The 56,098-nt window shown below is 73.5% G+C and carries 47 protein-coding genes and 1 tRNA gene; 18 read left to right on the top strand and 30 right to left on the bottom strand.

What is annotated here, in order from left to right; translation table 11 throughout:
* On the bottom strand, nucleotides 1-224 hold a 224-nt coding region (locus ASF82_RS15785), incomplete at its 3' end, for a hypothetical protein (RefSeq protein WP_200931993.1).
* 178 nt (nucleotides 225-402) lie between these two features.
* Here ASF82_RS15785 and ASF82_RS09510 point away from each other — a divergent pair.
* A complete protein-coding gene (locus ASF82_RS09510) occupies nucleotides 403-1,602 on the top strand; it encodes an aminotransferase class I/II-fold pyridoxal phosphate-dependent enzyme (protein ID WP_056058844.1) in 1,200 nt (399 codons plus the stop codon).
* Here the strand turns inward: ASF82_RS09510 and ASF82_RS09515 are convergent.
* The 4 genes from ASF82_RS09515 to ASF82_RS09530 form a co-directional block, all read right to left on the bottom strand.
* The gene (locus ASF82_RS09515) at nucleotides 1,599-2,729 is read right to left on the bottom strand and encodes a glycerate kinase (RefSeq protein ID WP_056058847.1); all 1,131 of its coding nucleotides are present in this window, start codon (nucleotides 2,727-2,729) and stop codon (nucleotides 1,599-1,601) included. The two genes, ASF82_RS09510 and ASF82_RS09515, sit on opposite strands and share 4 nt — an antisense overlap.
* A 183-nt stretch (nucleotides 2,730-2,912) precedes the next feature.
* A tRNA-Met gene (locus tag ASF82_RS09520) sits at nucleotides 2,913-2,986 on the bottom strand.
* A gap of 142 nt (nucleotides 2,987-3,128) precedes the next feature.
* Nucleotides 3,129-6,074 (bottom strand): UPF0182 family protein, encoded by a 2,946-nt coding sequence (locus tag ASF82_RS09525; RefSeq protein ID WP_235491248.1) that lies wholly within the window; start codon nucleotides 6,072-6,074, stop codon nucleotides 3,129-3,131.
* Between the two features lie 102 nt (nucleotides 6,075-6,176).
* A complete protein-coding gene (locus ASF82_RS09530; protein WP_082514525.1) occupies nucleotides 6,177-7,280 on the bottom strand; it encodes a PDZ domain-containing protein in 1,104 nt (367 codons plus the stop codon).
* Nucleotides 7,281-7,385: 105 nt separating this feature from the next.
* On the opposite strand from ASF82_RS09530, the gene ASF82_RS09535 reads away from it, so the two are divergent.
* Nucleotides 7,386-8,834, top strand: a complete 1,449-nt coding sequence (locus ASF82_RS09535; protein WP_056056537.1) for a zinc-dependent metalloprotease — start codon at nucleotides 7,386-7,388, stop codon at nucleotides 8,832-8,834.
* A gap of 847 nt (nucleotides 8,835-9,681) precedes the next feature.
* Here ASF82_RS09535 and ASF82_RS09540 read toward each other — a convergent pair.
* Both ASF82_RS09540 and nudC read right to left on the bottom strand, forming a co-directional pair.
* Nucleotides 9,682-11,394 (bottom strand): ATP-dependent helicase, encoded by a 1,713-nt coding sequence (locus tag ASF82_RS09540; protein ID WP_082514526.1) that lies wholly within the window; start codon nucleotides 11,392-11,394, stop codon nucleotides 9,682-9,684.
* The gene (nudC, locus tag ASF82_RS09545; RefSeq protein ID WP_056056538.1) at nucleotides 11,391-12,323 is read right to left on the bottom strand and encodes an NAD(+) diphosphatase; all 933 of its coding nucleotides are present in this window, start codon (nucleotides 12,321-12,323) and stop codon (nucleotides 11,391-11,393) included. Before nudC ends, ASF82_RS09540 begins: the two co-directional genes overlap by 4 nt.
* Nucleotides 12,324-12,397: 74 nt before the next feature.
* Between nudC and ASF82_RS09550 the strand changes: the two genes are divergently transcribed.
* Nucleotides 12,398-13,399, top strand: coding sequence for a phosphotransferase (locus ASF82_RS09550; protein ID WP_056058855.1), 1,002 nt, complete (start codon nucleotides 12,398-12,400; stop codon nucleotides 13,397-13,399).
* 7 nt (nucleotides 13,400-13,406) lie between these two features.
* Here ASF82_RS09550 and ASF82_RS09555 read toward each other — a convergent pair whose 3' ends face one another.
* Both ASF82_RS09555 and ASF82_RS09560 read right to left on the bottom strand, forming a co-directional pair.
* A complete protein-coding gene (locus ASF82_RS09555; RefSeq protein ID WP_056056539.1) occupies nucleotides 13,407-16,709 on the bottom strand; it encodes an ATP-dependent DNA helicase in 3,303 nt (1,100 codons plus the stop codon).
* Nucleotides 16,706-19,870: a UrvD/REP family ATP-dependent DNA helicase gene (locus tag ASF82_RS09560; RefSeq protein WP_056056540.1), complete on the bottom strand. Its 3,165-nt coding sequence runs from the start codon at nucleotides 19,868-19,870 to the stop codon at nucleotides 16,706-16,708. The genes ASF82_RS09555 and ASF82_RS09560 overlap by 4 nt, the downstream gene beginning before the upstream one ends.
* Before the next feature lie 105 nt (nucleotides 19,871-19,975).
* Between ASF82_RS09560 and ASF82_RS09565 the strand changes: the two genes are divergently transcribed.
* Both ASF82_RS09565 and ASF82_RS09570 read left to right on the top strand, forming a co-directional pair.
* Nucleotides 19,976-20,200 (top strand): DUF3107 domain-containing protein, encoded by a 225-nt coding sequence (locus ASF82_RS09565; RefSeq protein WP_056056541.1) that lies wholly within the window; start codon nucleotides 19,976-19,978, stop codon nucleotides 20,198-20,200.
* 4 nt (nucleotides 20,201-20,204) lie between these two features.
* The gene (locus ASF82_RS09570) at nucleotides 20,205-20,498 is read left to right on the top strand and encodes a hypothetical protein (protein WP_056056542.1); all 294 of its coding nucleotides are present in this window, start codon (nucleotides 20,205-20,207) and stop codon (nucleotides 20,496-20,498) included.
* A 58-nt stretch (nucleotides 20,499-20,556) separates the two neighbouring features.
* Here ASF82_RS09570 and ASF82_RS09575 read toward each other — a convergent pair whose 3' ends face one another.
* Nucleotides 20,557-21,276 carry a ferritin-like fold-containing protein gene (locus tag ASF82_RS09575; RefSeq protein WP_082514527.1) on the bottom strand — a complete coding sequence of 240 codons (720 nt, stop codon included), beginning with the start codon at nucleotides 21,274-21,276 and terminating at the stop codon, nucleotides 20,557-20,559.
* An 84-nt stretch (nucleotides 21,277-21,360) separates the two neighbouring features.
* Here ASF82_RS09575 and ASF82_RS09580 point away from each other — a divergent pair, with 84 nt between their 5' ends.
* A complete protein-coding gene (locus tag ASF82_RS09580; RefSeq protein ID WP_056056544.1) occupies nucleotides 21,361-22,854 on the top strand; it encodes a DEAD/DEAH box helicase in 1,494 nt (497 codons plus the stop codon).
* Between the two features lie 85 nt (nucleotides 22,855-22,939).
* Here ASF82_RS09580 and ASF82_RS09585 read toward each other — a convergent pair whose 3' ends face one another.
* Nucleotides 22,940-23,794 (bottom strand): PHP domain-containing protein, encoded by an 855-nt coding sequence (locus tag ASF82_RS09585; protein ID WP_056058858.1) that lies wholly within the window; start codon nucleotides 23,792-23,794, stop codon nucleotides 22,940-22,942.
* Between the two features lie 68 nt (nucleotides 23,795-23,862).
* Between ASF82_RS09585 and ASF82_RS09590 the strand changes: the two genes are divergently transcribed.
* Both ASF82_RS09590 and ASF82_RS09595 read left to right on the top strand, forming a co-directional pair.
* A complete protein-coding gene (locus ASF82_RS09590; RefSeq protein ID WP_235491249.1) occupies nucleotides 23,863-24,891 on the top strand; it encodes an endonuclease/exonuclease/phosphatase family protein in 1,029 nt (342 codons plus the stop codon).
* A 41-nt stretch (nucleotides 24,892-24,932) separates the two neighbouring features.
* Nucleotides 24,933-26,420, top strand: a complete 1,488-nt coding sequence (locus ASF82_RS09595; protein WP_056058861.1) for an aminopeptidase P family protein — start codon at nucleotides 24,933-24,935, stop codon at nucleotides 26,418-26,420.
* A 97-nt stretch (nucleotides 26,421-26,517) separates the two neighbouring features.
* Here ASF82_RS09595 and ASF82_RS09600 read toward each other — a convergent pair whose 3' ends face one another.
* From ASF82_RS09600 to ASF82_RS09615, 4 genes are all read right to left on the bottom strand, one after another.
* Nucleotides 26,518-27,315 (bottom strand): copper resistance CopC family protein, encoded by a 798-nt coding sequence (locus ASF82_RS09600; RefSeq protein ID WP_056056546.1) that lies wholly within the window; start codon nucleotides 27,313-27,315, stop codon nucleotides 26,518-26,520.
* The gene (locus ASF82_RS16130; RefSeq protein ID WP_369814273.1) at nucleotides 27,312-28,124 is read right to left on the bottom strand and encodes a YcnI family protein; all 813 of its coding nucleotides are present in this window, start codon (nucleotides 28,122-28,124) and stop codon (nucleotides 27,312-27,314) included. Before ASF82_RS16130 ends, ASF82_RS09600 begins: the two co-directional genes overlap by 4 nt.
* Nucleotides 28,125-28,240: 116 nt before the next feature.
* Nucleotides 28,241-28,870, bottom strand: coding sequence for a hypothetical protein (locus tag ASF82_RS16135; protein ID WP_056056547.1), 630 nt, complete (start codon nucleotides 28,868-28,870; stop codon nucleotides 28,241-28,243).
* A 157-nt stretch (nucleotides 28,871-29,027) separates the two neighbouring features.
* Nucleotides 29,028-29,525 (bottom strand): general stress protein, encoded by a 498-nt coding sequence (locus ASF82_RS09615; RefSeq protein WP_056056548.1) that lies wholly within the window; start codon nucleotides 29,523-29,525, stop codon nucleotides 29,028-29,030.
* A 48-nt stretch (nucleotides 29,526-29,573) separates the two neighbouring features.
* Between ASF82_RS09615 and ASF82_RS09620 the strand changes: the two genes are divergently transcribed.
* From ASF82_RS09620 to ASF82_RS09630, 3 genes are read left to right on the top strand one after another with little or no spacing between them, the layout of a single operon-like run.
* Entirely contained in the window at nucleotides 29,574-30,893 is a 1,320-nt protein-coding gene (locus tag ASF82_RS09620; protein ID WP_056056549.1) for a magnesium transporter MgtE N-terminal domain-containing protein, read from the top strand.
* Nucleotides 30,880-31,431: a DUF1003 domain-containing protein gene (locus tag ASF82_RS09625; protein WP_056056550.1), complete on the top strand. Its 552-nt coding sequence runs from the start codon at nucleotides 30,880-30,882 to the stop codon at nucleotides 31,429-31,431. Before ASF82_RS09620 ends, ASF82_RS09625 begins: the two co-directional genes overlap by 14 nt.
* Nucleotides 31,424-32,575, top strand: coding sequence for an Mrp/NBP35 family ATP-binding protein (locus tag ASF82_RS09630; protein WP_056058867.1), 1,152 nt, complete (start codon nucleotides 31,424-31,426; stop codon nucleotides 32,573-32,575). Before ASF82_RS09625 ends, ASF82_RS09630 begins: the two co-directional genes overlap by 8 nt.
* A 154-nt stretch (nucleotides 32,576-32,729) precedes the next feature.
* Here ASF82_RS09630 and ASF82_RS16300 read toward each other — a convergent pair whose 3' ends face one another.
* Nucleotides 32,730-32,852 (bottom strand): hypothetical protein, encoded by a 123-nt coding sequence (locus tag ASF82_RS16300; RefSeq protein ID WP_255354162.1) that lies wholly within the window; start codon nucleotides 32,850-32,852, stop codon nucleotides 32,730-32,732.
* Nucleotides 32,853-33,132: 280 nt separating this feature from the next.
* Here ASF82_RS16300 and ASF82_RS09635 point away from each other — a divergent pair, with 280 nt between their 5' ends.
* Nucleotides 33,133-34,047: a LysR family transcriptional regulator gene (locus ASF82_RS09635; RefSeq protein ID WP_056056551.1), complete on the top strand. Its 915-nt coding sequence runs from the start codon at nucleotides 33,133-33,135 to the stop codon at nucleotides 34,045-34,047.
* 13 nt (nucleotides 34,048-34,060) lie between these two features.
* Here the strand turns inward: ASF82_RS09635 and ASF82_RS09640 are convergent, their stop codons facing one another.
* On the bottom strand, nucleotides 34,061-34,465 hold the full coding sequence (locus ASF82_RS09640; protein ID WP_056056552.1) for a hypothetical protein: 405 nt from the start codon (nucleotides 34,463-34,465) through the stop codon (nucleotides 34,061-34,063).
* Between the two features lie 70 nt (nucleotides 34,466-34,535).
* On the opposite strand from ASF82_RS09640, the gene ASF82_RS09645 reads away from it, so the two are divergent.
* Entirely contained in the window at nucleotides 34,536-35,162 is a 627-nt protein-coding gene (locus ASF82_RS09645; protein ID WP_056056553.1) for an O-methyltransferase, read from the top strand.
* Nucleotides 35,163-35,367: 205 nt separating this feature from the next.
* Here the strand turns inward: ASF82_RS09645 and ASF82_RS15265 are convergent, their stop codons facing one another.
* The 3 genes from ASF82_RS15265 to dapE all read right to left on the bottom strand — a co-directional run bounded on the left by ASF82_RS15265 (nucleotide 35,368) and on the right by dapE (nucleotide 37,965).
* The gene (locus tag ASF82_RS15265) at nucleotides 35,368-35,538 is read right to left on the bottom strand and encodes a DUF3117 domain-containing protein (protein ID WP_082514530.1); all 171 of its coding nucleotides are present in this window, start codon (nucleotides 35,536-35,538) and stop codon (nucleotides 35,368-35,370) included.
* Between the two features lie 85 nt (nucleotides 35,539-35,623).
* Complete coding sequence (locus ASF82_RS09650; RefSeq protein WP_235491250.1) at nucleotides 35,624-36,904, bottom strand: hypothetical protein; 1,281 nt, start codon at nucleotides 36,902-36,904, stop codon at nucleotides 35,624-35,626.
* Nucleotides 36,889-37,965, bottom strand: a complete 1,077-nt coding sequence (gene dapE / locus ASF82_RS09655; protein WP_056056554.1) for a succinyl-diaminopimelate desuccinylase — start codon at nucleotides 37,963-37,965, stop codon at nucleotides 36,889-36,891. Before dapE ends, ASF82_RS09650 begins: the two co-directional genes overlap by 16 nt.
* 49 nt (nucleotides 37,966-38,014) lie before the next feature.
* On the opposite strand from dapE, the gene dapD reads away from it, so the two are divergent.
* On the top strand, nucleotides 38,015-38,983 hold the full coding sequence (dapD, locus tag ASF82_RS09660) for a 2,3,4,5-tetrahydropyridine-2,6-dicarboxylate N-succinyltransferase (protein ID WP_056056556.1): 969 nt from the start codon (nucleotides 38,015-38,017) through the stop codon (nucleotides 38,981-38,983).
* A gap of 106 nt (nucleotides 38,984-39,089) precedes the next feature.
* Here the strand turns inward: dapD and ASF82_RS09665 are convergent, their stop codons facing one another.
* The 4 genes from ASF82_RS09665 to ASF82_RS09680 all read right to left on the bottom strand — a co-directional run bounded on the left by ASF82_RS09665 (nucleotide 39,090) and on the right by ASF82_RS09680 (nucleotide 43,263).
* Entirely contained in the window at nucleotides 39,090-40,382 is a 1,293-nt protein-coding gene (locus ASF82_RS09665) for a citrate synthase (protein ID WP_082514531.1), read from the bottom strand.
* A gap of 73 nt (nucleotides 40,383-40,455) precedes the next feature.
* The gene (dapC, locus tag ASF82_RS09670) at nucleotides 40,456-41,556 is read right to left on the bottom strand and encodes a succinyldiaminopimelate transaminase (RefSeq protein ID WP_056056558.1); all 1,101 of its coding nucleotides are present in this window, start codon (nucleotides 41,554-41,556) and stop codon (nucleotides 40,456-40,458) included.
* 10 nt (nucleotides 41,557-41,566) lie between these two features.
* Nucleotides 41,567-41,893, bottom strand: a complete 327-nt coding sequence (gene fdxA, locus ASF82_RS09675) for a ferredoxin (RefSeq protein WP_056056561.1) — start codon at nucleotides 41,891-41,893, stop codon at nucleotides 41,567-41,569.
* Entirely contained in the window at nucleotides 41,890-43,263 is a 1,374-nt protein-coding gene (locus ASF82_RS09680) for a PIG-L family deacetylase (RefSeq protein ID WP_056056563.1), read from the bottom strand. The genes fdxA and ASF82_RS09680 overlap by 4 nt, the downstream gene beginning before the upstream one ends.
* Nucleotides 43,264-43,429: 166 nt before the next feature.
* On the opposite strand from ASF82_RS09680, the gene efeU reads away from it, so the two are divergent.
* The 3 genes from efeU to efeB are packed head-to-tail and all read left to right on the top strand — an operon-like array spanning nucleotide 43,430 to nucleotide 46,885.
* Entirely contained in the window at nucleotides 43,430-44,335 is a 906-nt protein-coding gene (efeU, locus tag ASF82_RS09685) for an iron uptake transporter permease EfeU (protein ID WP_056056566.1), read from the top strand.
* The gene (gene efeO, locus ASF82_RS09690; protein WP_056056568.1) at nucleotides 44,332-45,525 is read left to right on the top strand and encodes an iron uptake system protein EfeO; all 1,194 of its coding nucleotides are present in this window, start codon (nucleotides 44,332-44,334) and stop codon (nucleotides 45,523-45,525) included. Before efeU ends, efeO begins: the two co-directional genes overlap by 4 nt.
* Nucleotides 45,526-45,538: 13 nt before the next feature.
* Nucleotides 45,539-46,885 (top strand): iron uptake transporter deferrochelatase/peroxidase subunit, encoded by a 1,347-nt coding sequence (efeB, locus tag ASF82_RS09695; RefSeq protein WP_082514532.1) that lies wholly within the window; start codon nucleotides 45,539-45,541, stop codon nucleotides 46,883-46,885.
* Between the two features lie 22 nt (nucleotides 46,886-46,907).
* Here efeB and ASF82_RS09700 read toward each other — a convergent pair whose 3' ends face one another.
* The 6 genes from ASF82_RS09700 to ASF82_RS09725 all read right to left on the bottom strand — a co-directional run bounded on the left by ASF82_RS09700 (nucleotide 46,908) and on the right by ASF82_RS09725 (nucleotide 55,011).
* Nucleotides 46,908-47,432: a hypothetical protein gene (locus ASF82_RS09700; RefSeq protein ID WP_056056570.1), complete on the bottom strand. Its 525-nt coding sequence runs from the start codon at nucleotides 47,430-47,432 to the stop codon at nucleotides 46,908-46,910.
* 131 nt (nucleotides 47,433-47,563) lie between these two features.
* The gene (gene typA / locus ASF82_RS09705) at nucleotides 47,564-49,474 is read right to left on the bottom strand and encodes a translational GTPase TypA (RefSeq protein ID WP_056056572.1); all 1,911 of its coding nucleotides are present in this window, start codon (nucleotides 49,472-49,474) and stop codon (nucleotides 47,564-47,566) included.
* Nucleotides 49,475-49,619: 145 nt separating this feature from the next.
* A complete protein-coding gene (locus tag ASF82_RS09710) occupies nucleotides 49,620-51,380 on the bottom strand; it encodes an ABC transporter ATP-binding protein (protein ID WP_056056574.1) in 1,761 nt (586 codons plus the stop codon).
* A complete protein-coding gene (locus tag ASF82_RS09715; protein ID WP_056056576.1) occupies nucleotides 51,377-52,333 on the bottom strand; it encodes an ABC transporter permease in 957 nt (318 codons plus the stop codon). Before ASF82_RS09715 ends, ASF82_RS09710 begins: the two co-directional genes overlap by 4 nt.
* Nucleotides 52,323-53,252 carry an ABC transporter permease gene (locus ASF82_RS09720; protein WP_056056578.1) on the bottom strand — a complete coding sequence of 310 codons (930 nt, stop codon included), beginning with the start codon at nucleotides 53,250-53,252 and terminating at the stop codon, nucleotides 52,323-52,325. Before ASF82_RS09720 ends, ASF82_RS09715 begins: the two co-directional genes overlap by 11 nt.
* 133 nt (nucleotides 53,253-53,385) lie before the next feature.
* A complete protein-coding gene (locus tag ASF82_RS09725) occupies nucleotides 53,386-55,011 on the bottom strand; it encodes an ABC transporter substrate-binding protein (protein WP_056056580.1) in 1,626 nt (541 codons plus the stop codon).
* A 282-nt stretch (nucleotides 55,012-55,293) separates the two neighbouring features.
* On the opposite strand from ASF82_RS09725, the gene ASF82_RS09730 reads away from it, so the two are divergent.
* Nucleotides 55,294-56,088 (top strand): CPBP family intramembrane glutamic endopeptidase, encoded by a 795-nt coding sequence (locus ASF82_RS09730; protein ID WP_235491319.1) that lies wholly within the window; start codon nucleotides 55,294-55,296, stop codon nucleotides 56,086-56,088.
* Nucleotides 56,089-56,098: the final 10 nt, after the last annotated feature.

A 56,098-nucleotide genomic window follows, 5' to 3' on the forward strand; every position in this document is an offset into this window, starting at 1 on the left:
CCGGGCTGCTGGTAGGACGGCTGCTGCCCGCCTGCCTGCTGCTGAGACGCCTCCTCCTCGGCCAGCGACCTCGGGGCGCTCCCCGGCAGGGGCGGCGCACCGAAGCTGACCCGTGGCTCGTCGCCCTGCCCACGAGGGGCCTCGGACGGGTCGCGCGGCGTGACCGGCTCCGGGGGGCGGGTGGCGTCGTCGGAGTCGTCGGTGCCTCGGGGGGTGTCGTTCATGGTCGCGGTGCTCCTTCCAAGCCCCGCTAGCCTGGTCCCTCTGCCTGTGGGGAACATATGGCGAGCCTGAGCGGGTCCTGCGGCCACGGTATGCGCCCGCCGCACGTCGGGTCCGCGCCCGTCACCGGACGACGCGGGGCTGGCCGGTGTGGCGGGCGGCGGCTACGGTGTCGGGACCATGACTGCACCAGCCCCCTGGCAGCGCGTCGCCCGCGGCGCCCGGCTGCTCGACGACGACGGCCGGCTCGCCACCACGATCTTCGCCGAGATGTCCGCCCTGGCCGCCGCGACGGGAGCGATCAACCTCGGGCAGGGCTTCCCCGACGAGGACGGTCCGCGCGAGGTGCTCGACGCCGCGCACGCGGCCCTCGACGCCGGCCTGAACCAGTACCCGCCCGGGCGCGGCGTGCCCGTGCTGCTCGAGGCTGTCGCGGAGCACCAGGCACGGTTCTACGGCCTGCAGCTCGACCCCGCCCGCGAGGTCCTCGTGACGGCCGGCGCCACGGAGGCCCTGGCCGCGACCCTGCTCGCCCTCGTCGACGAGGGCGACGAGGTGCTCACCCTCGAGCCCTTCTACGACGCCTACGGCGCGGTCATCGGCCTCACGAAGGCGACCCACCGGACGGTCCCGCTCCGGGGCACGGACTTCCGCGTCGACCACGACGAGCTCCGGGCCGCCTTCTCCGACGCCACGGCGGTCGTCCTCGTGAACGACCCGCACAACCCGACGGGCAGCGTGCTCGACGACGAGACCCGTCAGCTGCTCGTCGACCTGGCGATCCGCCACGACGCCGTGGTCGTCACCGACGAGGTCTACGAGCACATGCTCTTCGACGGCCGCCGCCACGTCCCGATCGCGACGCTGCCGGGCGCTGCCGACCGCACGGTCACCATCTCCAGCGCGGGCAAGACGTTCAGCGTGACGGGCTGGAAGATCGGCTGGGCGACCGGGCCCGCCGAGCTGCTGACGCGCATCCTCACCGTCAAGCAGTACCTCACCTACGTCAACGGGTCGGTCTTCCAGCCGGCCGTCGCGGTCGGCCTCGGCCTGCCCGACTCCTACTTCGCGGGCCTCGCCGACAGCCTGCAGCGACGCCGCGACCTCCTCACGGAGGGGCTGACGACCGCCGGCTTCGGGGTGTCGCCCTCGAGCGGCTCGTACTTCGTGGTGGCCGACTCCCGCCCGCTCGGCTTCGACGACGCAGCGCAGCTCGCCCGTCGGCTGCCGGAGCTCGCCGGGGTCGTGGCCGTGCCCGTGAGCGCCTTCTGCGGGCCGGAGCTCGCCCGCGAGCACTCGTCGCTGCTCAGGTTCGCCTTCTGCAAGACGACCGGGGTGCTCGAGCGCGCCGGCGACCAGCTCGCGCGCCTGCGGACCTAGTCGACCGGGGCGCTCGCGTCTCCCTCACGGAGGACGGTCTCCCGGCGCGCGAGCTCGCGGCCGGCCTCGCGCAGCCACGGCTCCGGCCGGGCGGACGACTCGGCTGCTCCGCCGGCGAGCACGGCGAGCTCCACGACGGCGTCGAACGAGCCGGTCTCCGTGGCCACGGACCCCGCGACGAGGGCGGTGCGCACCCCGGCCCGTGCGGCCTCCGAACAGACCCAGGCGACGACCTTGCCCTCGGCGGTCTGGGCGTCGTACCGGCCCTCCCCCGTGACGACGACGTCCGCGGTCTCGACGAAGGAGCGGGCGTCGACGGCCTCCGCGACCGCCTCGGCACCGGACTCGAGGACGGCTCCCCAGAGCAGCAGGCCGAAGCCCGTGCCCCCGGCGGCCCCCGCGCCCGGGGTGGCCGGGTCGACGTCGACCAGCGACGCGAACGAGGCCAGCGCCGCCTCGAGCGCGAGCACGTCGTCGGGGCCCGCGCCCTTCTGCGGCCCGAAGACGGCGGCCGAGCCCCTCGGCCCCAGCAGCGGGCTGCGGACGTCGGTCAGGCCGACGACGCCGTCGACCGGCAGGGCGCGGAGCCCGCTGAGGTCGAGCCGCGACGCCGCGGCGAGGCCGTGGGCCCCGTCGACGACGGGCTCCCCCAGGGAGTCGAGGAGGCGCGCGCCGAGCTCGGTCAGCATCCCCGCGCCGCCGTCGGTGGACGCGCTGCCGCCCAGCGCGACGAGCACACGTCGCGCCCCGGCGTCGAGGGCGGCCGCCACGAGCCGGCCCAGCCCGCGGGTGTGCGCGTCGTACGGCTGCGGACGCGTCAGCAGGCCGAGGCCGCTCGCCGCGGCGAGCTCCACGACGGCCACCGCGCCCGGCAGCAGCAGCCAGGACGCCGTGACGGGCCGCCCGTCGGGCCCGGGGACGGAGAGCTCGTGCCGCACCGCACCCGGCACGGCCGACTCGAACGCGTCGAGGGTGCCCTCTCCCCCGTCGGCGAGCGGCAGGAGGCGCACGACGTCGTCGGGGCGGACCTCCCGCCAGCCCTCCGCCAGGGCGGCGGCGGCGGGCGCCGCGGCGATCGTGCCCTTGAAGGAGTCCGGGGCGACGACGACGGAGAGGGGCGACTGCATGTGCACACAGTGACACGTCCCGGCGCCCGCGGCGAGGGCCGCGTCGGGGTCGGTGCCGACGTCGACGAGCGAAGGGACCGCAGGGCCCGCCACACCGGCCTCCGGCAGGCCGCGACCCGTGCGGCGGGAACGACGAAAGCCCTGGTCAGGAGACCAGGGCTTTTGTGTGTGTCGCGTTCTCTGTTGCGGGGGCAGGATTTGAACCTACGACCTCTGGGTTATGAGCCCAGCGAGCTACCGAACTGCTCCACCCCGCGGCACAAGAAGAAACACTACCAGGCGATCTGCGACCTGTCCAATCGGTACGACCACCGACCCCGAGCCGCCGCCTGCAGGACGACCGACCGCCCCTCGACCGGGGTCGAGGGGCGGTGGTCGTCACCGGTGCAGCGGTCGGCGCTACTGGCCGGCGGTCGCGGCCTCGCTCGCGGTCACTGCGGCCTCGAGCGCGGTCTGGAGGCGCTCGTCGGCCTCCGCCGCGGCCACCAGGTCGTTCGACTGGTACGCCGCGCTGCGGTCCTCGAGGGCGGACTGCGCGTCGGCGAGGGCCTGGTCGAGCTGCGAGTTGCCGGTCGCGCCCGTGCCGGCGCCGGCACCGGCGTCCGGGGCGTCGCCCGCACCCGTGTCACCCGTGTCGCCCGTGCTGGTGTCGCCCTCCGGCACGCCCTCGTCGCCCGCCTGGGCACCGGAGTTGCCGCCGAAGAGCGAGTCGAGCGCTCCGTTGAGGGTGTCCTCGAAGGCGATCTTCTCGCCGAACGAGACGAGCACCTTCTGCAGCACGGGGTACGACGTCTCGCTGTTCGACTTCACGTAGATCGGCTGCACGTACAGCAGGCCGCCTCCCACCGGCAGAGTGAGCAGGTTGCCCCGCACGACGCTGGTGTCGCCCCGGGTGAGCAGCGCCAGCTGGTTCGCCACGGCCGTGTCGGTGTTGAAGTTGTTCTGCACCTGGCCCGGGCCGGGGACGGTGTCCGTCTTGGGCAGGGTCAGCAGTGAGAGCTTGCCGTAGTCGGGCGAAATCTCGCCGGGCGTCGTGCCCGCGTCGGCGTTCGCGGCCAGGTACCCGGTCAACACGTTCCGCGCGTTCTCCCCCGACTGCTGGGGGATGTACGTCGAGTAGATCGAGAACGCCGGGTCCTGGTCGGGCAGCTGCAGGGTCAGGTAGTACGGCGGCTGCAGCGGCGGGTTCGCCGTGTTGCTCGTCGGCTCGTTCGGGGTCACCCACGCGTCGTCGCTCGAGTAGAACGAGTCGGCGTCGGTCACGTGGTAGGTGCCGAGGATGGCGCGCTGCACCTTGAACATGTCCTGCGGGTAGCGGACGTGCTGCATCAGGTCGACGGACATGTCGCTCAGCGGCTTCGTCGTGGACGGGAAGATCTTCTGCCACGTCTTCAGGATCGGGTCCTCGGTGTCCCACGCGAAGAGGTCGACCGACCCGTCGTAGGCGTCCACGGTCGCCTTGACCGAATTGCGGATGTAGTTGATCTCGTTCGACGCGTAGACCGGTCGCTCGGTGTAGGTGTCGGCGATCGCGTCCGACAGGGCCTGCGGCTTCGAGTAGGGGTACTCCGGGGTCGTCGTGTAGGCGTCGACGATCCACTTCACCCTCCCGTCGACGACGGCCGGGTACGGCGCGCTGTCGATGGTGAGGTACGGAGCGACCTTCTGCACCCGCTGGGCCGGGTCGCGGTCGTAGAGGATCTGCGACTGGTCGTTGACCGCGTCGGAGAGAAACACCTGCTCCGACTGGAACTTGATCGCGTAGATCAGCTTCTTGAACGCGCTGTCGAGCTTCGGCCCGCCGTCGCCCTCGAAGGTCGTGGTCTGGTTCGTGCCGTTGTCGTTCGCGCCCGAGGGGTAGTCGAGCTCGATGTCGTCGCCGCCGTCGCCGCCGACGATGGAGTAGTCGGGCGACTCCTGGCCGAAGTAGATGCGCGGCTCGTAGGTGTCCGAGTCGCCGAGGGCGCCCGTCACCGGGATGCCCGACTCGAGGAAGACGGGCTGGCCGTCGGCCGAGCGCTGGTTGCCGTAGGCCGCCACGACGCCGTAGCCGTGCGTGTAGACGAACGTCGTGTTGTACGGGGTCGCCGAGTTGCCGAGCTGGTCCGTGTTGAGCTCGCGCACGGCGATGACGGTGTCCTGCTGCTGGCCGTCGATCGTGTAGCGGTCGACGGAGAGCTGCTCGGGGAAGCTGTAGTACTGGCGGTACTGCTGCAGCTGGGCGAAGGCGTCGGTGACGAGCGCCGGGTCGATGATGCGGATGTTCGCGGTCGTGACCGCGTCGCCGGCGAGCGCGCCCGCCTCGGCGTCGCTCTGCGCGTCGTAGGACTGCTCCTCGACGTCGGCCACCCCGTACGCCTCCCGGGTGGCGTCGATGTTCCGCTCGATGTAGGTCGACTCGACCGTCCGCTCGCTCGGCTCGACCTGGAACCGCTGGACGATCCAGGGGTAGATGCCGCCGACGATGATGCTGATGATGATCAACGCCGCGGTGCCGATGACGGAGAGGCGCCACTTGCCCACGACCGCGGTGACGATGAAGAGGATCGCCACGACCGCCGCGGCGAGCGCGAGGATCTGCTTGCCGGGGATGCCCGCGGCGACGTCGGTGTAGGTGGCGCCGGTGACGAGCTTGTTCGTGCCGTCGGTGAGCGTCGCGTACTGGTCGAGCCAGAGGCTGAGGCCCTGGAGGGCCAGGTAGAGCGCGGCGGTGACGGCCAGCTGGATGCGCGCCACGCGGGAGATGCGCACGTCACGGCCCGAGAAGCGCAGCGCCCCGTAGAGGTAGCTCGTGGCCAGGGCCGCCAGGCCCGCGATGAGGACGACGGCCGACGCGAAGCCGACGGCGCCCTGGTAGAAGGGCAGCTCGAAGACGTAGAAGCCCACGTCGAGGCCGAACTGCGGGTCGGTCTCGCCGAAGGAGGTGCGGTTCAGCCACTGCAGGGTGACCTGCCAGCGCGTCGAGGTCGCGATGCCCGCGAACAGCCCGAGCACGATCGGCACGCCGAGCACCACGACGCGGCGGAGGGGCTCGATGACCTGCTGGTAGCGGTCGAGCTGCGAGTTGAGCTTCGCGTAGACGGGGCGGAACCGGAACGCCACGTCGATGCTGACCCAGACCGGGACGGCCATGGCGACGAAGCCCACGAGGAACATCACCGCGCCCGCGATCCACTGCGTCGTCAGCACGTTCGCGAACCCGAGCTGGTCGTACCAGAGGTAGTCCGTCAGCAGCGACGAGAAGATGAAGAACGCGATGACGAGGGCGGCGAGGATCGCCACCGTCACGAGGACCGGCGCTCGGGGCGAACGTCGCGGGGTGCGCGACGATGCAGGTGACGTCAAGAGGGTGCTCCTGGCTCAGGGGACGTGGACGGCCATCCTACGTGTCGAGCCTGACCGTTCCACCGTGCCCGCGCCTCCTCGCAGGGAGCTGTGCAGGGGCCCTCAGCCGGCCGTGCAGGTGGGCAGCGAGGCGGTGTCGCCGCCGTCGGCCACGGTCTCGAGCGCCGTCACGGCGTCGTCGAGCGTGGCGACCGCGTAGACGTCGAGGCCGGAGGGCACGTGGCCGACGACCTCGTCGCAGTTGCTGGCCGGCGCGAGGAAGACCGACGCCCCCGCGTCGCGGGCTCCGTACAGCTTCTGGCGGATGCCCCCGATCGGCCCCACGGTGCCCGAGGCCGTGATGGTGCCCGTGCCCGCGACCGTCTCGCCGCCGTTGAGCTCGCCGGGCGTCGTCTTGTCGATGATCCCGAGGGCGAACATCATGCCCGCGCTCGGGCCGCCGACCTTGTCGAGACGGAGCGTCACGTCGAAGGGGAACTCGTAGTCGACGCTCACGCCGACGCCCAGGAGCGGCGTGCCCTGCACCTCCTGCGGGGTGACCTGCTCGGTCACCCGCTGACCGTCGCGCTCGACGACGACGTCGGCGGGGCCGTCGGCCCCGTGGTCGGCGACCACGGCGCGGAGGGCGTCGACGTCGCCGTTGGTCGTGAGGTCGACGCCGTCCACGCTGACCACGACGTCGCCCTCGCGGAGCACGCCCGCCGACGGTCCGTCGTCGGAGACCTGGCTGACCGTGACGGTGCTGGGCACCTGGTACCCCTCGTGCACGAGGGCGGCCGCGACGGCGGACTTCTGGGAGTTCTGCATGTCGACGGCGTTCTGCTCGTCGACCTGCTCGTTCGAGACGCCGGAGGGGTAGATCGCCTCGACCGGCACGACGGCCCGGCTCGGCGAGAACCAGGCCTGGACGACGTCGAGCCAGCTGGGCCGGTTCGCGACGTCGCCGCGCACGCTGACGGTCAGCAGGTCGAGCGACCCGGCCGTCGGGTACGTCTCGGCGCCCTCGACGGTGATGAGCGGCTCGCTCTCGCCCTCGTAGTCGGCGCTGCCGAGGGTGTCGAAGACGGGGCCCGGCTGCTCGATCAGGTAGGGCGAGGGGAGGAAGGTGAGCGCGAGCCCGGCGACCAGGGCCACGACGAGCAGCCACCACCCGAGGGCGGCACGGCGACGGGGCTGCTCGACGGGTCGAGCCGGGGGCGTGAACATGGCCACGGACGGTCCTTTCGGTGTTCGCCACGGGCGCAGCGGCGGACCGGGAGGCGTCGGCCGGAACCCAGGCTGTTCCTGCGGCCAGCAGCTAGCGTAGTCAGCATGACTGATGAACCGCAGCGCGGCCCGGAGGACGAGTTCCGAGAGATGCTGCGCCAGTTCCTGGCGGGCGGCTCCGACATCGATCCGTCGAAGCTCGCGGGCGCGGCGGGGCTCCCGTCCGACCCGGCCTTCGTCGCCCGGCTGATGAGCCAGCTGCAGGACGCGGTGAGCCGCAGCGGCGACGGCATCGACTGGAGCGTCGCCACCCAGCAGGCGACCGCCGTCGGCACGGCCTCCGCCGTCGCCGCCGACCCGGCCGCCACCGCGGCCCTCGAGCAGGCCTTCACCCTCGCGGCCCTCTGGCTCGACGAGGTCACCTACGTGGCCGAGCTCACCGTCCCCCCGAAGCTCGTGAGCCGTGCCGAGTGGGCGCGCCTCACCATGCCGGTCTGGACGCAGCTGGCCGAGCCGGTCGCCGAGTCCATCGCCGACTCCCTCACCCGCGTGCTCTCCGAGCAGGCCCCTGACGAGATGCAGTCGCTCCTGGCCGGGGCGGGCCAGGTCATGCGCAGCGTGGGCGGCACCCTGTTCGCCCTCCAGCTCGGCCAGGTCGTCGGCCAGCTCTCGACCGAGGTCGTCTCGGGCGGCGACGTCGGCATCCCCCTGCTCGACGACCAGCAGGCCGCGATCGTGCCGCAGAACGTCGACGCCTTCGGCGAGGGCCTCGACATCGAGCGCGACCAGGTGCAGCTGTACCTGGCCGTCCGCGAGCTCGCGCACGCCCGGCTGTTCCGGCACGCGCGCTGGCTCCGCCTCCACCTCATCTCGTCCATCCGCGAGTTCGCCCAGGGCATCCGCATCGACACGAGCCGGCTCGAGGAGCTCGCGGTCGACTTCGACCCCGAGTCGCCCGAGCAGCTGCAGGACGCCCTCGCGAGCGGAGCGCTGATCCCCCCGAAGACGGACGAGCAGCTGGCCGCCCTGGCCCGCCTCGAGACGACGCTCGCCCTCATCGAGGGCTGGGTCGACGTCGTCACCGCCGAGGCGACCGCGCGCCTGCCGAAGGCCGGCGCGATCGCCGAGACCGTCCGCCGTCGCCGTGCGGCCGGCGGGCCCGCCGAGTCCGCGTTCTCGACGCTCGTCGGCCTCGAGCTCCGCCCGCGACGCCTCCGCGAGGCGGCGGCGATGTGGTCGGCCGTCAGCGCCGCGGTCGGGGCCGAGCAGCGCGACGCGCTGTGGGCCCACCCCGACATCGTCCCGACCGACGCCGACATCGACGACCCCCAGGCGCTCGTGGCGCGGCTGACCGCGTCCGAGCCCGCCTTCGACGACGTCGACCAGGCCATCGCCGACCTCCTGGCCGACACGGGCGACGACCGTCCCCGCGAGTCCACGGACGGCAGCGCGGTCGAGTCCGGGGCCGACGCCGCCGACGCGACCGACGCCGACGTCGAGACCGACCGAGACGACGACGGCTCCCCCGACGGCGGTCCCTCCCCCGCTCGCTGACCGTGGGCCCGCCCGGGCGGGCCTGTGGACAACGCGGGGCGGCCGTTCCCGCTGCAGCAAGCTCGGGGCGTGCCCGCTCCTCGCCCCCTCCGCCTGCCCGACCACGTCCCCGTGCTGTGGCGCGACCCCGACACCCTCCAGATCGGGGTCGAGCGGGCCCTGGTCGTGCTCCGCGGCGTGAGCAGGCTCGAGGAGGCGGTGGTCGCCGCCCTCGTGGCCGGTCGCGGCGACGGCGGGGTCACCGCGCTCGCCGCTCAGCTCGGCGCCGACGCCGGGTCCGTCGCCGCCGCCGTGCAGCGGCTCGAGCCGGCCCTGCTCGCCGACGGGCCCCGCGCGACAACTCCGCTCGTGCGCCTCGCGGGGTCGGGGCCCCTCGCCGACGCCGTCGGGCGGCTCGCCCAGGCGGAGGGCCTCGGGGTGCTGCGGGTCGACGCCGAGAGCGTCGCGGGCTCCCCCGGTGACCCGCGGAGCGCCTCCTCGGTGCCTGCCGGCCTGGGCCTGGTCGTCTCGGGCCTCGTCTCCGACCCGTGCGTGACGGCTGAGTGGGTCCGCCACGACGTCGTCCACCTGGTCGTGCGCTCGGGCGACCGCTCGGTGCGGGTGGGGCCGGTCGTCGTGCCGGGCGTGACGGCGTGCGTCCGGTGCCTGCACCTGCACGACGGCGAGGCCGACCCGGCGTGGCCCGCCCTCGCCGGTCAGCTCGTGACGGCCCCGCCGACGCCCCTGTCGTCGCTGGTGGTGCACGAGGCGGCCGCGGCGGCGGTGCGGCGACTGCTCGCCGTGGCCGAGCACGGAGCCGGCGACGACGCGGCGGCCGTCGACCGCCTCGACCGGGCGAGCGGTGAGGTCACGCGCTCGTGGACGACGCCGCGTCGCGACTGCGGGTGCGGAGCTCCTCCAGGAACCGGCTCGGTCGACGCTCGCCGCCCCGGCCCTGGCCCGCCGCGCCCCACGACAGCCGGAGGCGCTCCCGGGCCCGCGTGACGCCCACGTAGAGCAGTCGCCGCTCCTCGTCGATCGCCTCGAGCCCCTGCGCGTAGCTGATCGGCACGAGGCCCTCGCTGAGGCCCACGAGGTAGACGCTCCGCCACTCGAGCCCCTTCGCCGAGTGCAGGGTCGCGAGGGTGACGGCGGCCATCGTCGGCTCGTGCTGCCCCTGCTGACGGGCGAAGAGCTCGTCGACGAACTGCCGCAGCGTGGTGTCGGGGGGCGAGGCCTCGGCGAGCCCCATCAGGGCGTTCAGCGACTCCCAGCGGTCACGCACGGCGCCCCGCTGCTCGGGCGCCTCCTGCGTCCACCCCAGCGAGCGCAGCACGTCGCTGACCGTCTTGAACAGCGGCTCGCCCACGATGCTGACGGCCGCTCCCTTGAGCATCATCAGCGCCTCCTTGACCTCGCGCAGCTCGAAGAACCGCGTCGCGCCCTGGACCCGCGTCGAGACGCCCACGTCGGAGAGAGCGCGCTCGAGCGCCGCCGCCTGGACGTTGACGCGGTAGAGCACCGCGATCTCCTCCGGCGCGACGCCCGACGCGATCTCGTCGGCGATCGTCTGGGCCACGCCCCGCGCCTCCGCCATGTCGGTCGGGTACTGCGTCACCGGAGGCACCGGCCCGGTCGTCTCGACCGCGGGGTGCAGGTGCAGGGCGCCGGGCCGGCCGCGCATGAGCTGGTTGGCGGTGTCGACGATCTGGCGCGACGAGCGGTAGTTCTGCTCGAGGCGCACCACCGTCGCGTCGTCGTACCGGGAGCCGAACCCCAGGAGGTAGTCGGCGGAGGCCCCGGCGAACGAGTAGATGGTCTGGCTGGCGTCGCCGACGACGCAGAGGTCGTTGCGGTCGCCGAGCCACAGCTCGAGGAGGTGCTGCTGCAGGGGCGAGACGTCCTGGTACTCGTCGACGACGAAGAAGCGGTACTGCTCGCGGACCTGCTGCGCGACCCGGGGCTCGAGCTCGAGCATGCCGACCGTGGCCAGCAGGACGTCCTCGAAGTCGAGCTGGCGCCGTTCGTCCTTGATGTCCTCGTAGGCGGCGTGCAGGTCGAGCGCCGCCTCGACCGACACCGACTGCGGCAGCGAGCGCGAGGGCACCTTCAGCGCGTACTCGTCCATCGTGAGCCGGGAGACCTTGCGCCACTCGATCTCGCCGGCCATGTCGCGCAGCGAGGCGGTGTCGAGCTTGAGCCGCAGCCGCTCGGCGGCGTGCGCCAGCAGCTTGCCCTTGCCGTCGAGGAGGCGCGGCATCTGCCCGCCCATGGTCTGCGGCCAGAAGTACGACAGCTGCGAGAGGGCGGAGGCGTGGAAGGTGCGCGCCGACACGCCCCCCGCGCCGAGGTGGCGCAGCCGCCCGCGGAGCTCGGCCGCCGCGCGGGAGGTGAAGGTGAGGGCCATCACGCGGTTCGGGGCGTACACGCCGGTCGCGACGCCGTAGGCGATGCGGTGCGTGATGGCGCGGGTCTTGCCGGTGCCCGCCCCCGCGAGGAGGCAGACCGGCCCGAGCAGCCGACGGGCCGCCTCGCGCTGCTGCTCGTCGAGCCCGGCGATGAGCTCAGCGGCCTCGGTCACTGGTCGAGCTCGCCGCCGAACCAGTCCTCGATGATGGCGCGGGCGATCGACGTGCGGCCCGGCAGGAGGACGTCGCCGAGGCTCGCCGCGAGCTCGTCGCGACTGAACCAGCGCAGGTCGAGGATCTCGGCGCCGTCGGGCTCGAGCACCCCCGGGTCGGCGGCGTCGACGACGGCCCGGAAGCCGAGCATCAGGCTCGCGGGGAAAGGCCAGGGCTGCGACCCGAGGTACTGCGGGTCGACGACCTTCACCCCGCTCTCCTCGAAGACCTCGCGCTGCACGGCCTGCTCGAGCGACTCACCGGGCTCGACGAACCCCGCGAGGAGCGACCACCGGTTGGACTCCCACAGGGCGTTCGAGCCGAGCAGCAGCCGGTCGTCGGCGTCGGTGACGCCGACGATGATCGCGGGGTCGGTGCGCGGGAACACCTCGTGGCCGTCGTCGGGGTCGCGCCGGACCCAGCCGGCCTTGTCGCTGACGAGCTCGCGGCCGGTGCGCGGGGCGAAGCGGTGCGAGTCGTGCCAGTTGGCGAGGGCGACGGCCTCGACGGCCAGGCCCACGTCGCGGGCGCTGAGCGTCGAGCCCGTGGCCCGCGGGCTGCTCCACGCGTCGTCGTCGGGCTCGAGGGCGGCCGCCTGGTCGTCGTCGAGCAGCGCCGCCACGACGGGGGTGCCGACGGGCTCGGCGGCTGCCGGGTCGAGCGACCGGCCGAGGTAGAGGTGGTCGCGAGCCTGGCCGAGGGCGGCGGGCTCGAGCAGGGCCAGCGCCGACGGCGTCGCCATCAGGGTCCGGCCGCGCCAGACGGGCAGCACCCTCGTGTCGGCGGACGACAGCAGCTCGGCGACCACGCCCGGACGCTCGCGGGTGAGGTAGTCACGGTCGACCTGCTGCCGGGACAGCGGGAGGCGGGGCGTGAGCGGCGAGGACATCGGACGACCAATCATCGCGAGTTGACAGCGTGGCGCGCGGAGTGGCACCGGGCGCGGCGGCCTACCCTGAGGGCATGGCCAGATCTCATCTCACTCTAGCCGCGTTGGCCACGGCCGCCGTCGCCGAGCTCGACGTCGTGACGGCGTCGCCGCACGGCTCCTCCCAGGGCGGCGACTACGACTCCGCGGTCGTGGGCAGCAGCGACGGCGAGCAGCTGATCGTGCGGGTGCCGCGCAGCCAGCGCGCCGAGGCCACCCAGTCCGCCGACCTCGTCGCGCTGCGCGCCCTGAGCGCCGGGGTCCGCGGCCGCCTCCCCTTCGCCGTCCCGCAGTACCGGGGCCAGGCGCCGATCGGCCGCACGCGCGGCATCGTCTACGACTTCGTGCCCGGGCGCCACCTCCGCAGCAGCGAGGTCACCTCCGGCTCCGGCCTGCCCACCGCCCTGGGCCGCGGCATCGCCGCGATCCACTCGCTCCCCACGAGCTTCGTCACCGACGCCGGGCTCACGAGCCACACGCCCTTCGAGGCGATGCGGTCGTCGGCGGCCCTCGTCGACCGGGCCGCCTCGACGCGGCTGCTCCCCGCCGCGCTGCTGGAGCGGTGGGAGGCGGCGATCCAGGACAGCGTGCTCTGGCAGTTCCAGCCCACGGTTGTCAACGCCTCGCTCGAGGCGTCGTCGGTGCTCGTCGTCGACGACGCTGTCAGCGGGGTGCTCGGCTGGCACGACCTCCAGGTGGGCGACCCGGCACGCGACCTCGCCTGGCTGCTCGGCGCCCCCGGGCGCGAGGCGATCGACTCCGCCTTCGACGCCTACAACGCCGCCCGCGGCACCAGCGACCACCAGCTGCGCCACCGGGCCACGCTGTACCGCGAGCTCGACCTCGCCAAGTGGCTGCTGCACGGCACGAGCACGAAGAGCACCGCGGTCGTCGACGACGCCGTGGGCATGATGACCGACCTCGTCGACCGGCTGCAGGCCAGCTCGCAGGGCGGCATCGGCGCCGGCGGCACGGCCGCCCTCGACCTCGACGGCGTCGAGGAGCTGCTCGCCTCGACGGAGCGCCGGCACTCCTAGGCCGCCCCTAGGTCGCGGCCGACGTCGGACGACCGGCCTCGACCGCCTCCCAGAGCGCGACCAGCTCGGCCCGGTCGGCCACGTGCCGCGGCTCGACGACCACGTCGTCGGCGACGAAGTAGAAGACCGCGTCGACGCTCTCGGCCGGCACCCCCCGGAAGCTCGCCCAGGCCTCGCGGTACAGGGCGAGCTGCAGCTGCCGGAGCTCGAGGTCGGCGGCGTCGACGGGCGCAGCGCCCGTCTTCCAGTCGACGACCTGCCAGCGCCCGTCGCGCTCGAAGACGGCGTCGATCTTGCAGATGACGGTGCGGCGACCGAGCGGCAGGTGCACCTCGAGCTCGACCTCGACCGGCTCGACGCCCGCCCACGGCGAGCGCTCGAACGTGCGCTGCAGCTCGACGAGGCGCCGTGCGTCGTCGGGGTCGACCAGGCCCGCCGTGCCGCCGACGCGCTCGTCGTCGAGGTCGATCTCGGTGGCCCAGGCGTCGAGGACCTCCGCTCGCCCCGTCGGCCGGTACCGCTCCTCCACCCACTCGTGGAAGAGGGTGCCCAGCCGGGTCGCCCGGTAGGGCCTCTCGGGCAGGGGGCGGCGCAGCGACGCCGCGACCGCGGCCGGGTCGCTGACGTAGTCCTTGAAGCGCGAGGCGGGGATGCGCTGCGGGAGGTCGATCGACCCCGCCCGCTCGCGGATCGCGTCGCGCTCGCGGAGCAGCAGGTCGATGTCGGCCGACCACGGTCCGTCGACGACGTCGGGGCGGTCGGGCTCGACCGTGCGGGCGGCGATCTCACGGCTGACCCGGGCCGCCGCTCCCTCGACGGCGGCCCGTCGCGGGCCGAGCGGGTCGATGGGCCAGGCGAGCTCCCGGGTCGTGTCGGCCAGGGGGTTCTCGTCGTCGTCGGGCAGCTCGGGCAGCGCGCCCGGGGGCAGGACCCCCGCGTCGACCAGCTCGCGCAGGTAGCGGCTCGCCGCCCGGGGCTTGACGGTGGTCGACCAGAACGACCCGCTCAGCAGGACGGCGTCGCGGGCCCGCGTGAGGGCCACGTAGGCGAGGCGCCTCTCCTCGGCGAGGTGCCGCTCGACGAGCTCGGCCCGGAACGCGGCGAGGCCCTGGTCGAACTCCTTCTGGTCGTCGACGCCCCGCCAGGCGAGCTGCGGCAGCTCGGCGGCGTCGCCGCGGAACTCGAACGGCAGCTCGCCGAAGCCGAGCCAGCCGACGCCTTCCCGCGAGGTGCCGGGGAGCTCCCCCTCGACGAGCCGCGGCACGGCCACGACGTCCCACTCGAGGCCCTTGGAGCCGTGGACGGTCAGCAGCTGCACGGTGCCGGGCTCGCCGTCCTCCGAGCGCGGGCCCATGTCGTCGCGTCGCTCGGCCGCCGCGAGCCAGGAGAGGAAGCCCCCGAGGGTCGCCGACTCGTCGGTGGCCACGTAGCCGGCCAGCTCGTCCTCCAGCGCCTGCAGCCAGGCTCCGCCGTGCCCCTGGCCGGTCGCGGCGCCGACCTCGACGTCGAGGAGCATCTCCTGCTGCACCAGGGTCACCAGGTCGACCAGGTCGAGACCGACGCGGCCGCGGAGGAAGGCGAGCTGAGAGCCGAGGCGCCGGAGACGCGCGAGCCCCTCGGGGCTGAACTCGGCGAGCTGGCGGTGGCCCTCGGGAGCTGTCGTCACGAAGTCGAGCGCGTCGACGATCGAGCCGTGCTCGCCCACGGCGACCGAGGCGCGGAAGCCCGCCGCGACGTCGTCGCCCAGCTGCTGCTGGGCGTGGTCGTGGGAGAAGAGCCACGACGACACCGACCGCAGCACGGCGATGTCGTGCAGCCCGACGCGCCACCGCGCGCCCGCCATCAGGCGGATCAGCTCGGAGCCCGCCGCGGGGTCGTGGAGCACGCGGAGGCACGACACCAGGTCGACGACCTCGGGCCGCTGCAGCAGGCCTCCGACGCCGAGCACGTGGTACGGGACGCCGCGGGCGGCGAGCGCCTCGACGAACGCCGGCACGGTCTTCTTCGACCGGAAGAGGATCGCCGCCGTCCGCGGCTCGGCACCCCCGTGCCGTGCCGGGTCGAGCTCCCGCTGGAGCCAGTGGGCCACGCGGTCCGCCTCGGCGGGCAGGGTCTGCTCGAAGACGACCTCGACCCGGCCCTCGGGCGCCGCGGGGCGCGGGCTGAGCTCGGCGACGGCGCCCTCGGCCGCCGCGGCCAGCTCGGCGACGACCGCGTTGGCCGCGTCGAGCACCCGCGAGGCGTTCCGCCAGCTCGTCGACAGGCTGTAGAGAGCGCCCGGCGCGGCCCCGAAGTCGACCGGGAACCGCCCCAGGTTGGCGGCGGAGGCGCCGCGGAAGCCGTAGATCGACTGGTGCGGGTCGCCGACCGCCATCACGCCCGTGCCGCCGAAGAGGCGCGAGAGGAGGGTCGTCTGCACCACGCTGGTGTCCTGGTACTCGTCGAGCAGCACCACCCGGAAGCGTGCGCGCAGCTCGGTCACCACGTCGGGCGCCGTCTCGCAGACCTCGAGCGCGAGCGCGACCTGGTCGGAGTACTCCACGAAGCCGCGGCGCGCCTTCTCGTCCGAGAAGGCCCTCGCCAGCTCGAGCAGCGGAGGGAGGGCGGCGACGGCCGCCACGGCGTCGACCACCGACTTGTACGGCGTGCCCTTCGTCGACGGCAGGCCCGCGAGGTCGAGGAACCGCTCGGCGAGGTCGGCCACGTCGGCCGCGTCGGCGACGTTCTCGCTCAGCGCGTGGCTGAGCCTGAGGACGGCCTCGGTCAGCGAGTCGACGCTGCGGCCGAGCCCGGCGAGGCGGTCGTCGGTGCTCGCGACGACCAGCGAGCGCGCCAGCTGCCAGGACGACGCCTCGCCGAGCACCTGGGCCTCGCTCTCGCGCCCGACCCGGAGGGCGTTGTCGCGGAAGATGCCGTTGGCGAAGGCGTTGTAGGTCGACACGGTCGGGGCGTCGAACGGGTCGACGTCGTCGCCGAGCAGCCCCGCGGCCGAGAGCTGCTGCACGCGGCGCTCGATCCGTTCGCCGAGCTCGCCCGCGGCCTTCCGGGTGAAGGTGAGGCCGAGCACCTCGGAGACCCCGACCAGGCCGTTGGCGAGCAGCCAGACGACGCGGTTCGCCATGGTCTCGGTCTTGCCGCTGCCGGCGCCCGCCACCACGAGGGCCGGCTCGAGGGGCGCCTCGATGACGGCCTGCTGCTCAGCCGTGGGGCGGGGCAGGCCGAGCACCTCGGCGATCTCGACGGCCGAGCGGAGACCCCGTGCGGGGGCGGCCGGGGCGCCCGTCGTCGGGGGCGGGGCGGCGACGCTCACGAGCTAACCTCCCCGACGACGTGGATGCGGCAGGTGCCGCCGTTGCGCCCCTCGCAGTGCTCGTCGAGCCGGGCCACGAACACGCGCCCGGCCATGCCCTCCGCGGCGTCGGTGACCCGGTCGCGGAAGCCCTGGAGGGTCTCGGCGTCGAACGGCGCCTGGGCGGGCTCGCGGTACAGCTTGCCGCGCACCCCCGACGAGACGATGACGAGCTTCGCGCCCCCGGGTGCCGTGCCCTCGGGCACCTCCTCGATCGCCCCGTCGGCGAGCGCGACCTGGTAGCTGCCGAGCTGGGGGTGCTCCGCCACGGCGCGCGGCGAGGTGGGCACGGCTCGACCGGTCTTGAGGTCGACGATGACGGCCGCGCCCTGGGCGGTGCGCTCGACGCGGTCGATCGCCCCGCGGAGCCGGGCCGGGCCGATGTCGAGGGTGAACGACGACTCGGCGGCGAGCAGCTCCGCCCCGGAGGCCTCGAAGTCGCGCAGGTACGACGACAGGCTCTCGGTCATCTGCCGCGCTCGTCTCTTCTCGGCCTCGGCGATCCACGGCGACTCGAACTCGAGCTCGCCCCAGCGCTCCTCGACCGCGGCCCAGAGCGACTCGACGTCGGTCGCCGTGGCGTGCTCCATCACGTCGTGCAGCACCGTGCCGAGGCCCATCGCCGCGCTCGGGGCGGAGCCGCCGAAGCGGTCGACGAACCAGTGCAGGGGGCACTCCTCGAACGAGCCGAGCTGCGACGGCGAGACGGGCACGTGCGTCTCGGGCACCGCGAGGTCGACGAGCGGGGCCGTCGTCGTGGGCTCGGCCAGGCCGTACCACTGCCCGGGGTGGGCCCCGGCGACGCCGGCCTCGGCGAGCTGGGCGAGCCCCCGGGCCGCCGCGTCGCCGCGGACGCCCCTCGGCGTCGTCACGAGCGCGTGGCGCAGGTGGCCCACGAGCCCCCGCAGCGACAGCGGGTGACCGCCGGAGGCGCGGGGCACGTCGGCGGGCAGCAGGCGGGAGAAGACGGACGGCCCCTCGGCGTCGTCGGCCGTCCACGACACGACGACCTGGCGGCGCGCCCGCGACACCGTCAGCGCGAACATTCGGAGCTCGTCGCTGAGGACGCCGGCGCGCGCGTCGGTCGGCGCGGCCGGGGCGGGGCCGTCCAGCTCGCCCGCGCGCAGCCGCTCGGCGGCGTCGACGAGCTCGTCGGGCCCGAGGAGGGCGCCCCGCACGCGGAGGTTCGGCCAGACGCCCTCCTGCACCCGGGCCGCGACGACCACGTCGACCTCGACGCCCACGGCGGAGGCGGGGGTGCAGACGAGGACGGAGTCGGCCGAGGCCTGGGGCGACAGGGTGTCCTCCGGCACCTCCGCGTCGAGCAGGGCGTCGAGGAACCCCACGGCGGGCGCCTCGGGCGTGCGCTCGACGTACCGCTTGGCGGCGGTGAAGAGGGCGACGACGCCGTCGAGGTGGCGGTCGGCCTCGGCGGCGACGATGCCGCGCCCGGCCGACCGGGTCGACCACTCGGTCGCGAGGCCGCTGCGCTCCCACAGCCCCCAGAGGACCTCCTCGATGCTCGCGCCCTCGTCGGCCGCCCGCCGGGCGGCGTCGAGGCTGGCTGCGACCCGGCCGGCCCGGGCGGCCGGCCTCGAGTCGATCGTCACGAAGCGCCCGGGGGCGCCGAGGGCCTCCACCAGCAGGGCGTCGGCCGATCGCGTGCCGCCGCCCGCGAGCTCCTCCGCCCGGAGGGCGAGGCGGAGGCGCCGGAGCGAGAGGGGGTCGAACCCGCCGAGCGGGCCGAGCAGCAGGTCGGCGGCCACGTCGGCCGTGAGCGGGTCACGACCGACCGCCACCGAGGCGGCGAGGAGGAGGTGCCGAGCCCCGTGCTCGTCGCGCACGGCCCGGCCCGCCACCGGAGTCCGTGTGGGCACCTCGGCGAGCTGGAGGCTGCGCGCGACCGAGGTCACCTGCCCACCGCTGCGGACGACGACCATCATGCGCGCCCACGGGACGCCGCGCAGGAGGTGGTGCTCGCGGAGCAGCCGGGCCACGCCCGACACCTCGTGAGCGGGGCTGTCGGCCTGCACGGTGACCACCGGCGTCACGCCGCGCCAGGGCCCCTCGTCCGCCGTCGGACCGGCGGCGTCGGCCGCGTGCTGCCGCCCGGCGGCGGCCGTGCCGATGCGGGCCGTGACCCGGCCGACGAGCTCGCGCAGGGCGTCGTCGTGCCGGTGCACCCGGGTCAGCCAGAGGGTCTCGACCCGGTCGAGGCCGAGCCGCGGCGCGAGACGGCCGAGCACGTCGGGGCTGCCGCCGCGGAACGCCGTCGTGGCGAGGTCGGGGTCGCCGAGGGCGACGACCGCGACGCCGCGCCGCACCAGGGCGCGGAGGAGGGCGACCGTCGACCGGGTGGCCTCCTGGGCGTCGTCGACGAGCACGACGCGGAGGCCGTCGACGGCGGGGGCCGTCTCGCCGCGGTCGAGGGCCGCCACGGCGAAGTCGACGAGCTCGGCCGAGTCGAGGCGGCGGCCGGCCAGGCCGTCGACGACCGCGTGGTACTCGTCGGCGAAGTCGGCGACGGCCCGCCAGGCGGGCCGGTCGAGCCGGTCGCCCAGCAGGCGGAGGTCGTCGCCCGACAGTCCCTGCTCGGTGGTGCGCATCAGGACCTCGCGCAGCTCGGTGCGGAAGCCGCGGAGCGCCCGCACGCGTGGGCCGAGCTCGTCGGGCCAGGCCGGCCCGCCGCCGTCGGCGAGGTGCCCCTCGAGCACGGCACGGACGATGCTGTCCTGGTCGCCGCCGGTGAGCAGCGTCGGCGGCACCTGCCCCGCGAGGCGCGCGGAGTGGCCGACGACGTCGAAGGCGAGGGAGGCGACGGTGCGCGCCAGGGGGCCCGGCGTCGGCACCTCGACGCGCGCGGCCAGGACGTCGCGGAGGCGCGTGGCCGTCGTGCGGGTCGGCGACAGCGCCAGCACGGAGCCGGGGGCCCAGCCCCGCCGCTGCAGGCGATCGACGACGAACTCGACGAGCGTGGTCGTCTTGCCGCTGCCCGGGGCGCCGATGACCGCGGCGGACGCCCCGTCGGCCAGCTCGAGCACGGCGCGCTGGGACGCGTCGAGCTCGACGACGCGCGCTGCGCGCTCGTCGTCGGTCACCGGTCGGAACGCCGTCGCCACCATGGGGTCGACGCTACCGGCCGCCACCGACGGAGCGCGTCGGCCGGGCTGCTTGCGCCCACAGTGAACGGGCACGCCCGACCCGGCGCCGTCGGATATCGTGACGTCGTGGACATCAGAATCGGCATCGCCAACAGCCCCCGTGAGATCAGCTTCGAGACGTCGCAGAGCGCCTCCGACGTCGAGGCCGTGGTCGCCCAGGCCCTCGACGGCGGCAAGTCGTACGTCACCCTCTCCGACTCGAAGGGCAAGACCTACCTCGTCCCGACCGCGTCGCTCGCGTACGTCGAGGTCGGCTCGGAGGAGAGCCGTCGGGTCGGCTTCGTCGGCTGACCCCGTGGAGCTCCTCTTCGTCTGCCTCGGCGGCGCCCTGATCGGCTTCGTGCTGCACGCCGCCCTGCCCGCGCGCGACACGCGCGGCGTGCTGCTCGTGCCCGGCGTCGCGACGGTCGTCGCCGCCGTGGCGTGGGAGCTCCTCCTGCAGCTGGGCTGGCGGGCGGACGGCGGCTGGATCTGGGTCGTCTCGCTCGCCCTCCCGGCGGTCGCCGGGGTGCTCGTCGCCCGGGGCCTCGTCGCCCGGCGGCGCCGAGCCGACTCCGAGCTCTACGAGCGGGTGGTCGCGGGCGCCTGACCGGTGTGCGCCGGTCGCGACCGTCCGCAGCCCACGGGCTCCGCTGGGCGGGAGACGGTCAGGCCGTGAGGCCGAGCGCGTCCATCCGGCGCGTGTGCGCGGCGATGAGCTCGGTGAAGACCGGCTCAAGGCGCTCGTCGTCGGCCGAGACGTGCGCGGCGTCGATCGCGGCGCGGGCCACGAGCAGGGTGTCGCCGACCAGCCGTCGGCCCCAGAGCGCCAGCCGCGAGGCCAGGGCAGGGTCGTCGCCGATCGCCCGGGAGAGCTCCTCGACGATGACGGCCTGGTCGTCGCCGGCCTCCAGCACGCGGACGATGCGGTCGCGGGGGTCGCCGTCGAGCCCTGCCGCGAGCCGGACGAAGACGTCGTTGAGCAGGCCGGCTCCGACGTACGCGCCGAGCACGGCCTCCGACCAGTCGGTGCCCTCGATGCGTCGGCCGAAGTCGTCGACGGCCGCGACGTGCGGCTCCATCAGCTCGGTCGGGTCGTCGCCGCGACGACGGATCTCGGCCACGAGCCCGCGGTGACGGTCGAGGGTGCTGCCGGCGACGTGGCCGGTGACCTCCCGGGCGCGGACGCTCGGGGCGACGGCGGAGGCTCGGGCCAGCGACTCGAAGAGCGCCAGCTGGAGGTACGCGGCCTGCCCCAGGTAGACGGCGAGGTCGGGCGTGAAGTCACCGAGCTCGACCCGGTTGACGGCGACCGGACGCGACGCGGGTCGCGGCCACTGGAGGGTCGGGACGCCGCGCTGTGACCTACGGCCCATCCATGACACCACGCCGTCATCTTACGGGGTCCGGAGGGGCGCTCGCCCCGACCGGCTAAACTCCTCGCATCCCCCTATATGAGACAGGGCAACACTTTGACATTCACAGACCTCGCGATCGACCCCGACATGGTCGACGCTCTGGCGTCGAAGGGGATCCTCGAACCTTTCCCCATCCAGACCCAGACGATCCCCCTCGCCCTCAGCGGCCAGGACATCATCGGCCAGGCCAAGACCGGCACCGGCAAGACCTTCGGCTTCGGCCTCCCCATCATCCAGCGCATCGGGCTCGACCCGGCCCCCGGCGTCAAGGTCCTCGTGGTCGTCCCGACCCGTGAGCTGTGCGTCCAGGTGGCCGACGACCTCGAGGTCGCCACCGCCAACCGCGCCACCAAGGTCGTGAGCATCTACGGCGGCAAGGCCTACGAGGGCCAGGTCGAGCAGCTCAAGGCCGGCGCGCAGATCGTGGTGGGCACCCCCGGGCGCCTCCTCGACCTGGCCGGCCAGCGCCTCCTCGACCTGAAGAACGTGCAGGAGGTCGTCCTCGACGAGGCCGACAAGATGCTCGACCTCGGGTTCCTCAGCGACATCGAGAAGATCTTCCAGCAGGTCCCGGCGACGCGCCACACGATGCTGTTCTCGGCGACGATGCCCGGGCCGATCGTGGCGCTCGCCCGTCGCTTCATGACGAAGCCGATCCACATCCGGGCGACCGACCCCGACGAGGGGCTGACGCAGGCGAACATCAAGCACGTCGTCTACCGGGCGCACTCGCTCGACAAGGACGAGGTCATCGCCCGCATCCTCCAGGCCGAGGGCCGCGGCAAGACCGTCGTCTTCACGCGCACGAAGCGCGCCGCCGCCAAGCTCGTCGAGGAGCTCACCGACCGTGGCTTCAACGCCGCCGCCGTGCACGGCGACCTCAACCAGGAGCAGCGCGAGCGCGCCATGGCCGCGTTCAAGGCCGGCAAGAAGGACATCCTGATCGCCACCGACGTCGCCGCCCGCGGCATCGACGTCAACGACGTCACGCACGTCATCAACCACACCGTGCCCGATGACCACGACACCTACCTGCACCGCGCCGGCCGCACCGGTCGCGCGGGCAAGACCGGCATCGCGGTGACCTTCGTCGACTGGGCCGACATGCACAAGTGGGCGCTCATCAACCGTGCGCTCGACATGGGCCAGCCCGAGCCGGTCGAGACGTACTCGTCGAGCCCGCACCTGTTCACCGACCTCGACATCCCGGCCGGCACCAAGGGCCGGCTCGCGTCCGCCCCGAAGGCGGCCGTCGACGGCGGCTCCACCGCTCCCCGCGAGCGTGCCGCCGGGGCGTCGCGCTCCCGCGGTCGCGGCGGCGACTCGACCCGCGCCTCCGACGGCCAGGGCCGTGACGGCCAGGGGCGCTCCGGCGGCCGGGGCGGCCAGGCCCGTGACGGCCAGGCCCGCACCGAGGCCCCCCGCGAGCAGGCTCCCGTCGACGGCGGCTCGGCCTCCACGACGGCCGAGGGCGACGCCCCTCGTCGTCGCAGCCGCGCTCGTCGTCGTCGCCCCGCGGGCGACGGCTCGGCGCCCGCCGCGCAGTAACGCTCCGCACATCGCCGAGAGCCCCGTCGAGATCGACGGGGGCTCTCGGTGCACCCGGGGGGGAGTGCGGGAGTCGCGGGTCGGGTCAGCCCCGGACGGGCGCCCAGCCGGTGGCCGCCTCGACGATCCGCTCCAGCTGCTCGGGCGCCGTGCTGTTCTCGCCGAGCCGGTTGGGCTTGCCCTCGCCGTGGTAGTCGCTGGAACCGGTGACGATGAGGTCGTGCCGGCGGGCCAGGGCGCGGAGGCGCTCGGCCCCCGCGTCGGTGTTCTCGCGGTGCGCGATCTCGACGCCCATCAGCCCGGCCTCGACGAGCTCGTCGAACGCCCTCTCGGGGATGTTCGTGCCGCGGCCGCGGGTGGCGGGGTGCGCGATGACGGGCACTCCCCCGGCCTCGCGGACGAGGCGCACGCCGAGCAGGGGGCTCGGCGCCTCGTGCGGCTCGTAGTAGCCCGAGCGCCAGTGCAGGATCCCGGCGAAGGCCGCGCTGCGGTCGGGGGCGAACCCCTTCGCCACGAGGGCGTCCGCGATGTGGGGCCGGCCGAGCGTCGCGCCGCTCGTCGACTGGGCGAGCACGTCGCCCCACGAGATGTCGTAGTCGGCGGCGATGCGCTCGACGATGCGCTCGGCCCGGTGGAGGCGGCTGTCGCGGAGCCTCGCCGTCTCGGCCACCAGGGCCGGGTCGGTCGGGTCGAAGAGGTAGGCGAGCATGTGCACGCTGTCGAGGCCCAGGCGGGTGCTGAGCTCCATGCCGGGGACGAGCGTGAGGCCGGTGCCCGCGACGGCCCGGGTCGCCTCCGACCAGCCGGCCGTGGAGTCGTGGTCGGTGAGGGCCACGGTGCCGAGCCCGGCCCGCACGGCGGCCGCCACGAGCTCGGCCGGGGTCTCGGTGCCGTCGGAGACGCTGCTGTGGGTGTGCAGGTCGATCGGGCGGGAGGGCATCCTCCCATCGTAGGCGTCGCCCCCGAGCGTCGCCGTGGAGGGCCCCGTCACCTATGCTCGGCAGGGCCATGATCCGTCGTCTCGTCGCCCTCCTCCTCGTCCTCGCGGTCGCCGCCGCGCTGCTCCTCGTGCTCTGGCCCCAGGTGCTCGACCTGCAGCGCACCTGGCCGACCGCGCAGCTCGTGTCCTTCCGCGGCGCCGCCGCGGTCGTGGCCGCCGGCGCCGCCGTCGTGCTCTTCGTCGTGGCCCTGGTGGCCCGCCCGGTGCGCTCGCTCGCCTCGTCCGTCGCGGTGCTGCTGCTGGTCTTCGGGGCCGTCTCCGCCGGCTTCGTCGGTGCCCGGGGCCTCGGCCGCGACGACTTCGTCGAGGCGCAGCCGACCGACGTCACCGTGCTCGCCTGGAACACCCTGGGCGGGGCCCCGGGCGCCGACCGGATCGCCGCCCTGGCGGTCGAGGAGGGCGCCGAGGTCGTCAGCCTGCCCGAGACCGACGCCGAGACCGCGGCCGCCGTGGCCGCGGCCATGGAGGCGGCGGGCCTGCCCATGAGCGTGCTGACCGTCGCCTACGACGACGTGGCGAGCTCGAAGCCCACGTCGCTGCTCATCTCGACCGCCCTCGGGCAGTACGCGGTCGCCGTCGACGAGGCGGGCGTCGCCGTCGAGACGACTCCCCTGATGCCGTCCGTCGTCGCGACCCCCGTGTCGGGCACCGGCCCGACGATCGTGGCCGCGCACCCGCAGGCACCGACGCGCGACGACGTGCCGGCCTGGCGCGACGGCCTCACCGCCCTCGCCGACGCCTGCCGCACCGGCGACGTCATCATGGCGGGCGACTTCAACGCGACGGTCGACCACATGGCGGGCCTCGGCCGGGCCGGCGGCGCCCTGGGGCGGTGCCGCGACGCCGCGGTCTCGACCGCGAACGGCGGCCTGGGCACCTGGCCCGCCGACGTGGCTCCCCTGCTGGGCACCCCGATCGACCACGTCATGGCCACGCGCCAGTGGTACACCACCGGCTTCAAGGTCGTCACCGACCTCGACGACGCCGGCAGCGACCACCGCCCGGTCGTCGCGCAGCTGAGCTCGACGGGCGCCTGAGGGGCTGACGGCGCCGGGCCCGATCGGGGAGAATGGCGGGCATGGCTGACGACACGGCGCCCCGCGCGACCACCAACCGATCCACCACCCCCGGGTCGGACCTCTTCCGCGACTACATCTCGTCGCAGTGGGCCGAGCACCCCGAGGTCCTCCCCGAGCCCCGCGAGGAGGCGCCGTGGGCCGCCGCCCGCCGGGCCCGGCTCTCCACCCTGCACCGCGGGCAGCGGCTCGTCGTGCCGGCCGGGCAGGCGAAGGTCCGGTCGAACGACTGCGACTACCCCTTCCGCGCCCACTCGGGGTTCTCGCACCTGACCGGCTGGGGCGCCGACACCGTCCCCGGCTCGGTGCTCGTGCTCGAGCCCGCCGGCGACGGCCACGACGCGACCCTGTACTTCCGGGCCAGCGCTGGCCGCGACTCCGACGAGTTCTACGCGAACCCGGAGATCGGCGAGTTCTGGATCGGCCCGCGCCCGACCCTCGCCCAGGTCGGGGCCGACCTCGGCCTCGCCACCCGCGACCTGGCCGACTTCGAAGCCGTCGTCGGGCAGGTCGACGCCGACACGCTGCTCGTGCGCGAGGCCGACCCTGACCTCACCCGCCGCGTCGACGCCGTCCGCGACGAGGCCGACCTCGAGGCCCCCGCCTCCGAGCTGGCCGAGCGCGTCGAGCGCACCGACGACCTCGCCCGCGACCTCAGCGAGCTGCGGCTCGTCAAGGACGAGTGGGAGATCGCCCAGATGCGCCGGGCCGTCGCCGTGACCGGCGCCGGGTTCACCGACGTGATCGCCGACCTCGACGAGATCGTCGCGCACCCGCGCGGCGAGCGCCTGGTCGAGGGCACCTTCAACCGCCGGGCCCGCGCCGACGGCAACACGGTCGGCTACGACACGATCGCCGCCTCCGGCGAGCACGCGTGCGTGCTGCACTGGACGCGCAACGACGGCGTCGTGCGCCCCGGCGACCTCATCCTGATCGACGCCGGCATCGAGCTCGAGAGCCTCTACACGGCCGACATCACCCGCACGCTCCCGGTCAGCGGCCGCTTCACCGACGTGCAGCGCCTGGTCTACGAGGCCGTGCTCGAGGCCGCCGACGCGGCGTTCGCGATCGTCCGCCCCGGCATCCGGTTCCGCGAGATCCACCAGGCCGCGATGCGGGTCATCGCCGAGCGGACGGCGGAGTGGGGCTTCCTGCCCGTCACCGCCGAGGAGGCGCTGCAGCCCGACGCCCAGCACCACCGTCGCTACATGGTGCACGGCACGAGCCACCACCTCGGCATCGACGTGCACGACTGCGCCGCCGCCCGCCGGGAGCTCTACCTCGACGGCGTGCTGGAGCCCGGCATGGTCTTCACGATCGAGCCCGGGCTGTACTTCCAGTCCGACGACCTGACCGTCCCGGCGGAGTTCCGCGGCGTCGGCGTGCGCATCGAGGACGACATCGTGGTCACGGCCGACGGCGCCGAGAACCTCTCGGTCGGCATCCCGCGCACGGTCGCCGAGGTCGAGGCCTGGGTCGCGCGCAGCTGACGACGCCCTGACGCTCCGCCCCGCCCCGCGGGTCGGAGCACGACGGCCCCGGCCCCGAGAGGGACCGGGGCCGTCGTGCGTCGGGGCGCGGCGGAGGCTACTCCTCGCCGTCCCCGTCGCCGTCGTGGGCGGTGCCGGTGCCCGTCGCCGCGCCTCCGGCCGGTCGTCGGCGCGCGGTGACCAGCACGACCGCGACGGCGACGAGCGCCAGCACGACGATGCCCACGGCGATGCCGATGACGACGCCGAGGTTCGCCGGGTCGTCGTCGGCGGCGGCACCGTCGGAGCTGCCCCCGTCGACGGCCGACGCCGACGCGCCGGAGTCGGGCTCGCCGGCCGTCGTGGTCTGCTCCGCGGTCGGGGTGCCGGCCGCCTCGGGAGCGTCGGTCGCTCCGGTCGCCTCCCCCGCGCCTCCCGACGCGTCGCAGACGGGCCGCTCGGCGGCCCCCGGCGCGGCCGTCGACCCGGCGGCCGGCTCGTAGCGGAACGGCACCGTGTCGGAGACCGTGTGGCCGTCCGCCGACACGGCCTGGTAGGTCAGCGTGTAGTCGCCCGCCCCGCCGAGGGCGACCCCGGTCGAGAGGACGGGGCCCGCCGTCGTCGAGCAGCCGTCCTCGTAGTGCAGGCCGGAGGCGTCGGTCACCTCCAGGACGTTCGACGAGCCCGTGCCCGAGAGGTCGAGCACGACGTCGCTGAACGTGATCGACGCCGTGTCGATCGACGTCGTCAGGGTCGACCCGGCGGCGGGGTCGCTGGTCAGGACGTAGTCGTGCGCCTGCGCCGCGGCGGGGGCCAGGGCGAGCGCGGCCACCGCGCCGGCGGCGGCCACGAGCGCACCACGGCGGACGAGCCTCGAGGAGGCGCGGGGCGCGGTCGGCGCGGTGGCCCGGGTCATCGTCCGGTCACCGTGCCCTCGGCCGAGGTGCGCGGACGACGCGTGAGCGCGACCACGCTCAGCACCAGGGCGACCGCCCCGAGGGCGAGCCCTCCGATGCCGAGCGCCAGCGCGACGGTGCCGCTGTCGTCCGAGGACGACGTCGTGGTCACGGCCGCCTCGTCGGACGCCGTGTCGGCGCCCGCGTCGTGCGACGAGCCGTGTGCGTCGGCGGGCGGCGCGTCGTTCACGTACAGGACGGGGGCGGGGTGCTCCGGCTCCTCGCCCGACGCGGGCGTCTCGTCGGCCCAGTCGACGACCGTGCCGTCGGAGTAGTGCTGGTGCGCCGGCAGCAGCACCGAGCCGGTGTCGGGCACCGCGCCCGCCGAGATCACGAAGCGCTCGAACTGGCCGGGCGCGACCTGGACGCCGGGGTCGGCCGTCCAGGTCACCGAGGTGGGCGCCTCGGTGACGGTCGCGTCGCCTACCTCCACCGGCGAGGGCAGCGTCGACGTGGTGACCTCGGTCGTCCAGCCGGGCAGGGGCTCGTACGAGACCGAGGTGAACGGGGTGTCGGTCGGGAGGTCGACCACGAGCTGGACGGTGCCGGCCGTCGCCGACTCGTTCGGCACCTTGAAGGTGAGCGTGGCGTACGAGCCGGCGTCGGCCTGGCCGGGGTCGACGCGGACGTGGGCGGAGGCCGACAGCGGGGCGGCGAGGGCCAGCAGCGCGGCCGCTCCGAGCGCGGCGGCTCCGCGGGCGGCGACGGCGCCGCGGCGCGAGGTGCGGGCGGTGCGGGACGAGGTGCGGGTGGTGGTGCGGTGGGTCACGAGGGTGTCCTGTCTCGGTGCGCGGTGCGCGACCGGGTCGTCGAGGTGCACGAGGGGCCCCGCCGGGAGCGGGGGCGTCGTGCGGCTCCGTCGACGGGCGTCGAGGGAGCGCGGGCTCAGGCGACGACGGGCGGACCGCGGCGGGGACGCGCGGTGAGGAAGACCAGGGGCGCGGGGCGCCGGGTGGCGACCTCCGTGACCGGCACGACCCGCGACTCCGGCACGGAGGCCGTGCCCGCGAGCAGGAGCCTCACGACGGTGAGACGACGCGCGGCGAGGCGCACGAGGCGGTCCGCGCACCGGGCCCCGTGGCGGAGGCCGAGGACGGTGAGGAGGGCGGCGAGGCCGTGCGCGAGCCACATCGTCGACGACGACATCGCCATGACGTGGTCGGCGCCGGCCGACGTCGCGACGCGGGAGGCGCCGTCGACGGCGGCCGTGAGCACGAGCGGGCCGTGGTGGCCCCCGGAGGCCGTCGGCCCCTGGCCCGCCGCCGGGGCGCCGACGGTGAAGAGCAGGTGGAAGGCGAGCTGGCTGAGGGCGACGGCCGGCAGGAGGCGCGTGGTCGACACCCGCCCGCGGGCCAGCGCGACGCAGAGGGGCACGCTGAAGGCCAGCGCGAGCACGACGCCGAGCAGCCCGGGTCGTTCGCCGCCGCCGGCGACGTGCGAGAAGGCGGCGACCACGACGGAGAAGCCGGCGGTGAGCCAGCCGCGGAGGAACCGCGTCCATCGGGTCGTCGTCACGTCGGTCTCTCGCTCGGGGGGGGCGTGCAGAGGCGCGCCGGGGCGGGTGCCCGCGCGGCGCAGGGTCAAGGATACAGAGCCCCGCCGGGAGCGGAGCCGCGGGAGGCCGGAGGAGGATGCCGGCGCCGGGGGCGGGAGGCCGGAGGCCCGGCCCGCCTCAGCGCCCGGCGTCGGGCCGGGAGAGGATCTCGCGGGCGCGGTGGCTGACGCCCGGGTCGACGACGATCTGGTAGCTGCGGGCGAGCACCTGGTGGGTGGAGGTGAAGTCGCGGCGCCGACGGCTCACCGCGAAGCTGGCGAGGCCGTAGAGCATGCCGAAGCCGGCGCCGATCAGGGCGGCGGCCACGACGGTGGTCACGGTCGCCGTCTCGGGCGAGAAGAGCAGCATCACGAGGCCGAAGAACACCCCGAGCCAGAGCCCGGTCACCGCGCCGGCGAGCGCCGCGCGGCCGTAGCTCATGCGACCCGTCACCCGCTCGACGGTCGTGAGCTCGTTGCCGATGATCGCGAGCTGCTTGATCGGGAACTCGGCGTGCGACAGCTTCTCGACGACCGCCTGGGCCTCGGGGTAGCTGTCGTAGGTGCCGAGCACGTCGCCCCGGGGGACGGTCGGCGGACCGGCCGAGCGGCGGGCCAGGGGGCTCTGGTTCGTCATGCCTGGATTACATCACGGGCCCGACCGGCTAGCGGCTAACGTGGACGGGTGAGCGCCACCAGAGTCTTCGTCGCCCGTCTCGCCGGGTGCTCCGTCTTCGACCCCGCCGGCGACAAGGTGGGCAAGGTCCGCGACGTGCTCGTCGTCTACCGCGGCTCGGGCGCGCCCCGCGTCGTCGGCCTGATCGTCGAGGTGCCCGGCAAGCGGCGCGTCTTCGTCAGCATCGGCCGGGTGACGAGCATCGGGTCGGGCCAGATCATCACGAACGGCGTGATCACGCTGCGCCGGTTCGAGCAGCGCGGCGGCGAGACGCGCGTCATCGCCGAGATGCTCGGCCGCAAGGTCACGCTGCTCCGCGACGGCGGCCACGCCACCGTCGAGGACGTCGCGATCGACGAGGTCTCCGAGGGCGACTGGGAGATCGGCCAGCTCTTCCTCCGCAAGCCCAAGGCGACGCCGTCGCCCTTCGGCAAGGGCCCCACCGTCTTCGCCGCGTGGGACGAGGTGTCGGAGGACGCCGAGACCGGCGAGGCCCAGAGCGCCGAGCACCTCATCGCCGCGTACTCCGACCTGCTGCCCGCCGACCTCGCGAACACCCTGCTCGACCTCACGGCCGAGCGGCGCCTCGAAGTGGCCTCCGAGCTCTCCGACGACCGTCTGGCCGACGTACTGGAGGAGCTGCCCGAGAACGAGCAGGTCGAGATCTTCGCGCAGCTCGACGACCAGCGCGCGGCCGGCGTGCTCGACCACATGCAGCCCGACGACGCCGCCGACCTCATGTCGCAGCTCGGCGAGCAGCGCAAGGAGCACCTGCTCGGGCTGATGGAGCCCGACGAGGCCGACGACGTCCGCATGCTGCTGAGCTACGACGCCGACACGGCCGGCGGTCTGATGACCACCGAGCCGGTGATCGTCTCCGCCGACGCGACGGTGGCCGAGGGGCTCGCCCTCATCCGCCGCCACGAGCTCGCCCCCGCGCTCGGCGCGGCGGTCTGCGTCACCCTGCCGCCCTACGAGCCGCCCACCGGCAGGTTCCTCGGCATGGTGCACTTCCAGCGCATGCTCCGCTACCCGCCGAACGAACGGCTCGGCACGCTGCTCGACCAGCAGCTCGAGCCGGTCAGGGTCGACGCGACCGCCCTCGAGGTGACGCGCGTCATGGCGACGTACAACCTCGTCTCCGTGCCCGTCGTCGACGCCGCCCACCGTCTGGTCGGGGTGGTGACCATCGACGACGTCCTCGACCACGTGCTGCCCGACGACTGGCGCAGCCAGGATCCCGACCAGCCCCTGGGCAGGTCGCGCCCCCGCGCCCGACGAGCACCGCTGACCACGACCACGAGGAGGACACCCGGTGGCACGCGATAACCGCAGCACGGTCCGCCTCGACTCCCCCAAGGGCCTCCGCACCCGGGTGCTGCCCGGTCGCCAGCGCGTCAGCCGCGACCGGTTCGGCCGCGCCACCGAGGCGATCGCCCGCGCGATGGGCACGCCGCAGTTCCTGATCGCGCTCACGCTCTTCTGCGTGGCGTGGATGGGCTACAACGTGCTGGCCCCCGAGAGCTGGCGCTTCGACAGCGCCGCGATCGGCTTCACGGCGCTCACCCTCATCCTGTCGCTGCAGGCCTCGTACGCGGCGCCGCTCATCCTGCTCGCGCAGAACCGGCAGGACGACCGCGACCGCGTGCAGTTCGAGCAGGACCGCCAGCGGGCCGAGCGCAACCTCGCCGACACCGAGTACCTCGCCCGCGAGGTGGTCGCGCTCCGCATCGCGATCCGCGACATGGCCAGCAAGGACTTCATCCGCGCCGAGCTGCGCTCGCTGCTCGAGGAGCTCGACCGTCGCGACGCCGACGAGCACGCGGTCGACCGTGCCGGCGACCACGCGGCCGACGCCCGTGGCTGACGCCGCCGGCCTCGTCGAGCGCGTGCACGGCGCGCTCGGCCGGGTGCTCGACCCCGAGATCCGTCGCCCCGTGACGGAGCTCGACATGATCGGCGACGTCGTGGTCGACGAGGGAGGCGCGGCGACGGTCTCCGTGAAGCTCACGATCGTGGGCTGCCCGGCCGCCGACACCATCGAGCGCGACGTCCGCGAGGCGACCGCCTCCGTCGAGGGCGTCACCGCGGTGACGGTCGACGTGACGGTGATGACCGCGACCGAGCGCCACGCCCTCACCGAGAAGCTCCGGGCGGGCCGCGCCGCGAGGGGCATGCAGTTCGGCCCCGAGACCCTCACGCGCGTCTACGCCGTCACGAGCGGCAAGGGCGGCGTCGGCAAGTCGACCCTGACCGCCAACCTCGCCGTCGCCCTCGCCGCGCGCGGCCTGGCGGTCGGCATCGTCGACGCCGACGTCTACGGCTTCAGCATCCCGGGCCTGCTCGGCCTCGTCGACGCGGACGGCGCCTCCGTGAAGCCCACGCGCGTCGACGACATGATCCTGCCTCCCGTGGCCCACGGGGTGAAGGTGATCTCGATCGGCATGTTCGTCGACGACACCTCGACGGCCGTCGCCTGGCGCGGGCCGATGCTGCACCGCACCATCCAGCAGTTCCTCACCGACGTCTTCTTCGGCGACCTCGACGTCCTGCTGCTCGACCTCCCGCCGGGCACCGGCGACGTCGCCATCTCGGTCGGCCAGCTGCTGCCGCACGCCGAGGTGCTCGTCGTGACGACGCCGCAGCCCGCGGCGGCCGACGTCGCCGAGCGCAGCGGCCTCGTGGCCCGGCAGACCGGCCAGCGCCTCCTCGGGGTCGTCGAGAACATGGCGGGCCTGCCCCAGCCCGACGGATCGGTGCTCGAGCTCTTCGGCTCGGGCGGCGGCGCGGAGACGGCCCGGCGCCTGTCGGCCGGTCAGGAGGCCGAGGTGCCGCTGCTCGTCAGCGTGCCCCTCAGCCTCGAGCTGCGGCAGGGCGGCGACGACGGACGGCCGGTGGTGCTGTCGAGCCCCGGTGACCCCGCGGCACGGGCCGTCGACGCCCTGGCGGCTCAGCTGGCCGTGCGCGGCCGGGGGCTCGCGGGCCGCAAGCTCGGCCTCAGCGTCAGCTGACGACGCCCGGACGGCGTGCGCTCACGGAGCCTGGCCGGCGTCAGCTGACCGGGCCCGGACGCACGACAGGGGCGCCCCGCTCGTGCGGGACGCCCCTGCAGGGCGGTGGGTGTCGACGCGCCCCTCGGGGCGGCGCGTCGGCGCCCGGCGCGGGCTAGGACCAGCGCTGGTACGTCTTGGTGGGGATGGCGCGGAAGCCGTCGCGGGCGACCGAGACGACCGACCCGACGATGCCGACGAGGGCGGCGGCGGCGAGGACGATGATTCCGATGAACATGACTACTTCTTTCTCGGCGCGGTTCGTCGCGCGGTTCTGGGGAGGTGCGGGCCGACGACGGCAGGGCCGTCGTCGGGTGCTGACGCAGGCTGGACACCCACGGGCCCGGACCGTTCTTGCGCGGCTCGGGAGCGGGTGGCCCACCTGCGTCGATGCCGGCACTCGGGACCAGGTCGACCGAGTGGGGAGCGCATGGGGTCGCTCCGGACTCTTCTATGATGCGCCCGGAGATGCCTAAGCACAATCACTCTTTGCTACCGGAACAGCGTAGTCTAGCTACATGGACGTCAAGCGCCTCGAACTGCTCCGCGAGCTCGCCGAGCGCGGCAGCATCGCCGCCGTCGCCAAGGCGACCCACCGCACCCCCTCGGCCGTCTCGCAGCAGCTCAAGGTGCTCGAGAAGGAGGCGGGCGTCGCCCTGACCGAGCGGGTGGGCCGCGGCGTCGTGCTGACCGGCTCCGGCCGGGTGCTGGCGCAGACGGCCACCGACGTCGCCGTCGCCCTCGAGCGGGCCCAGGCGGTCTGGACCGACTTCGTCGCGACCCCCCAGGGCGAGGTCACCCTCGCGACCTTCCCCACGGGGGGCCAGATGCTGCTGCCCGGCCTGCTCCGCACCGTCGCCGAGACCCCCGGCCTCGTCGTGGTGGCCACCGACCACGACCCGTCCATCCTCGAGTTCGCCGACCTCGCGGCCGACCACGACGTCGTCGTCGCGCACTCCCCCGACGGGCGCGCCTGGCGCGGCCGCGGCCTCGTGACGGTGCCGCTGCTCACCGAGCCCCTCGACATCGCGCTGCCGGCCGACCACCGGCTCGCGCAGCGCGCCTCCCTCTCGCCCGGCGACCTCGAGGGCGAGGCCTGGATCGGCGTGCCCACCGACTTCCCGTTCGAGTGGGTCTACCGCGAGATCGAGCGCGTCACGGGCAGCCCCGTCCGCGTCACGCAGCGCTTCAGCGACACGAAGGTGACCGAGGCCCTGGTCGGCGCGGGCCTCGGCATCGCCGTCCTGCCCCGGTTCACCGCGAAGGAGGCGCGGGACGACATGGTCCTGCTGCCCCTGGAGAGCATCCGCGCCGTCCGCTACGTCTCGGTGCTGATGCGCCGGGACCGCGCCGAGCGCCCGTCCGTCCGTCGGGTCGTGGACGCCCTGCGCGCGGAGGCGTCACGGGTCGCGGCGCTGCACGGCGGCGTCTAGCGACACCCGGGGCCTAGGTGGCCTCGGAGTCGTACGGCGGCGCCTCGCCGACGGCGAGCGGCACCACCGGGGCCCGGGTGCCGCCGGGCAGGCCCACCGACACCGCCGCCGCGGTCGCGCCGGCCATGGCCGCCGAGACGGGCTTGGTCGAGCTCCCGCCCGCCGGCGGGTCGAGCAGGGCGTCGCGGATGATGCGGCGCGGGTCGTACTGGCGCGGGTCGAGCTTCTGCCACTCGACGTCGTCGAACTCGGGGCCCATCTCGCTGCGCATGCGGTCCTTCGCGCCGTCGGCCATGGTGCGGACCGTGCGGACGAGCTGGGCGAGCTTGGAGGCGTAGTGCGGCAGCCGCTCCGGGCCCAGCAGGAAGACCGCGAGCACCCCGATGACGAGGAGCTTGTCGAAGGTCAGACCGAACATGGACATGCATGCACGATAACGTCATCGCCCCGAGGGCCAGCCCCTAGACTCGTCAGTCGAAGGAGGCGGTGTGTCGCAGATCGAGTCGAGCTGGAAGTTCGCGGAGGAGCTCGTCTCCGAGAGCGACCCCGTCGCCGCCGCACGACAGCACTCCCTCGAGCTCGGGGTCGAGCCCGTCTCCCCCGCCGTCGGCGCGCAGCTCGCCGTCGCCGCCGCGAGCTCGTCGGCGACGAGCATCATCGAGATCGGCACCGGCGTCGGCGTCAGCGGCCTCTGGCTGCTCGAGGGCGCCCCGCGCGCGACCCTGACGTCCATCGACCGCGAGGTCGACCACCAGCAGGCCGCCCGCGACGCCTACCTCTCCGCCGGCGTGCCCGCGGCGCGGTTCCGCCTGATCACGGGGCGGACGGCCGACGTGCTGCCCCGGATGAACGAGAACTCGTACGACATCGTCTTCGTCGACGCCGACCCCGCGGCCGTCATCGAGAACGTCGAGCACGGCCTCCGGCTCGCCCGGCCCGGCGGCCTCGTGCTCGTGGCGCACGCGCTCTGGCACGGCGCCGTGGCGAACCCGGCACGGCGCGACCCCGTGACCACGGGCTTCCGCACGCTGCTCACCGAGGTCTCCACCTCCCCCGCGGTGATCAGCTCGCTGTCGACCGCGGGCGACGGCCTGCTGCAGCTCGTCAAGCGCTGACGCGACCCGCGTCGTCGACCCGGCCCGCGCCTCCCCGGGGTCGGCGGCACCGCCGACGGCTTCACCCTGCGCGTCGCCCGATCGCCGGGAGCCGGGTCAGGGGCGGGAGGGCTGCCGGGCCCGGGCGCACGACGACGCCCCGGTGGTCGGGTGACCACCGGGGCGTCGTACGCGGCGCAGCCCTCAGGCTGCAGGACGTCGCTGACTAGGCGTCCACGACGCTGGCGAGGGCGTCGTGCAGCTCTTTGGCTTCGTCGTCGTTGACCGACACCACGAGACGGCCGCCACCTTCGAGCGGAACCCGCACGATGATGAGACGGCCCTCTTTCACAGCTTCCATAGGGCCGTCGCCGGTCCTCGGCTTCATGGCTGCCATCAGATAGTCCCCTTTCGCAAAGATGCAACTGCCATTATCCGTGTTTTCGCGGCCCAGACCTAAACAGCCCTGCCGGAGGCGCGGATCACGGCGGCGTCCAGTCGTAGCCGTCCACCCACCAGCAGAGGTCGAGCCACACCCACTGGCCCACCACGCAGGCGACCACGAGGGCGATCCGGTACGCCCGGGAGCGCGGCAGGGCGAGGGCGCCCACCAGCGGGAAGAGCGGCATCAGCAGGCGGAACGTGCTCGACTGCGGGAAGAACACCGCCAGCAGGTAGAGCGCGTAGGCCACCGACCAGAGGCGCAGGTCGACCCCCAGCCGTCGGCCGGCCGGGCTCAGCAGCAGCACGGCGAGGGCGACCACGGAGATCACCAGCACGGCCACCCCCGCACCACCCGGCAGCCACCAGTTCGCGCCCTCGATCCACGGGGCGAACGGCACCAGCGGGCCGTAGCCGACGTAGGGCGCGCGCCAGGCCAGCTCGGTCTCGGCGTAGGCGTTCGGCACGCCGGTGACGAGCCCGGCGACGACCGGCCAGGCCACACCGAGCAGCGCCGTGACGACGGCCGTGACCGAGGCCTCGACCGCCTCCCGGCGGGGGAACGGCTCGCGTCGACGCACCCACCAGCGGTGCACGACGTGCAGGCCCACCGCGAAGGCCAGGGCGAGGGCACCCGGCCGGGTGAACGACAGGACGGCGACGACCGGGAGCATCGCGAGGTAGCGCCGCTCGACGAGCAGCAGCAGCGACGCACAGAGCAGCAGGAGGAAGAGCGGCTCGGCGTACGCGACCTGGAGCAGCGGCGACAGCGGCGCGACGCAGAAGAGCACGACGCCGAAGAGCGCGGTGCCCTCGGGCAGGACGTGGCGCAGCAGCCGGTCCAGCAGGAGGGCGGTGCCGGCCGCGGCGAGCACCGAGACCACGACGGCCGTCGGCGCGAAGCCCGCGCCGGTCAGCTCCGTGAGCCCCCGCACGAGCAGCGGGTAGACGGGCATGAACGCCCACGCGCTCTCGCCCACGTGGCCGTCGGCCGTGACGGGCACCGTCGACGGGTAGCCGACGGCCGAGATGATGTAGTACCAGTGGCCGTCCCAGATGGAGGCGAAGCTCGCGTAGTCGGGGCTCGCCAGCGTCCACGCGTTGGCGCCCTGGCGGGCCGCGAACGAGAGCAGCAGCGCCGTGCTGACGACGCGGGAGAGCGCGAAGACCACCAGGACCTTCGCCCACCAGGGCAGCAGCCGCCAGCGCACGAGCACCTGCCGGGGCGTCGTGGGGAGGCGACCGCGGGGCGCGCGACGGGCCGCGGCGGCCACCGCGGCCGAGCCGTGGGCCCGGCCCCAGGTCGTCAGGCCGTCAGCCACGCCCGCAGTCCGCGCTCGTTGTCGAGGATCTGCTGGACGGGCACGCGCTCGTCGTCGTGGTGGGCGAGGAGGGGGTCGCCCGGGCCGTAGTTCACGGCGGGGACGCCGAGGGCCGAGAACCGCGCGACGTCCGTCCAGCCGAACTTCGGCGTCGCCTCGCCGCCGACCGCGGCGAGGAACTGCTGGGCGAGGGGCGCGTCGAGGCCGGGGCGCGCGCCCGGGGCGAGGTCGACGATCGTCACGTCGAACCCGGCGAAGAGCTCGGTGACGTGGGCGACGGCCTCGTCGGTGCTGCGGCTCGGCGCGAAGCGGTAGTTGACGTGCACCATGCACTCGTCGGGGATGACGTTGCCGGCCACCCCGCCGGTGATGCCGACGGCGTTGAGGCCCTCGCGGTAGACGAGCCCGTCGACCTCGACCTCACGCGGCTCGTAGGCCGCGAGCAGGTCGAGGACGGGAGCGGCGGCGTGGATGGCGTTCGAGCCGACCCACGACCGGGCGCTGTGCGACCGCCGCCCGAAGGTACGGACCTCCGCCCGGAGGTTGCCGTTGCAGCCGCCCTCGACCTTGCTCGCGGTCGGCTCGCCGAGCACGGCGAAGTCGGCCTCGAGCAGCTCGGGGCGCCGTCGGGCCAGCCGGCCGAGGCCGTTCAGGGCGTCCGAGACCTCTTCGTGGTCGTACCAGACCCAGGTCACGTCGACCGAGGGCTCGGTGAGCTCGACGGCGAGCCGGAGGTGCACGGCGCTGCCGGCCTTCATGTCGACGGTGCCGCGGCCCCAGAGGTGCTCGACGCCGTCGTCGTCGGTCTCGTAGCGCGTGGGCAGGTTGTCGTTGAGGGGCACGGTGTCGATGTGGCCGGCGATCACGACCCGGTGCTCGCGCCCCAGGGTCGTCCTGGCGACGATCGCGTCGCCGTCGCGGGTCAGCTCGAGGTGGTCGAGCCCCTCGAGCGTCGCCCAGATGGCGTCGACGACGGCCTTCTCGTCGCCCGAGACGGACTCGATGTCGCAGAGCTGACGGGTGACGTCCACGGGCGAGACGCTGAGGTCGATCTTCGGCATGACGCCGAGTGTACGGGGCCCGCCCTGCGGCTCGTCCTACGATCGGTGCATGACCAACGACGCCTCCGCGCCCACGCACGCCCACGGCTACGGGCTGGCCACCGTCTCGTCCGACGGCACCACCCTCGACACGTGGTTCCCCGCACCCTCGCTCGGGCGCCTCCCCGCCGACCGCGACCCCGAGATCGTGCCCGCCGAGATCTCGGCCGCCGCCGGGCCGGACGCCCGCCGGGCCGTCGACCTCGTGCCGGCGACCGTCGAGATCGACCTGAGCGCGCCTCCCGCGTCCACCCCCGACGCGTACCTCCGCCTCCACCTGCTCAGCCACCTGCTCGTCGAGCCGAACACCATCTCGCTCGAGGGGCTCTTCGCGCACCTGCCCATCGTCGTCTGGACGAACGCGGGCCCCGTGCACCCCGACGACTTCTCGCGCCTGCGGGCGACGCTGCAGCGGGCCGGCATCGTCACGACGGGCATCGACAAGTTCCCGCGCATGCTCGACTACGTGATGCCCGACCGCGTGCGCATCGCCGACGCCTCGCGCGTGCGCCTCGGCGCGCACCTCGCCCCGGGCACGACCGTCATGCACGAGGGCTTCGTCAACTTCAACGCGGGCACGCTCGGGGCCTCGATGGTCGAGGGCCGCATCTCGCAGGGCGTCGTCGTCGGCGACGGGTCCGACATCGGAGGCGGCGCCTCCATCATGGGGACGCTCTCGGGCGGCGGCACCCAGCGCGTCACCATCGGCCAGCGCGCGCTGCTCGGCGCGAACGCCGGCATCGGCATCGCCATCGGCGACGACACCGTCGTCGAGGCGGGCCTCTACGTCACGGCCGGCACGAAGGTGGTCGTCGTCGGCGGCACGCCGACGTCGGACGGCCGCCCGCAGACGGTCAAGGCCGTCGAGCTCTCGGGCCGCCCCGGGCTGCTCTTCCGCCGCAACTCGGTCACGGGCGCGGTCGAGGTGCTGGCGCGCAAGGGCCACGGCGTGACCCTCAACTCGCAGCTGCACGCGTAGCACCGGCCGGCGCCCCGGCACCGGGGCGTCGCCGGGCGACGCGACGACGGCCGGTCACCTCCAGAGGTGGCCGGCCGTCGTCGTGCGGGCGGGAGGGAGGCGCGGGCTAGCGGGCAGGCCAGTCGCGCTGGGTCTCGCCCAGGTACAGCTGCTGCGGGCGACCGATCTTCGTCGTCGGGTCGCCGTTCATCTCGCGCCAGTGCGCGATCCAGCCGGGCAGGCGACCGATGGCGAAGAGCACCGTGAACATGCGGGGCGGGAAGCCCATGGCCTTGTAGATGACCCCGGTGTAGAAGTCGACGTTCGGGTAGAGCTTCCGCTCGACGAAGTAGTCGTCGGCGAGGGCGATCGCCTCGAGCTCCATCGCGATGTCGAGCAGGTCGTCCTTCACGCCGAGGGCCTCGAGCACCTCGGTGGCGCTCTCCTTCACGAGCTTGGCGCGCGGGTCGTAGTTCTTGTAGACCCGGTGGCCGAAGCCCATCAGCTTGACGCCCTCCTCCTTGTTCTTCACGCGCTCGACGAAGCGCTCGACGCCCTGGCCGCTCGCCTTGATCTCGGCGAGCATCGTCAGCACGGCCTCGTTGGCGCCGCCGTGCAGCGGCCCGTAGAGGGCGCTGATGCCGGCCGAGATCGACGAGAACATGTTCGCCTGCGTCGAGCCGACGAGGCGGACGGTCGACGTCGACGCGTTCTGCTCGTGGTCCTCGTGGAGGATGAGGAGGCGCTCGAGGGCCTTCGAGAGGACGGGGTTGACCTGGTACGGCTCGGCCATCGTGCCGAAGTTGAGCTTGAGGAAGTTGTCGACGAAGCTCAGCGAGTTGTCGGGGTAGAGGAACGCCTGGCCCAGGCTCTTCTTGTGCGCGTAGGCCGCGATGACCGGCAGCTTCGCGAGCAGCCGGACGGTCTGCAGCTCGATCTGCACCGGGTCGGTCACGCTCATCGAGCCCTCGTAGAAGGTGCCGAGGGCGCCCACGGCGCTCGAGAGCACCGACATCGGGTGCGCGTTGTGCGGCAGGGCGTCGAAGAAGCGCCGCAGGTCTTCGTGCAGCAGCGTGTGGCGGCGGATGCGGGCGTCGAAGTCGGCCAGCTCGTCGGGGGTGGGCAGCTCGCCGTAGATCAGCAGCCAGGCCGTCTCGAGGTAGGTCGAGTGCTCCGCGACCTGCTCGATCGGATAGCCCCGGTAGCGCAGGATGCCCTGGTCACCGTCGATGTAGGTGATCTTCGAGCGGGCGTTGCTGGTGTTCACGAAGCCCGTGTCGAGCGTCGTGTAGCCGGTCTGCTTGGTGAACGTCGAGATGTCGATCGACGAGGCACCCTCGGTGCTCGGCACGATCGGGAACTCGGCTGTTCCCCCCGGGAACTGCAGCGTGGCCTTCTGGGCGTCGTTGGCAGTAGTCACCCTGTCACCCTAGCGGTCGGGCCGTCGGGCGTCAGGTCGTCGGCGTCAGCTGTCGGGCGTCGGCCGTCGGGCGTCAGGCGGTGAGGCGCTCGACCGCGGCGTCGATGCGCTCGTCGGTCGTCGTCAGGGCCACGCGCACGTGCCGTCCGCCGTCGACGCCGTAGAACGTGCCCGGCGCGACGAGCACGCCCCGCTCGGCCAGCCAGGCGACGCTGGCCTCCGCCGGCTCGTCGCGGGTGGCCCAGAGGTAGAGGCCCGCCTCGCTGCGGTCGATGCGGAAGCCGGCCGCCCGGAGCGCGGGGGCGAGCCGGTCGCGGCGGGAGCGGTAGAGCTCCTTCTGTGCCGCGACGTGGGCCTCGTCGCCGAGCGCTGTGCGCATGGCCTCCTGCACGGGGGCCGGCGGCATCAGCCCGGCGTGCTTGCGCACGGAGAGCAGCTGCTGCACGACGGCGGCGTCGCCGGCCACGAACCCCGCGCGGTACCCCGCGAGGTTCGACTGCTTGCTGAGGCTGTAGACGCTGAGCACGCCCTCGCGGCTCTCGCCGACGACGCGGGGGTCGAGGATGCTCGGCGTGGGGCGGTCCGCCCACTCGCCCTCCCAGCCCAGCTCGGCGTAGCACTCGTCGCCGGCGATCACGGCGCCGAGCTCACGGGCGCGCTCGACCGCGGCGCGGAGCTGCTCGACGGCGAGCACGGCGCCGTCGGGGTTGCCGGGGCTGTTCAGCCAGACGAGCCGCGTCGACCGGGGCCACTCGGCCGGGTCGTCGGAGGCGAGCACGTCGGCGCCGACGAGCGCGGCGCCGAGGGCGTAGGTCGGGTAGGCGGCCCGCGGGTGCACGATCGTGTCGCCGCGGCCGAGGCCCAGCCACAGGGCGAGGCCCGCGATGAGCTCCTTCGAGCCGATGGTCGGCAGCACCTCGGCGTCGGTGAGGCCTGGCACGCCGCGGCGACGCCCGTACCACTCCGCGATGGCGGCGCGGAGGGCGGGGGTGCCGGCCACCTGCGGGTACGCGTGCGCGTCGGTGGCGGCGACCAGCGCCTCCCTCACGACCTCGGGGGTCGGGTCGACCGGCGAGCCGACGGAGAGGTCGACGATGCCGCCCTCGTGGGCCCGCGCCGTCGCGGCGTGCGCGGCGAGGGAGTCCCAGGGGAAGTCGGGCAGGTCGAGCGCCACGGCCGGGCGCCTACTCGGCGGAGCCCTGGGGCGGCAGCACGGCGATCACGGGGTGGTCCTTCGCGATGACGCCGACCTTGGCCGCGCCGCCGGGCGAGCCGATCTCGTCGAAGAACTCGACGTTGGCCTTGTAGTAGTCGGCCCACTTGTCGGGCAGGTCGTCTTCGTAGTAGATGGCCTCGACGGGGCACACCGGCTCGCAGGCACCGCAGTCGACGCACTCGTCGGGGTGGATGTAGAGCGAGCGTTCGCCCTCGTAGATGCAGTCGACGGGGCATTCGTCGATGCAGGCACGGTCCTTGACATCGACACAGGGGAGGGCGATCACGTACGTCACGTCTGGGGGGTTCCCTTCGCGTCGGGCAGAGGTTCCATCCTATCCCCGAGCGGGCTGGACGCCGGAGGCGCGGGCGGCGTCGGCGCGCCCGTCGCGTCGCGGGGCGGCAGGGTCGGCCACGCGATCACGACCATGGCGATCAGCAGGGGCCCGAACGACCAGACCAGGCCGGCGAGGTTGGCCGGCACGAGCGCGGAGCCGCCGGCCCCGGGCTGGGAGAAGACGCCCGCCGTCAGCAGCAGCCCGAGCGCGGTCATCGTCGTGACCAGGCGGGAGCGGAAGACGAGGCGGAAGCCCACGAGCAGGGCGGCGGCCATCACGAGCGACAGGACGAGGCCGACGGGCGCATCGACCCCCGCGACCGAGGTCGTGCCCTGGTGGGCGACCGTGCCGATCGCCCCGAAGACCACGCCCGCCGCGAGGGCCAGGGCCAGCGTGCCGAGGCGGCCGCCGAGGGTCATCTCGGCGAGCTCGGAGGTGGTGGCGGCCGCGTCGACCGTGCGCACCGGCTCGGGCACGGCCCGGAACGACTCGGTGTCGGGCAGCGGGTCGACGGCGCCGTGCGGGTACCGCACGCCCGCCCGGCCGCCCGGCAGGTCGACGACCTCGAGCTGCGTGCGGTAGCGGCGGAGCGCGGCCACGCGGCGCGGCGTCGTCGCCCGCACGTCGACCGTCGTCACCGTCGCGTCGGCCGCGAGCGCCTCGGCCTCGGCGCCCGTGGCCTGGTCGGCCCCGGCGACGACGGCGAAGAAGGGCACCTCGGCGAGGCGCGCGACGCGGACGGCCGCGCGGTTGGCGCGCACGTGGTCGGGGTGGTGGTAGCCGCCGTCCTCGTCGTAGCTGACGATCGCGGTGGGCCGCACGCTGTCGACGACGGCCTGCAGGTCGGAGACGATCTCGCCGAACTCGGCGGCGCAGAACGCCTGCGGGTGCAGGTCGGGCGTCGGCCCCGCGACGCCGTCGGAGCGCCACACCATGCCGCTGTCGCGGTACGCCCGCGACGGCAGGCCCGCGGTGCGGGCGGCGGGGTCGCCGAGGAACCGGTGGTCGCGCACGCCCAGCTCGCGGAGGGCCTCCGCGATCTCGCCCTCGCGGTGCACGGCCAGCCCCGCCTCGTCGCCGCGGAGCCGGGCGAGGTCGTCGGGCAGGACCTCGCCGAGCTCGCCGCGCGTGCAGGTCACGACCGTCACCTGGGCGCCGGAGTCGAGCAGGGAGGCGATGGTGCCGCCGGTCGTGATCGTCTCGTCGTCGGGGTGGGCGTGCACGAGCAGCACGTGCTCGCGGGCCGCGGGGCCGCTCGCGGGCGCGGCCGAGGAGGAGGCGCCGGGAGCCGGGCGGGGGTCGGCCGGGGCCGTGCCGGGAGGAGTCATCACTGGACAGGATATGCCGAGCGACACTAGGGTCGGTTCGCGCTGAGGCTCACCTTAGTTAGGCAAGCCTCACCATACCGGTTCGTCCGGTCGGACCCGCATCGACGCGACGGCCCCCGTCGCCCCGACGGACCGGCCCGCCGTCCCCCACCCGAAAGCCGTACCTGTGCTCGCGAACTACCTCATCGGACTCCGTGAGGGCCTCGAGGCCGCCCTCGTCGTCGGCATCCTCGTCGCCTACCTCGTCAAGGTCGACCGTCGTGACGTCCTCCCCCGGCTCTGGGCCGGGGTCGCCGCCGCCGTCGTCCTCTCGCTCGGGTTCGGCGCCCTCCTCACCTTCGGCGCCTACGGGCTGACCTTCCAGGCCCAGGAGATCATCGGAGGCGGCCTGTCGGTCGTCGCCGTGGCCTTCGTCACCTGGATGGTGTTCTGGATGGCGCGCACCGCCCGCAGCATGCGCGGCGAGCTGGAGTCCGGCCTCGACCGCGCGCTCGCCGGCGGCGCGTGGGCCGTCGTCGTGCTCGGCGTCGTCTCGGTCGGCCGGGAGGGGCTCGAGACGGCCCTGTTCGTCTGGGCGACCGTCCAGTCGACCGGCGGCGGCGACGCCCCGGTGCTCGGCGCCCTCCTCGGCATCCTCACCGCCGTCGCGATCGAGGTGCTGATCTTCCGCGGGGTCGTCCGCGTCGACCTCCGACGCTTCTTCGCCGTCACCGGCTACCTGCTCGTCGTCGTGGCGGCCGGGGTGCTCGCCTACGGCGTCGGCGACCTCCAGGAGGCCGGCGTGCTGCCCGGCCGCACGGCCCTCGCCTTCGACGTCAGCGCCGCCGTGCCCCCGACCAGCTGGTGGGGCACGCTGCTGCAGGGCCTCGTGAACTTCACCGCGACTCCCAGCTGGCTGCAGGTGGGCGCCTGGCTCGCCTACCTCGCCGTGGTGCTGCCGCTCTTCACCGCCGCCACCCGCGGGCCCCGCCGGGCGCCCCGTGCCTCCGGCACCGCCGACGCCGTCGACCCCGACGCCGCGGCCACCGACCCCTCGACCACCGCCCCCACCACCGCAGGAGCCCCCCGATGACCGCTCGCCCCCTCGCCCTCGGAGCCGGAGCGCTGCTCACCGCCCTCGCCCTCACCGGCTGCGTCGCCAACTCCCCCGGCGGGTCGGCCACGGCCGGCGCCACGACCGTCTCCGTCCAGGGCGACGGCGACCGCTGCGAGGTCTCGGCGACCTCGGTGCCGAGCGGCCCCGTGACCTTCACCATGACCAACGCGGGCAGCGACGAGACCGAGTTCGAGCTGCTCGGCGACGACGGCCTCCGCATCGTCAGCGAGAAGGAGAACATCGGGCCGGGCACGACGGCCTCGATCACCGTCGCCGTGCAGCCCGGCGACTACTACACCGCCTGCATCCCCGGCCTCGTCGGCGAGGGCGTCCGCGCGCCGTTCACCGTCACCGACTCCGGCACGGCCGTGACACCGGTCGGCACGGAGAAGGAGCAGGTCGATGCGGCCGCCGCCGCGTACGTCGCCTACGTCGACGACCAGGTCGGCCAGCTCGTGCCGGCGACCCAGGCCTTCCTCGACGCGTACCGCGCCGGCGACGACGCGACGGCCCGGTCGCTCTACCCCTCCGCGCGCGCCCACTACGAGCGCATCGAGCCCGTGGCCGAGTCGTTCGGCGACCTCGACCCGAAGATCGACTTCCGCGAGGCGGACGTCGAGCCGGGCACCGAGTGGACGGGCTGGCACCGCATCGAGAAGGACCTCTGGCAGCCGACGGCCGACGACAACGGCGGCGAGGCGTACGTGCCCCTGACGCCCGAGGAGCGAGGACGCTTCGCCGACCTGCTCACCGCCGACACGGCGGACCTGCAGGCCGCCGTCACCGCCCCGGACTTCACCGTCGGCATCGACACGATCAGCAACGGCGCCGTCGGCCTCATGGACGAGGTGGCGACCGGCAAGATCACCGGCGAGGAGGAGATCTGGTCGCACACCGACCTCTACGACTTCCAGGCGAACCTCGAGGGGGCCCGCGTCGCCTACGAGGGCGTCCGCGACATCGTCGCCGAGAAGGACCCTGAGCTCACCGACCGGATCGACGGCAAGCTCGCCGCGCTCGAGGAGCTGCTCGCCTCGTACGGCAGCCTCGACGCCGGCTTCCCGAGCTACACGGAGCTCACCACGGCCGACACCAAGTCGCTCAGCGACGCCGTCAACGCGCTCAGCGAGCCCCTCAGCGAGCTCACCGCCGCGCTGGTGAGCTGACGGGCGGCCGGGCGTGACGGACGACGAGCGGCACGACGAGCAGCACGAGGGCACGGCACCGGGCTCGGGCGAGGCACGCGCCCCCCGCGGCGGCATCTCCCGACGGGGCCTGCTCGGCCTGCTGGGCACGGGCGTGGGCGCGGGGGTGCTCGGCGCCGGGGTCGGGGTCGGGGCCGACCGCGCCGTCCAGGCCCACGCGACGGGCGCCTCCGGCGCGTCCGCCCGCTACCCCTTCGCCGGCCGTCACCAGTCGGGCATCGTCACCGCCGCCCAGGACCGCCTGCACTTCGCCTCGTTCGACATGGCCGGGGGCACGACGCGTGACGACCTCGTGTCGCTGCTCCGCGACTGGAGCGCGGCGGCGGCCCGCCTGACCCAGGGCCTCGACGTGAGCGAGGCCGGCTCCGTCGGCGGGTCGCCGCTCGCTCCCCCGGACGACACCGGGGAGGCGCTGGGCCTGCCCGCGGCCGGGCTCACCGTGACCATCGGGTTCGGCCCGACCCTCTTCACCGACGCGACCGGCGCCGACCGCTACGGCATCGCCTCCCGACGGCCCGCCGCCCTCGTCGACCTGCCGCACTTCTCGGGCGACCAGCTCGTCGAGGCCCTGACCGGCGGCGACCTCTGCGTGCAGGCGTGCAGCGACGACCCGCAGGTCGCGGTGCACGCCATCCGCAACCTCTCGCGCATCGCCTTCGGCCGGGCCTCCCTCCGGTGGTCGCAGCTCGGCTTCGGCCGCACCTCGTCGACGACCCGCGGCCAGAGCACGCCCCGCAACCTGTTCGGCTTCAAGGACGGCACGGCCAACCTCAAGGCCGAGGACACCGCGGCGGTCGAGGAGGGCGTCTGGGCCGCGGGCTCGGACGGCAGCGCGTGGATGGACGGCGGCTCGTACCTCGTCGCCCGCAAGATCCGCATGACGATCGAGACGTGGGACCACGCGTCGCTCGCCGAGCAGCAGACCGTGGTCGGCCGCGACAAGCGCGACGGAGCGCCGCTCTCCGGCGGCGACGAGTTCACCGCGCCCGACTTCTCGGCCGCGGCGACGGACGGCTCGGGGCCCGCCATCGCGCGGGACTCGCACGTCGCCCTCGCCCACCCCGACCAGAACGGCGGAGCGACCCTGCTGCGCCGCGGCTACAACTTCGTCGACGGCAACGACCAGCTCGGGCGGCTCGACGCCGGGCTGTTCTTCCTGTGCTTCCAGCGCGACCCGCGGCGGCAGTTCGTGCCGATCCAGACCGCCCTGGCCAGGAACGACCGGATGAACGAGTACCTCAAGCACGTCGGCTCGGCGATCTTCGCCGTGCCGCCGGGCGCGTCGGAGGGCGGCTGGGTCGGCGAGACCCTGCTCGACTGAGCGGCGCGGTCGCCCGGGGCGCCTAGACGGGCGTGACGACGTAGGTCGCGAGCACCGCGCCGTCGGAGGCCTGCGTCGTGATCGTGAGCACGACGCGGTACGTGGGGCCGGTGAACGTGCCGAGCGCGGTGTCGGCGTCGACGTTCACCCCCGCGGCGGAGTACCCGGCCGCCTCGAGCGCCGCCTGGGCCGTCGCGAAGTCGTCGAGGCTCGCCACGGCGAGCTGCGCGACCCAGCCCGAGCCGTCGGGCCCCGCGCCTCCCCCGCGCACCGTGCCGTCGAGCAGCGGCACCTCGGCGGGGAACGACTCGGGCAGCGTGCCGTCGGTCGAGACGCTCGCGCCGCCGAGGGCCTCGCTGACGGCGTCGCCGACGGCACCCTCGACCGTGCCGCGCACGCTCTCGACGCCCTGGTCGACGGCGCTGCCCACGACGTTGTCGAGCGAGCTGCAGGCGGTGAGCCCGCCGACGAGCCCGGCAGCGAGCAACAGGCCGGTGGCGGAGCGGACGAGGCGGGTGCGGGCGGGGCGGGCCGGTGTCGAGGTCACGCGACGACCGTAGCGGCCGCGACTGGGCGACGTCGTAGAACGTGCGGCGGGTGCACCCACCGGGCCCCCGGACGACGGGAGGCGCCCCACCGGCCGGTGGGGCGCCTCCTGACGGCGTTCGGTGCGGAGCGCTACGCGTTCTGCTTCTTGAGGCGAGCGGTGCTGCGCTGGCGGGCGCTGGCGTCGAGCTCGACCTTGCGGATGCGGATCGCGTCGGGGGTGACCTCGACGCACTCGTCGTCACCGGCGAACTCGAGGGCCTCCTCGAGCGAGAGCACCTTGGAGGGCGTCATCGACTCGAAGTTGTCGGCCGTCGACTGACGCATGTTGGTCAGCTTCTTCTCCTTGGTGATGTTGACGTCCATGTCGTCGGCGCGCGAGTTCTCGCCCACGACCATGCCCTCGTAGACCTCTTCGGTCGGCTGCACGAAGAACGACATGCGCTCCTGCAGGTTGATGATCGCGAAGGGGGTGACGACGCCGGAGCGGTCGGCGATGATCGAGCCGTTGGTGCGGGTCGAGATCTCGCCGGCCCAGGGGCCGTAGCCGTGGCTGATGCCGTTGGCGATGCCGGTGCCGCGCGTGTCGGTGAGGAACTGCGTGCGGAAGCCGATCAGGCCGCGCGAGGGGACGATGAACTCCATGCGTACCCAGCCCGAGCCGTGGTTCGCCATGTTCTCCATGCGGCCCTTGCGGGCGGCCATCAGCTGCGTGACGGCGCCGAGGTACTCGTCGGGCACGTCGATGGTCATGTGCTCGAAGGGCTCCTGCAGCTTGCCGTTCTCGTCACGACGGGTGACGACCTGCGGCTTGCCGACGGTGAGCTCGAAGCCCTCGCGGCGCATCTGCTCGACGAGGATGGCCAGCGCGAGCTCGCCGCGGCCCTGGACCTCCCACGCGTCGGGGCGTCCGATGTCGACGACCTTGAGCGAGACGTTGCCGACCAGCTCGCGGTCGAGGCGGTCCTTGACCATGCGGGCGGTCAGCTTGTGGCCCTTGACCTTGCCGATGATCGGCGAGGTGTTCGTGCCGATGGTCATCGAGATGGCCGGGTCGTCGACCGTGATGGTCGGCAGCGGGCGGACGTCTTCAGGGTCGGAGAGGGTCTCGCCGATGGTGATCGTGTCGAAGCCGGCGACGGCGACGATGTCGCCGGGGCCCGCGCTCTCGGCCGGGTAGCGGCTGAGGGCCTTCGTCACCAGGAGCTCGGTGATGCGCGCGTTCTGCACGGTGCCGTCGGACTTGACCCAGGCGACGGTCTGGCCCTTCTGCAGGGTGCCGTGGAAGACGCGGAGGAGCGCGAGGCGGCCGAGGAACGGCGAGGCGTCGAGGTTGGTGACGTGCGCCTGCAGCGGGTGCTCGTCGTCGTAGCGCGGCGCCGGCACGTGGGTGAGGATCGCGTCGAAGAGGGGCTCGAGGTCGTCGTTGTCGGGCAGCGAGCCGTCGGCGGGCTTGTTCGTCGACGCGGCGCCGTTGCGGCCCGAGGCGTAGACGACGGGCACGTTGAGGATGGCGTCGAGGTCGAGGTCCTCCACCTCTTCGCTCAGGTCGCTGGCGAGGCCGAGGAGGAGGTCCTGGCTCTCGGCCACGACCTCGTCGATGCGCGCGTCGGGGCGGTCGGTCTTGTTGACCAGCAGGATGACGGGCAGCTTGGCCGCGAGGGCCTTGCGGAGCACGAAGCGCGTCTGGGGCAGCGGGCCCTCGGACGCGTCGACGAGCAGCACGACGCCGTCGACCATCGAGAGGCCGCGCTCGACCTCGCCGCCGAAGTCGGCGTGGCCGGGGGTGTCGATGACGTTGATCGTGATCGGGCCGTCGGTCGCGTGGGCACCGTTGTAGAGCACCGAGGTGTTCTTCGCGAGGATCGTGATGCCCTTCTCGCGCTCGAGCTCGTTGCCGTCCATCATGCGGTCTTCGGTGTCGAAGTGCGCGTCGAACGAGTTGGTCTGCTTGAGCATGGCGTCGACGAGGGTCGTCTTGCCGTGGTCGACGTGGGCCACGATCGCCACGTTGCGCAGGTCGCTGCGGATGGCAGTCGCCATGGATGTATTCCTTACGAAAGAGTGAGGGGGGAAGTGGTCGGGACGAAGCCCGGCCCGATCAGTCTACGGCACGTGGTAAAGGGCCCCTCTCGCCGTGCGCGAACACGGCGGGAGGGGCCCTCTCCCGGTGGGCGGGAGGACCGGCTCAGCGCCCGAAGGCGAAGTTCGCGCCGGGGATCGCCTCGAGGAGCTCCTGGGTGTACTGCTTCGTCGGCGCCGCGAAGATCTCGTCGGTGGTGCCCGACTCGACGATGCGGCCTTTCTGCATGACCGCCACGTTGTCGGCGATGAGCCGGACGACGGCGAGGTCGTGCGTGATGAAGAGGTACGTCAGGCCCAGCTCGGTCTGCAGGTCGGTCAGCAGGTCGAGGATCTGGCCCTGGACGAGCACGTCGAGGGCCGAGACGGCCTCGTCGAGCACGATGACGTCGGGCTTCAGGGCGAGCGCCCGCGCGACGGCGATGCGCTGGCGCTGACCTCCCGAGAGCTCGTTCGGGTAGCGGTTGACCGTCGACGCCGGGAGCGACACCTGCTCGAGCAGCTCGCGCACGCGGGCCTGGCGGCTCGCACGGTCGCCGATGCCGTGGGTCACCAGCGGCTCGGCGATCGTGTTGCCGACGCTGTACATCGGGTCGAGCGAACCGTACGGGTCCTGGAAGACCGGCTGGACCCGGCGACGGAAGTCGAAGAGCGCCTTGCCCTTCAACGCACCGACGCTCTGGCCGTCGATCTCGACGGTGCCCGACGAGATCGACTCGAGCTGCAGCACGAGCTTCGCCACGGTCGACTTGCCGGAGCCCGACTCGCCGACGAGCGCCATCGTCGTGCCGCGCGGGATCGCGAACGACACGTCGTCGACGGCCTTGAGCTCGGTCGTCTTGAAGCCGCCCTGACGGATCTGGTAGATCTTCGACAGGTTCTGCACCGAGATGTAGCGCTGGTCGGCCTTGCCGGCCTCCTCGCGGGAGTGTGCCCGGGCGATCAGCTCGGCGTCGTCCGCGCCCTCGGCCGACACGTCGGCGTCGTGCACGGTGTTCGGCGTGAGGGCCGACTGGATCCGGCGGCTCGCGAGGCTCGGCGCCGCGGCGACCAGGCGCTTCGTGTACGGGTGCTGCGGGTTGGCCAGGATCTCCTTCGAGGGCCCGGACTCGACGACGCGGCCCTTGTACATCACGACCAGCTTCTCGGCACGCTCGGCGGCGAGGCCGAGGTCGTGCGTGATGAAGAGCACGGAGGTGCCGTAGTCGCGGGTCAGGCTCTCGAGGTGGTCGAGGATGCGTCGCTGCACGGTCACGTCGAGGGCCGAGGTCGGCTCGTCGGCGATGAGCAGCTTCGGGCGCGACGACAGGCCGATGCCGATCAGCACGCGCTGGCGCATGCCGCCCGAGAACTGGTGCGGGAACTGCTTGAGGCGCTGGTCGGCGTCGCCGAGCCCGGCCTCCTTCAGCACCTCGATCGCCCGCTCGCGGACGGCCTGCTTGCCGGTCGCGACGCCGTTGGCCCGGATGGCCTCCTCGACCTGGAAGCCGATGCTCCAGACCGGGTTGAGGTTCGACATCGGGTCCTGCGGGACGTAGCCGATCTCTCGGCCGCGCAGCGCCTGCATCTCGGCCTTGCTGACCTTCGTGAGGTCACGGCCCTCGAACAGGATCTGGCCGCCGGTGACGGTGCCCGTGCCGGGCAGGAGGTCGATGATCGAGGTGGCGGTGGTCGACTTGCCGGAGCCCGACTCGCCGACGATCGCGAGGCTCTCGCCCTGACGGAGGGTCAGGTCGACGCCCCGCACGGCGTCGACGTAGCCCGCCTGGGTCTTGAAGCCGATCTTGAGGCCCTTGATCTCGAGCAGCGGAGCCGTCGAGGTCGAGGCGCCGGGCGCGCCCTCGGGGCGGGTGGAGGTGGACGTCATCGACGGGCCCTCGCCTTCGGGTCGAGGGCGTCGCGCACGACGTCGCCCATCATGAGGAACGACAGCACCGTGATCGACAGCGCGGCCGCGGGCCAGAACAGGGTCATCGGAGCCGTGCGGATGGAGACGCTCGCCTGGCTGATGTCGTTGCCCCACGACATGGTGCCGCTGGGCAGGCCGATGCCGAGGAAGCTCAGCGTCGCCTCGGCGACGATGAACGTGCCGAGCGAGACGGTCGCGACGACGATGACCGGGGTGATGGCGTTGGGCACGACGTGGCGGAGCAGGATGCGGAACCGCGAGACGCCGAGCGCGAGGCTCGCCGTCACGTAGTCGCTGCTCTTCGCGCCGAGCACGGAACCGCGCATGATGCGCGCGATCTGGGGCCAGGCGAAGAGCGACAGCACCAGGGCCACCGTGAGGGGCGTGCGGGAGGGCAGCACCGACATGAGGACGATGGCGCCGAGCACCGTGGGGATGGCGAAGAAGATGTCGCCGATCCGCGAGACGACCGCGTCGAGCCAGCCGCCGTAGAAGCCGGCCAGCGAGCCCACGATGATGCCGATGATCGTCACGATGACGGTCGCGAGCAGGCCCACCGTGAGGGAGGCGCGGGTGCCGTAGACGACGCGGGCGAAGACGTCGAGGCCCTGACGGGTGAAGCCCATCGGGTGGCCGGCCTCCGGGCCCTCGTTGCTCGACTGCAGGTCGGCGCCGCTCGTCGGGGAGGTGTGGGTGAACAGCCCGGGGAAGACCGCGACTACGACCACGAGCAGGATGAGAGCCGCCGAGATCCAGAACAGCGGGCGGGACTTCATGCTGTCCCAGGCGTCGTCCCAGCTGCTGCGGGGCTTCTCGGACTCGTCGACGGCGTCGACGGCCTTGACGGGCGTCTCCTCGAGGTCGGCGACGAAGTGATCGGCCGACAGGGGCGATGAGGCGTTACTTGGCATAGCGGATCCTCGGGTCGAGAACGGCGTAGAGCAGGTCGACGAGCAGGTTGGCCAGCATGAAGATGATGACCATCACGGCCACGAACGACACGACGGTGGGGCCCTCGCCGAGCTGAATGGCCTTGTAGACGGTGCCGCCGACGCCCTGGATGTTGAAGATGCCCTCGGTGACGATGGCACCGACCATCAGCGATCCGATGTCGACGCCGAGGTAGGTGATGACCGGCACGAGCGAGTTGCGGAGGATGTGCACGCCGACGACGCGGCGGCGGGTGAGGCCCTTCGCCGTGGCGGTGCGCACGAAGTCGGCGCTCATGTTCTCCGAGACGGAGGCGCGGGTCAGTCGCACGATGTACGCGAACGACACGGAGGCCAGCACCAGGGCCGGCAGCACCAGCTCGTTCCACGGGGCCTGTGAGCTGACCGTGGTGCGGAAGATGCCGAGGTTGATGGCGAAGACGTACTGCAGCACGAAGCCGACGACGAAGATCGGCACGGAGATGAGCAGCAGGCTCACGACGAGCGCACTCGTGTCGAAGATCTTGCCCTTGCGGAGACCGGCGACCAGACCGACGATGATGCCGGCGACGGCCTCGAAGACGAGGGCCAGCATCGCGAGGCGGAAGGTGATGGGGAAGGCGCGCGTCAGCTCGGACAGCACGGGACGACCGGAGAAGGTCGTGCCGAGGTCGCCCGTGAACAGTCCGCCGATGTAGAGCAGGTACTGGACGATGAAGGGCTTGTCGAGGTTGTACTGAGCCCTGATCTGCTCGAGGACCTGGGGGCTCGGCTGCTTGTCGCCGAAGAGAGCCGCCACGGGGTCGCCCGGCACGGCGAAGACCATGAAGTAGATGAGGAACGTCGCCCCGAAGAAGACGGGGATCAATTGGAGGAGCCGTCGACCGGTGTACCAGAGCATCAGGCCTCCTCGGTGTCGTGCGTGAGCATAGGTCGCAATCGTGTGGGTGGTGGACGCCCGCGGAGGGGGTCCGCAGCAGATCGCTCTGCTCCGGACCCCCTCGTGGACGGTGAGGCTGGTCGCCTCTCCGCTGCTAGTTCTTGGTGACCTCGTAGTACAGGGGCACCGAGTTCCAGCCGAACTGGACGTTGCTCACCGTGTCGGCGTAGACGCCGGTCACGTTGGAGTACCACAGCGGGACGACGGGGAGGTCCTTGAAGAGGACCTCCTGAGCGTCCTGGAACTTGGCGTTCGCGTCGTCGACGCTCGTGGCCTGGCTGCCCTCCTTGAGGAGGCTGTCGAACTCGTCGCTGGTGTAGCGGCCGTAGTTCGAGCCCGCACCGGACTGGTACAGCGGGGCGAGGAAGTTGTAGAGCGACGGGTAGTCGGCCTGCCATCCGGAACGGAAGGCACCGGTCATCGCGTCGTTCTCTTCTTCGTCGAGCAGGCCCTTGAAGTCGGGGTACGACTTGCCCTCGGCCTTGATGCCGAGCGTGTCGGCGATGCTGTTCGCCGCCGCGTCGACCCAGGCCTGGTGGCCACCGTCAGCGTTGTAGGCGATGGAGAAGACGGTGTCGCCGTAGGGCGCGATCGCGTCGGCTTCCTTCCAGAGCTTCTGGGCCTCGTCCTCGTTGTACGAGAGGACGTCCGAGCCGTCGAGGTCGTCCGAGTAGCCGTCGATGACGGGCGACGTGAAGTCCTTGGCGGGGGTGCGGGTGTCCTGGAAGATCACCTTGGTGATGTCGTCGCGGTTGATCGCCATCGAGATGGCCTGGCGGCGGAGCTTGCCCTCCTCCGTCGTGCCGTCGAAGTGCTCGAGGTACTGGGGGATGGTGAACGACTGGAAGATCGCGGCCGCCTGGTTGACGTTGCGGTCCGGGAAGTCGTCCTTGTAGGTCTCGAAGGCGCTGTCGGGGACGGCGTCGAGGATGTCCAGCACACCCGACTGGGCGTCGGCGTAGGCCGCGTCCTGCGTCGTGTAGAACGTGATGGTCAGGCCGCCGTTCTTGGGCGTGCGCGGGCCGTCGTAGTCCTCGTTGGTGACGAGCTTGATGTCCTGGTTGTGCGTCCAGGCGCCCTCGCCGTCGAGCTTGTACGGGCCGTTGCCGATCGGGTTCTCGCCGAAGGCCGCCGTGTCGGCGTAGAACGCCTCGGGCAGCGGGACGAACGCCGAGTAGCCGAGGCGCAGGGGCCAGTCGGCCTCGGGCGCGCTGAGCTGGACGGTGAACTCGGTGGGGCTGACGACCTCGAGCGCGAGCTCGCTGTCGGCGTCGTAGCTGAAGCCCTCGATGTCGTCGAAGAAGTAGCTGCCGCCCTGGGCGTTGCTGAGCTGCGCCGCCCAGTTCCAGGCCTTCGTGAACGACTCGGCCGTCACGTCGGTGCCGTCGGTGAACGTCAGGCCCTCGCGGATCTTGACGTCCCACTTCTGGTTGTCGTCGGAGGTGATGCTCTCGGCCACGTCGTTGACGGGCTCGCCCTTGGCGTCGTACGAGACGAGGCCCGCGAACACGGAGTCGATGATCTTGCCGCCGCCGACCTCGGTGGTGTTCGAAGGGATCAGCGGGTTCTGCGGCTCGTTGCCGTTCGTCGTGATGACGGCCGACGAGTCGCCCGAGGCGCTGTCGCCCGAGTCGTCGCTGCCGCTGGCGCAGCCCGTGAGGACGAGTGCTGCCGTCCCCACGACGGCGATGGCCCCGAGGCCCGTGCGCGTCTTCTTCAATGTTCCTCCTGATGCAAGAAAGGACGCAGCACAGCCCCCATGAGCCGTGCCGCGTTGGATGCAAGTACCCTAAGCACCGCCCGGAGGCATCACCAAACCTCACGGAGAACGGTTACACGACGGAAACCAACTCGCCGATTCGTTGCGTCGACGCACGGTTCGTTGCGCGTGGGGCCTGCATCTCGCATGGATCTGCTGCGAGGAATCCCCGAGGCTGCCGCTATCATCCCTGGCCCCGCACGACAGGTGTGGCCGTCCCGTACGATCAGCCGCGTGAGCGACGTGACGAGGGCCCGGCTGGCGGACGACGGCGGGGTGCCCTCCCGAGGGCGCGTGCGGGCGGAGATCGCGATCGTCCTCGCCCTGTCGCTCGGCGCCTCCGCGGTGTACTCGCTCCTGTCCCTGGCGAACCGGCTGACCCGCGACGTCGCCCTCTCGCAGCAGACCGCGACGCTGAACTCGTCGCTCAGCGACCGGCCGGTCTTCGACCTGCTCTACCAGCTGATGGGCATCGCGGTCGACCTCGTGCCGGTGCTGCTGGTGGCCTTCCTGCTCTGGCGGGAGGCCCGGCCGCACCTCGGCCGTCTCGGGGTCGACTTCTCGCGCGCGGGCCGCGACGTCGCGGGCGGAGCGGGCATCGCCCTCGCGATCGGCGTGCCGGGCATCGGCCTCTACCTCGTCGGGAAGGCCCTCGACCTCACGGTGACCGTGGTGCCCACCGACCTCGCGCAGCACTGGTGGACGGTGCCGGTGCTGCTGCTCTCGGCCCTGCGCGCCGGCGTCACCGAGGAGGTCATCGTCGTCGCCTACCTCTTCGCGCGCCTCCGCGACCTCGGCTGGCGGACCTGGCCCATCATCGTCACGGCGGCCCTGCTCCGGGGCACGTACCACCTGTACCAGGGGTTCGGCGCGTTCGTCGGCAACCTCGTGATGGGGCTGGCCTTCGGCTGGCTGTACGCGCGCACCGGTCGCGTGCTGCCGCTCGTCGTCGCGCACGTGCTGATGGACGCCGCGGTCTTCGTGGGCTACCCGTGGGCCGCCGCGACCTTCCCCTCGTTCTTCGGCCTGCCGAGCTGACGACGGCGCC

Source organism: Frigoribacterium sp. Leaf164, from assembly GCF_001423665.1.
Taxonomy (GTDB): Bacteria; Actinomycetota; Actinomycetes; order Actinomycetales; family Microbacteriaceae; genus Frigoribacterium; species Frigoribacterium endophyticum.

What these genes read in the sequence shown, in the direction of transcription:
- ASF82_RS15265 (WP_082514530.1), bottom strand. Translation starts at nt 35,538, where the DNA reads ATGGCAGCCATGAAGCCGAGGACCGGCGACGGCCCTATGGAAGCTGTG.
- ASF82_RS16300 (WP_255354162.1), bottom strand. Translation starts at nt 32,852, where the DNA reads ATGTTCATCGGAATCATCGTCCTCGCCGCCGCCGCCCTCGTCGGCATC.
- dapD (WP_056056556.1), top strand. Translation starts at nt 38,015, where the DNA reads ATGACCAACGACGCCTCCGCGCCCACGCACGCCCACGGCTACGGGCTG.
- ASF82_RS09680 (WP_056056563.1), bottom strand. Translation starts at nt 43,263, where the DNA reads ATGACTCCTCCCGGCACGGCCCCGGCCGACCCCCGCCCGGCTCCCGGC.
- ASF82_RS09515 (WP_056058847.1), bottom strand. Translation starts at nt 2,729, where the DNA reads ATGCAGTCGCCCCTCTCCGTCGTCGTCGCCCCGGACTCCTTCAAGGGC.
- ASF82_RS09710 (WP_056056574.1), bottom strand. Translation starts at nt 51,380, where the DNA reads ATGACGTCCACCTCCACCCGCCCCGAGGGCGCGCCCGGCGCCTCGACC.
- ASF82_RS09535 (WP_056056537.1), top strand. Translation starts at nt 7,386, where the DNA reads ATGACTGATGAACCGCAGCGCGGCCCGGAGGACGAGTTCCGAGAGATG.
- ASF82_RS09510 (WP_056058844.1), top strand. Translation starts at nt 403, where the DNA reads ATGACTGCACCAGCCCCCTGGCAGCGCGTCGCCCGCGGCGCCCGGCTG.
- ASF82_RS09585 (WP_056058858.1), bottom strand. Translation starts at nt 23,794, where the DNA reads ATGCCCTCCCGCCCGATCGACCTGCACACCCACAGCAGCGTCTCCGAC.
- ASF82_RS09600 (WP_056056546.1), bottom strand. Translation starts at nt 27,315, where the DNA reads ATGACCCGGGCCACCGCGCCGACCGCGCCCCGCGCCTCCTCGAGGCTC.
- ASF82_RS09595 (WP_056058861.1), top strand. Translation starts at nt 24,933, where the DNA reads ATGGCTGACGACACGGCGCCCCGCGCGACCACCAACCGATCCACCACC.
- ASF82_RS09550 (WP_056058855.1), top strand. Translation starts at nt 12,398, where the DNA reads ATGGCCAGATCTCATCTCACTCTAGCCGCGTTGGCCACGGCCGCCGTC.
- nudC (WP_056056538.1), bottom strand. Translation starts at nt 12,323, where the DNA reads ATGTCCTCGCCGCTCACGCCCCGCCTCCCGCTGTCCCGGCAGCAGGTC.
- efeO (WP_056056568.1), top strand. Translation starts at nt 44,332, where the DNA reads ATGACCGCTCGCCCCCTCGCCCTCGGAGCCGGAGCGCTGCTCACCGCC.
- ASF82_RS09560 (WP_056056540.1), bottom strand. Translation starts at nt 19,870, where the DNA reads ATGGTGGCGACGGCGTTCCGACCGGTGACCGACGACGAGCGCGCAGCG.
- typA (WP_056056572.1), bottom strand. Translation starts at nt 49,474, where the DNA reads ATGGCGACTGCCATCCGCAGCGACCTGCGCAACGTGGCGATCGTGGCC.
- ASF82_RS09635 (WP_056056551.1), top strand. Translation starts at nt 33,133, where the DNA reads ATGGACGTCAAGCGCCTCGAACTGCTCCGCGAGCTCGCCGAGCGCGGC.
- ASF82_RS09715 (WP_056056576.1), bottom strand. Translation starts at nt 52,333, where the DNA reads ATGCCAAGTAACGCCTCATCGCCCCTGTCGGCCGATCACTTCGTCGCC.
- ASF82_RS09590 (WP_235491249.1), top strand. Translation starts at nt 23,863, where the DNA reads ATGATCCGTCGTCTCGTCGCCCTCCTCCTCGTCCTCGCGGTCGCCGCC.
- ASF82_RS09720 (WP_056056578.1), bottom strand. Translation starts at nt 53,252, where the DNA reads ATGCTCTGGTACACCGGTCGACGGCTCCTCCAATTGATCCCCGTCTTC.
- ASF82_RS09530 (WP_082514525.1), bottom strand. Translation starts at nt 7,280, where the DNA reads ATGTTCACGCCCCCGGCTCGACCCGTCGAGCAGCCCCGTCGCCGTGCC.
- ASF82_RS09615 (WP_056056548.1), bottom strand. Translation starts at nt 29,525, where the DNA reads ATGACGAACCAGAGCCCCCTGGCCCGCCGCTCGGCCGGTCCGCCGACC.
- dapE (WP_056056554.1), bottom strand. Translation starts at nt 37,965, where the DNA reads ATGCCGAAGATCGACCTCAGCGTCTCGCCCGTGGACGTCACCCGTCAG.
- ASF82_RS09640 (WP_056056552.1), bottom strand. Translation starts at nt 34,465, where the DNA reads ATGTTCGGTCTGACCTTCGACAAGCTCCTCGTCATCGGGGTGCTCGCG.